Raw genomic sequence first — 57,314 nt, forward strand, 5'->3', positions numbered from 1 at the left:
CGCTTGCGGGCGGGCCGCGCTGTATCGTTGGCGGCGAGGGCTATCTGCTGCCGGACGTGGGCGCGGGCTGCGTGGTCGGCAGCACCTACGTGCATGGCGCCACGCAGGCGGTGGTCAGCCCGGAAGGGCAGCACACCACGCTTGCCAAGGCGGCTGGGCTACTGAGCGGTCACTTCCCGGCGTTCGATGCGTTGGTGCCCGGCACGTTGCCCGGCTGGGCGGGGTGGCGGGCCGTATTGCCCGGGCGCCTGCCCGCAGTCGGCGAATTGCCGCACGCGCCAGGCCTGTGGTTGGCCGTGGGCTATGCGTCGCGCGGCTTGTCGTGGTCGGCTTTGATGGGCGATTTGATCGGCGCCCGGCTGGCCGGCGAACCCGCGTTGCTGGAAACCGATCTGTCCAAACTTATTTCACCACGGTGAAAAAAAGTTTGGCCGCGAATGGGGGCTCGGCCCAGGTGGCGTAGAATTGCGGTAATTGCCAGGATTTGGCGCCAAATAGGCCGTATTGGCCTCGTTGTTGGCGTTTCGACGGCGCGCGGCACTACGCCGATAGGCGCTGATCGAGGGCTTTACGACCCCTTTTTATGGATGAGAAACCCGTCCAGAAGAGGGACCGAGTTTATTTCAAAGCTCAAATCCGTCAAAATAGCGTCTTTTGATGGTTTTTGGCTTAAGCCGGGGGATGCTCTGTGCCGCCCAAGTTCGACTTTGCCCATACTACCCAGCTCGATACCATCGAGCTGCTGACGTCCCGCCCCAGTCGCTTCGATTTCGACGCGGGCGATGGGTTGCACCTGGTAGTCGAGGCGCATGCGCCTGGTGTTTTTCGCCTGCGCTGCGGCGAGGCGAACCACCTGAATGATGACAAGCCCGGCGCGCGTGCGCGCGCCGTGGCCGAGATGCTGCTCGCGCGCCAAGAGGCCGTGGGCGAGGCCTCGATTGCCCCTCGCGAAGGCGGCGACGGCTGGCGGATCACACAGGGCGATGCTGCCCTGGAGATCCAGTCCAACCCTGTGCGCGTCGCGATCTATCGCAATGAGGAACGGGTATTCGAGTCCGAGGTTTCCGCGCATACGCCCGCATTCGGGCACAACGCGCTGGACCAGGAAGACGATGCGGTCTGGACGGCGGGCTTTACCCTGCTGGCCGACGAACGCGTCTTCGGCCTGGGGGAAACGCCGGGCGACCTGAACCGCCGTGAAGAATCGGTGGTTTCCGATGACCCCGAGCATCGCGCCTTGCCGCTGGCATGGAGCCCGCGCGGCTGGGGCGTCTACGTCAATACGATGCGGCGCGTTGAGCATGCCGTGGGCGTTGCCCCGACGGATTCGGCCTATGTGCTGACCGTTGACGACGCCGTGCTGGACGTGTTCCTGTTTGCTGGCGAGCCCGCCGAAATCCTGAACCAGTACACCGCGTTGACCGGCCGCGCCGGCCAACCGGTGCTGTGGGCGATGGGCGCCTGGCTGCAACAGGCCACGGGCGAAATGCCCACGCAAACCGTCGCCTTGTTGGCTCGCATGCGCGAAAACCAGATTCCCGTGGATGCCGTGACGCTGGCCCAGCCGGCGGCGTGGGGCTTCCAGTCGGATAAGGCGGTGTTCGAATGGGACGCCCAGCGCTTCCCTGATGCCAAGCAGATGCTGGCCCTGTTCCACAAGCACAACGTGCACGTCGCGGCATCCGGTTTCCCCGGCGTGCTCAAGACCAGCCCCTTGTTCGAAGAACTGGAAGACCGCGGCTGGCTGTTGGCCAAGGAAGACGGCGCCGCCCAGGTGTTCGACGGCATCGCCGCCACCTCGGGCCAGCCCTTCGGCTTGCTGGACCTGACTTACCGCGACATCTACAACATGTGGGTGGAGCGTCACCGCCAACTGATCGAAGATGGCCTGGACGCGCCCGCGTGCGATGCCCAGCTTGCCATTCCCGATGGCGTGACGGCCCGCAACGGTGAAACTGGCCCGGCGCTGCGCAGCATGTATCCGCTGCTGGTGCGCCGCGCGCTGTTCGATGCCGTGGCCGGCCTCAAAGTGCCGCCCGAAGGCGTCGTCCCCAGCTCCGACCTGTTCCCCGCCGCGCAACGCCTGCCGTGGCAGGTGGGGCCGCAGGCCGAGAATTCCTGGGATGGCTTGCGCCATACGCTGCGCACCGCCTTGTCGATCGGCGCCAGCGGCGTGCCCGTGCAGGTGCACGGCATCGGTTCGGCATCGCGCGACCGCGCGGGCATGACGTCCGAACTGTATTTGCGCTGGCTGACTGTGGGCGTGTTCTCGGCGAACTTCTCGTTCCAGGGCGTGGAAGGGCTGATGCCTTGGGACTTCGGCGACGAAACCCTGGCGCAGGCCAAGACCTGGATGCAATGGCGCTACCGCCTGGTGCCTTATGTGCTGGGCGCCATCGAGGATTCCGCCCGTACCGGCCTGCCGGTGCAGCGTTCCATGGCCCTGTCTTTCCCGAATGATCCGCACGCCCACGAGTGGGACCTGCAATACCTGCTAGGCCCCGCCTTGCTGGTCGCGCCGGTCACCGAACCCGGCAAGCAGGTGCGCGTGTACCTGCCCAAGGGCGAGGCCTGGTGGGATCTGAACACCGGGCATCGCTACGAAGGCGGCACCACCTGGACGATCGACTGCGAACTGGGCCAGTTCCCGGTTTTTGGCCGCGAAGGGCACATGCTCTGTCTGGGACCCGCCGCGCAGCACACGGGCGAGTTCAACTCGGCCCGCATCCTGGACGAGGTCTGGATGTTTGGCATGCCGGTGCACAACCCGGTTGTCATGCGCAACAAGATCCGCGTGATGCAGATGCAGGGCTCCAGCTACATCAAGGGGCTGGAAGGGCTGCGCATCTCGCCGTCCGAAGGCCTTGAGGTCAAGCGCCGGGGGGCGGAAGTCCGCATTTCTCGCGCTCGCTGATATCGACGCGGCCGGCTTGCCGGCTACCGTCATCAAAAGGGGCAGTCAGGAAGGCTTTCCTTCCGACTGCCCTTTGCGCGTTTTGCCGACGCGCTATCGCAACCACGGCCCGCGTTTATACGGGGCGGGCCGATGCCGCGGTAAAGATCGCCGATATTACTTATAGTTATTAAAAATGAAAAAAACGGTCGTTCTCTTTAGAAGAGAAAAGATACAAAATCGCTTGCCATGATTCACATCGAGAACCTATCCAAGACCTATGCCACGCCGCATGGACAATTCCAGGCGCTGCGAGGCATCAACCTGCATATCGAGCAGGGCGAGGTCTTCGGCATCATCGGCCCCAGCGGGGCCGGCAAAAGCACGCTGGTCCAGTGCATCAACCTGCTTGAACGCCCCAACGAAGGCACGATTGCCATCGGTGGACAGCAACTTACCGGCCTGAACGAGGCGCAGCTTCGTGGCCAGCGCCGCCGCATCGGCATGGTGTTCCAGGGCTTCAACCTGCTGTCGCGCCGCACCGTCTATGGCAACGTGGCGCTGCCGCTGGAAATTGCCGGCGTCGCCAAGGCCGAGATCCCGGCCCGCGTGGAACGCCTGCTGGCCCTGGTGGGCCTGGAGCATCTGCGCGACCGCTATCCCAGCCAGATCAGCGGCGGCCAGAAGCAGCGGGTGGGCATCGCCCGCGCGCTGGCCAACAACCCGGACGTGCTGCTCAGCGACGAAGCCACGTCCGCGCTGGACCCTGAAACCACGCACAACATCCTGGCCCTGCTGCGCGACATCAACCGCAAGACGGGCGTGACGGTCGTCATGATCACGCACCAGATGGAAGTGGTGCGCGAAGTGTGCGACCGGGTGGCCGTGCTGTCGCAAGGCGAAGTGGTTGAAATCGGCAGCACGCGCGAAGTGTTCGCGCAGCCGCGCCACGAGGTCACGCGCGGCATGGTGTCGGCCGCCACGGCATCCGACCTGACCGACGCCACCTTGGCAGCCGTGAAGGAACGCATCGCCACGCTGGTTGCCGCCGCGCCCACCCAGGCCGTGCGCCTGTTGCGCCTGTCCTTGAGCGGCACGGATTCGTCGGGCTCGTTCCTGACCGATCTGTCCAAACAGTTCTCGCTGGACGTGGGCCTGGTGCAGGCCCGTGTTGAAGATATCCAGGGCGTGGCCGTGGGCACGATGTTCGTGCTGGTTCAAGGCGCACCCGAAGCGGTCAAGGACGCGATTGCCGCGTTGGCCGCCCGTGACATTACCGTTAAAGAAATAGCTCATGAGTCCGCAACTGATCGATCTGCTTATTACGTCGCTGCTTGACACCCTGCTGATGGTGGGCGTGGCCAGCGCCATCGCGGTGGTGATCGGCATCCCCCTGGGCGTGACGCTGACCGTGACCGCGCGCGGCAACATGCTGGAAAACCAGCCCGTGAACCACGTGCTGGGCGCCGTCATCAACGCCACGCGCTCGGTGCCCTTCGTCATCCTGATGGTTGCCATCATTCCGTTCACGCGCCTGATCGCGCAAACCTCCATCGGCACCACGGCCGCCATCGTGCCGCTGTCGGTGGCCGCGATTCCGTTCATGGCCCGCATCGCGGAAAACGCCATGCGTGAAGTAGACCCGGGGTTGATCACCGCGGCGCGCGCCATGGGCGCATCGCCGATGCAGATCATCCTGAAGGTACTGTTGCCGGAAGCCTTGCCGGGCCTGATCGCTGCCACCATCGTCACCGTGGTCAGCCTGATCGGCTATTCGGCGATGGCCGGCGCCATCGGCGGCGGCGGCCTGGGCGACCTGGCCATCCGCTACGGGTATCAACGTTTTCAATCGGACGTCATGGCCGCGGTCGTGATTGTGCTGATCGTTTTGGTCCAGGCAATCCAAAGCCTTGGTGACCGCTTCGTGCGTCGCATGTCGCATCGCTGAGCGCTACGAACGCTAAGACACCGCTTTCGTTTTCGCTGCAAATTTTCTTTCTACTTCCGTTACTCGGGATATCGCAACATGAGCATCAAGGTTTTGAAGTCGCTGGCTGCATTCGCCCTCGGCGCCGCCGTATTCGCCCAGCCCGCGCTGGCTCAGGACAAGCCGCTGAAGGTTGGCGTTACCGCCGGCCCGCACGCGCAGATCTTTGATGTGGTCAAGGCCGAAGCCGCCAAGCAGGGCTTGAACATCCAGGTCATCGAGTTCACCGACTACGTGCAGCCCAACGTGGCGCTGGCCGCGGGCGATCTGGACATGAACAGCTACCAGCACCAGCCCTACCTGGACAACGCCAACGCCGACCGTGGCTACAAGCTGGTCAGCATCGCCAAGACCGTGATCTTCCCCATCGGCATCTACAGCAAGAAGATCAAGTCGCTGTCGGAACTGAAGGACGGTGCCCGCATCGCCTTGCCGAACGACCCCACCAACGGTGGTCGCGCCCTGTTGCTGCTGCAAGCCAACGGCCTGATCAAGCTGCGTCCGGAAGCGGGCCTGAAGGCAACGCCGATCGACGTCATCGAGAACAAGAAGAAGCTGCGCTTCATTGAACTGGACGCCGCCCAACTGCCGCGTTCGCTGGATGACACCGACGCCTCGGCCGTCAACACCAACTTCGCGCTGGAAGCCGGCCTGGATCCGGCCAAGGACGCCATCGCCCAGGAATCGCCGGATTCGCCCTACGCCAACGTGTTGGTCGTGCGTGAAAAGGACAAGGACCGCGCCGAATTCGCCAAGCTGGTCAGCATCTATCACAGCCCGGCCGTGAAGCAGTTCATCCAGACCAAGTACAAGGGCGCCGTGGTGGCCGCCTGGTAATTCAGGTCCATCACAAGCCCCGGAACGGCCGCCGCAAGCGGCCGTTTTCTTTTGGGCTGCACTTGGAAACACACGGACGGAACGCCGGGCGGCGTTAAACTTTTTGACAAGGCCGAAGAAATCCGCCATAATTTCTGGCTTCGGTCGGGCTGATAGCTCAGTCGGTAGAGCAGCGGACTTTTAATCCGTTGGTCGCGAGTTCGAGTCTCGCTCAGCCCACCACAGAACACCGCAATACGAAGAAACGCCGCTAAGTCACTTAGCGGCGTTTTTTTTTCGCCCGCAGTATACAAGCGCGTCAGAGCGTAGACGCCCCGCCCAGAATCACCGTGTACTGCGACGACAGCACGCCGCCGTTGCCGTGCGCCAGCGCAACCTCGGCGCCCTGTACCTGGCGCTGTCCGCATTCGCCGCGCAATTGGCGTATGGCTTCGATCAGCAGGAAGATGCCATACATGCCGGGATGGCAGTACGACAGGCCACCGCCGTTGGTGTTGACGGGCAGCGTGCCGCCCGGCGCGATCCGGCCATTGCTGACGAATGTGCCACCTTCGCCCTTGGCGCAGAAGCCCAGGTCCTCCAGGAACAGAATCGTGTTGATCGTAAAGGCGTCGTACAGGCCGACCACGTCGATATCGGAAGAGATCAGTCCCGCTTGCGCATAAGCGATGGCGCCGGATACGCGCGCACCGGTATTGACCAGGTCCGGCATGTTCGAGATGGTCTGGTGCGTGGTGCAGTGGCCCGAACCCAGCAGGTAGACGGGCGGTTTGCGTAGCCCCTTCGCCCGCGCCGGCGTGGTCAGCACCACCGCGCCGCCGCCGTCTGACACCAGGCAGCAATCGCGGATCGTCAGGGGATGGCTGACCATCCGCGAAGACAGGACATCCTGGACGGTCAACGGCTCTTTTTCCCAGGCGGCCGGATTCAGCAGCGCCCATTGGCGCGCGGCCACGGCCACCTCGGCCAATTGCTCGCGCGTGGTGCCGAATTCATGCATGTGGCGCGCGGCCGCCATGGCGTAGGCCGTTGCCGGCAGGAATGGTTTGAAGGGCGATTCGTAGGGGTTCCATTCCGCGCGGCTGGTGTTCTTTCGGCCCAGCGAACGCTGTGTGCTGCCGTAGGCCACGACGGCGACTTCGCACAGGCCCGCGGCAATCGCCGCTTCGGCTCGCGCCAGATGCCCCATGAACGAGGAGCCGCCCGTCGAGGTTGAGTCGATATAGGCTTCGGGCAGTTGCAGATATTCGGCAAGCGCCAGCCCCGCCAGGCGGCTCTGGGTGGTGGCGCAGAACAGGCCGTCCACGTCAGCCACGGACAAGCCGCAATCATCCAGCGCGCGATAGACGCCTTGCGCCATCAGGTCGATGGCGGAAAAGGCGTCGCCCACCGCGCCCAGGTCGGACTCCGCGGCGCCCACGATGACGGCGCGGCCGGGTCGGAAATCAGTGTTCATCGCGCGGGCTCCTGAGGCGTGAAAACGGGTATGGGGTCGTCCAGGTCTTCCTGCTGCACGGCGTGAAAGCGCACGCGCTGGCCGATGGCCACCTGCATCGGGTCGGTTGCGTCGACGCGGCTCATCAAGCGAAAGCCCTCGTCCAGATCAATCAGCGCAACGTTGTAAGGATCGCCCTTGCGCGGATACACCACGGACGTGCTGTAGACGGTGCCCAAGCCTGCGCTGATGCGCCATTCCAGGCAGTCCTGGCCGGAGTACGGGCAGCGCACACGTGGGAAGAAAACGGCGCGGCCCGCGACCGGGCTGAACTGGTAGGCCAGTTCCCCGGCCCGCAGGTGATGCACATAGCGCGCATAGGGTGCCTCGTTGGCGGATGAATGCTCGGTTTGCATCATTTGCCCTTCAGGTACATCAGGTTCAGGGTTTCGGCCACCATGACCGGGCGGTCCAGCCCTTCCCGGAACATGTGGTTGCCATAGGTCAGGCGCACGGCGTCGTCCAGCCGTTCGAACGCCAGCAGCGTGCGTTCCAGGCGGATCCGCGACCCGACCTGGACCGGGGCCGTAAAGCGGACTTTGTTCGAACCGTAGTTGATTCCCCGGCCGCGTTCGCGCACCTGCACGACGTCGCCACCCATGCCCGACATCAGCGATAACGTCAGCATGCCGTGCGCGATGGTCTTGCCATCCGGGAGTTCGCGGCGGGCGCGTTCGACGTCGATATGGATCCAGTTGCGGTCGCCCGAGATGCGGGCGAAGTCGTCGATCATTTCCTGGGTGATTTCCACCCAGTCCGTGTGGCCCAGCACTTTGCCGACATGGGCTTCAAGGTCTTGGGGAGTCTCGAGTATCAGCATGGTCTGCCTTTGAAGAAGGGGCATGCGAAGAGGCACATGCAAAGAGGGACATGCGCTGCGCGGCTCATCCGGTTTCAGATAAGTGAGGCCAGGCGTTGCGACACCAGCGCATGCGCCTGCTCGACAATGCGGCGCACCAGGTCGCCGCAGGTAGGCACGTCGTCGATCAGGCCCTGGATCATGCCTACCGTCCAGATTCCGCCTTCGACGTCGCCGCTTTCGTAGACGCCGCGGCCCTTGGCGCCGGCCACCAGCGGGCCGATGCGATCGATGCCCGCACCTTCCTGTTCCAGCTCCACCACCTGCCCCGACAAGGCATTGCGCCAGACCCGGCTGGTGTTGCGCAGGCTGCGCAGGATCAGGCGCGTATCGGTTTCGCTGGACCGCGTGATGGCTTCCTTGATGGTCGCGTGCACGGGCGACTCCTGCGTGCACATGAAGCGCGTGCCCATGTTGATGCCCTCGGCGCCCAAGGCCAGCGCGGCCACCAGGCCTCGGGCGTCGCCGAAGCCGCCCGACGCAATCACCGGTATCGTCACTTGCGCGACGGTGGCGGGAATCAGGATCAGGCCGGGGATGTCGTTTTCACCAACATGGCCGGCGCATTCGAAGCCGTCGATGGACACGATGTCCACGCCGATGTCCTGGGCCTTGCGGGCGTGGCGCGGCGTGGTGCATTTGTGGATGACCCGCACGCCCGCCGCTTTCAGCGCCGGCATGTGCTCGTGCGGATTATTGCCGGCCGTCTCCACGATCTTGACGCCCGCATCGATGATCGCGTCGCGATACTCGGCGTAGGGCACCGGCTTGAGAGTGGGCAGGAAGGTCAGGTTCACGCCGAAGGGCCGGTCCGTCATGTCCTGCACGCGGGCGATTTCGCGGCGCAGGTCTTCGGGGGTGGGCTGGGTCAGCGCGGTCAGGATGCCCAGGGCGCCGGCGTTCGAGACGGCCGCGACCAGTTCGGCGCGCGCGACCCACTGCATGCCTCCCTGCACGATGGGGTGCTCGATGCCGAGCAGGCGAGTAACTGCGGTTTGCAACTTATTCTCCTTGCGTTGCGGGATTGCGGTACGCCGAGCAGTCGGGCGCCAGGGTAAGCGGCGCGCCAGTGACGGCCTGCAAGGCCTCCAGCGTCCAGCCGTCTGCCACGCGGCGCACGATAAGGCCCGACTCGACAACATCGATGACCGCCAGATCCGTATAGATGCGGTCCACGCAGGCAGGCGCGGTCAGGGGATAGGTGCATTGCTCCAGGATTCTTGGTGCGCCTTCCTTCGTGCAGTGCTCCATCAGCACCCACACTTTCTCCGCGCCCGCCGCCAGATCCATGGCACCGCCCACGCCGGGGATCTGGCCTGGCGCGTCCACGGTCCAGTTGGCCAGGTCGCCGTTTGACGCCACCTGGAACGCGCCCAGGCAGGCAATCTGAATGTGGCCGCCGCGAATCATCATGAAAGAGTCGCTGTGGCTGAATACCGATGCGCCGGGCAGCAGCGTGACGGGAAACTTGCCGGCATTGATGACGTCGTAGTCCTCTTCGCCAGGCGCGGGGGCGGGTCCCAGGCCCAGCAAGCCCTGTTCACTCTGCAGCATCAGTTCACGGCCGGCCGGTACGTAATCAGCAATCAGCGTGGGCAGGCCGATGCCCAGGTTGACGCAGGCTCCCTCCGGGATGTCGTGGGCGGCGGCGCGGGCGATGTCCTGCCGGCTAAGTCTTGCGTTCATTGGCGTGCTCCACGAGACGATCGACGAATAAGCCCGGGGTCACGATGTGTTCCGGGTCCAGCGCGCCCAACGGCACGATTTCGCGCACCTGCGCGATCACCAGCCGGGCAGCGCCGGCCATGACGGGGTTGTTGATGCGTGCGCCACGGTGATAGACCAGGTTGCCCCAGCGGTCGCCGCGCAAGCCCTTGATCAGCGCCACGTCACCCTTGATGGGGTGTTCCAGCACGTAGGTCTGCCCATCGATGACGCGCGTCTCCTTGCCTTCGGCCAGCCGGGTGCCGGCGGCGGTGCGGGTGTAGAAGCCGCCGATGCCCGCGGCGCCAGCGCGTATGCGTTCGGCCAGCGTGCCCTGCGGCACCAGGTCCAGCTCGATCTTGCCCGCCGCATACAGCTCGTCGAAGATCGTGCGGCCTTTCAGGCCGCGAGGGAACGAGCACACCACTTTGCGGATGCGGCCGGCGCGCATCAGTTCGCTGACGATGTCGTCGCCCACCGTGGCGTTGTTGGCGACGATGGTCAGGCCCCTGACACCCAGGTCCAGCAGCGCTTCCATCAGGTCGGCGGGGCGGCCCGAAGAGCCGAAGCCACCGACCAGGATGACGGCGTCGTCCTGAATGCCGGCGACCGCGTCGGCCATTGAACTTACACGTTTATCAATCACAGCCTGCTCTCCGGTCAGTCAAGGTCGTGGCCTTTCATGTCGACGTTGCGGCGCGCCTGGCGGGCCAGGTCGCGCATGACCGGACCAATGCGTGAAACGTCGTCGATCGGGTCGGCCGCGGGGCCTCGGCGCCAGCCTTCCATCGCCGCCAGATGGCCACCGCCCAGCTCGAAGATGCGGCCGGTGACGTCGTGGCTGTCGGCGCTGGCCAGCCACACGATCGCGGGGGCGATCCAGCGCGGATGCCGCGCTTCGATCTCTTCGGCGCTGCGCTCCCGGATGCCCTCGGTCATGCGGGTCTGCGCGTGGGGATTGATCGCGTTCACCGTGGCGCCGTAGCGCTTGAGCTCGCGCGCCGCGATGATGGTCATCGCCGCGATGCCGGCCTTGGCCGCGCCGTAGTTGATCTGCCCGATGTTTCCATACAGGCCGGACGAAGAAGATGTGTTGATGATGCGGGCGTCGACGGGCTCGCCGGTCTGTTTGTACAGATCGCGCCAATAGGCGGCGGCATGCCGGCTGGGCGCGAATGTGCCCTTCAAGTGCACATTGATGACGGCGTCCCATTCTTCTTCCGACATATTGCACAGGGTGCGGTCGCGCAGGATTCCCGCGTTGTTGACCAGGCCGTGCAAGGCCCCAAAATGGTCCAGCGCCATGTCGATCATGCGCTTGGCGCCGGCGAAATCGGCCACGTTGTCGTGGTTGGCGATCGCCTGTCCGCCGCTGTCGGTGATCTCGCGCACTACCGATTCAGCGGTGCTTTCGTTCGTGTCTTCGCCGGCGCGCGACACGCTCAGGTCGTTGACCACGACGCGGGCGCCTTCGCGCGCCAACTGCAACGCATATTCGCGGCCAATGCCGCGGCCGGCGCCGGTCACGATAACAACACGGTCTTTGCAAAGTCTGGACATCAGGACTCCTTCGGTGAACTTGGGTGTCAGTCCGCGCGGCGGCCGGGGGCCATGCGCGAACGGTGGAATTCGGGCGAGCGCTTTTCCATGAACGCGCGGACGGCCTCCTTGTGATCGGAGCTGTCGACGCATTCGACATGGCGGGCGCATTCGCGATCGAGCAGCCCGGATAGCGGCAGCCGCAGCCCGTCGTTGAGATTGGCCTTGATGTGGCCCAGGGCCGGCTGCGGACCCGCGGCCAGGGCGCGGGCAATGGCGCCGACTTCGTCTTCAAGCCGATCCGCGTCGAAGACCTCGTTGAGCAGTCCCAGCTCGAGCGCCTGCGTTGCCGACAGCATCGGTGAGCGCAGATAGAGTTCGCGCGCCTTCGCCGGGCCGACGATGCGCGGCAGGAAATAATGGCCGCCGAAGTCGCCGGGCACGCCTACGTCGGCAAAGCCCGTGCGCAGCCTGGCGGAAGCATCTCCGTAGCGCAGGTCGCAGGCCAGCGCCAACGACAGTCCCGCGCCGACGGCCGCGCCCCGGACCATGGCGATGGTTGGCTGGGACATGCCGTGCAAGTGCTCGACGATGCGGGTTCGGGCCCGCAATGCGGCGACGCGCTCGGCGGGCGAAGGCACGGGCGCGTCGGCCTGCCGGTTCATGCGCGCCACGTCGCCGCCCGCGCAGAAGGCGCCGCCGGAACCGGCCAGCACCACCGCGCCCACTGCCGGGTCCCGCCCGGCCGCCTCCAAGGCGCCCAGCAGGGTCTCGTATAGCGTGGGGCTGAGCGCGTTCCTGCGCTCGGGGCGGTTCAGCGTCAACCACAGCACGCCGCTATCGTGGCGGACGATCAGTTCTTCCTCTTGCGACATGAGCCTTCCAATGACGGGATGCGAAGGCTTGTATGTTGCGACCCTTTCGCCCCGGCGTCGGCAGGGGACGGATCGGGCGGAGCCAAAACAGGTCCGTATTGTGAACTCCGGGTTCTAAGGCGCCGGGTTTGCGGGCACAATTTGGCCAAGAGGCGTCCGCATTGCAGACTATCGAAAAAAGGACGCCCGCTGCCGGCTTGCCGGCAAGGAGACTTCCATGCATCAGCCGACCACGCCGCCCGACACCGGCGCCCCGGGCACGCAATCGTTGCAGCGCGCCATCGCCTTGCTGCGCATCATCGCGGTGAATAACCGCAGCGGCAGCCGTCTTGTCGACCTGTACCGACGCACCGGCCTGGAGCGTCCCACCGTGCATCGGTTGCTGCAGGGCATGGTCGCGGAAAAGCTGGTCCAGCAAGAGGCCCAGACCAAGCGCTATTTCCTGGGTGGGCTGGCCTACGAACTGGGGCTGGCAGCGGCGCCCAAAGTCGCCATGCGCGACATCTGCCTGCCCTATCTGGACGCCATCGCCGAGCACACCGGCGACACGGTATTCCTGACCGTGCGTTCGGGTTTCGACGGTATCTGCGTGGCGCGCGCGGATGGGTCGTTTCCCATCAAGATGTTCGTCCATGATGTCGGCCGACACCGCCCACTGAACGTCGGCGCCAGCGGCCTGGCTCTGATGAGCGCGCTACCCGATGAAGAGATCGACCGGATCTGCCGCATCAATGTCGAGCGCACCCGTCGCAAGAGCCCCCGCTTCACAGAGGCCGCGCTGCGCGCCAGCATCGAGAGCACGCGCCGGCGCGGCTATGCCACCAACAAGGTGATGGACGAGCCACCCGTGCATTCGGTGGGCATGGTGATCCGATCGCCGGACGGCACGCCGGCTGCCGGCGTCAGCGTTTCCACCCTGGCGTCGCGCCTGGGCAATGACCGCCTTGAGATGGTGGTGCGCTGCCTGGACGATACGGTGAGGTCGATCGAGGCCGAACTGCGCAGTTGCGTAAACCGCGACAGGGTGCCCTACGCCATGCCCAGCGTTGCGCTGGCCTGATGGCTTGTGCGGATATTCCATAGCGTGGACTTGAATCTGTGCATCGGCAAGGCAAGCGGCGGTGGCGCGTCGGTAGCGACGCTTAGACTGCGGACAGCGTGAACCGGGTCCACCCGGTCTCGATATACCCATAAACGTCCGCACTGTCTGAGGAGACTCCCCAATGTTGAAACTTGGTCCTATAGGAAAGCGGCTGGCATGCCGCGTGGCGGCAGGCTTGCTGGCCGCCGGGTTGGCGCTGCCGGCCATGGCCGAATACCCTGACCGGCCGATCCAGTTCGTCTCGCCCTACGCTGCCGGCGGCGCGAACGATTACCTGACCCGTCTCATGGCGCGCTACATGGGCGAGCAGATGAAGGCCAACATTGTGGTCGACAACAAGAGTGGCGCGAACGGCATGATCGGCGCTGCTGCCGTGGCCAAGTCCGATGCGGACGGCTACACCCTCTTGATGGGCAACAGCGCCACGCACGGCACCAATCCCACGCTGTACAAGAAGCAGCCGTATGACGCCAACAAGGACTTCACGCCCGTGGCGATGGTGGCGTCGGTGCCGATCGTGATGGTGGTCAATGCGGGATTGGGCGTCAATAACGTCGAAGAACTGCTGCAGTACGGCAAAAAACACCGCCTGTCGTTCGGCAGCAGCGGCATCGGCGGCACGGGGCACCTGACCGGCGAGGCTTTCAAGGCCGCCACGGGTCTGGACATGGTCCATGTTCCCTATAAGGGCGACAGCCCGGCCGTGACGGACGCCATGGGTGGCCAGGTCGACCTGGCCTTCGTTGGGACGGCCTCGGCCACAACCCAGCAAGCGTCGGGCCGGATCAAGATCCTGGCTGTGGCGCACCCGAACCGCACGCGCTCATTGCCGAATGTGCCCACCATGGCGGAAGCGGGCTTTCCGGGGCTGGAGTTTTCGCAGTGGTATGCGCTGTTCGCGCCGGCCGGCACGCCTGCCGCCATCGTCGAAAAGTTGAACGCCGCGAACAAGGCCGCTTTGGCCAACCCCGAGGTCCAGAAGAGCCTGGACGCGCAATCCGCCGAGGGCACCTACCGCACGCCCGCCGAGCTGGGGAAATTCTATCAATCGGAAATCCAGCGCTTCGGTGATTGGATCAAGAAGCTGAATCTGTCCGCTCAATAAGTCCTCAGCGCGGCCCCCGAAAACCGGATCCATGTCCGTCTTTCGGGGGGCTCGTCGCTCGGTTTGTCTTGGCGGCTTGCCCTGGCTTTAGAACCGCATGGCCAGCTTGAACATGCCCGACTGCTGGCGGTTGCCGCCGCCGAACTGCGCGTCGTAGGCCACGCCTGCTGTCGTGTTGCGGGTGATGGCCATTTCGGCGCCCAGCCCGACCACGGCGGCGTCACGCGCGATGGGAACGCCCGTCACCGAGAACGTGCTGCCGCCTTCGAACGCCAGTTGCTGCTTGGGCTTCACATCACCCATGGCATGGCGCCATCCCAACGATGCGGTCAATCGGCCCGGTGCGCGATCAGCGCCGAACTCCCAAGCGCCGCGCAAGCCCAGCGTGGTGCTGGTCACGTCGTCGGTGGCGCCCGACCCGTGCAGCGCCGCCGTACCTCCCGCTTCCTTGAAGTCGCGCGTGCGCAACTGGTTCCAGGCCAGGCCGGCGTAGGGTTCGATGCTGGTCGCGTCGTTCAGCGGCAGCTTGTAGCCCAGTTCAGTGAACACTTGCGTGGACGAGGCGTGATACGACGACTTCAGCCGCTGGTTCAGGCTGCCGGCCGCCACGTCGCGTTTCGTGTCGATGTCGTGCCAGGTGTAGGCGGCGCCAGCCATGAAGCGGATGTGGCCGGGGCCCGCCGCGAAGTTCTTGCCGCCGAACATCGTGGCCGTATAACTGTCGACGCTGGTGCGCGACGCGGCATCCGCGACCGAGCTATGGCTGCCGGTGTAGCCCACCGCGCCGCCCAAGCGCCAGCCGTTGCCCACTGCGCCGTCGCCACCCACAAAGAAGCCGCCGGCCGACTGGCTTACGCTGGATGCGTTGCCGTCGCTGTCGAATTTGCTCCAGTTGCCAAACGCTTGTGCCCAGAGGGGATACGCACCGCTTTGCGGCAGCGCGTCGGAGGACGGCGAGCCCAATTGGGCCGTCGGCCGGCCGGCCTGCATCGGTGCGTCAAGGTTGCCGCGCAAGTGGGCCAGCGGCAGCGTGCGCACGGTGTCCGCCTGGCTTTGCAACACGCTGGCGGTGCTTGCGTACGCTTCGCCGGAGAGCAGGGCCAATGCCGAGCGCGCTTGCTCCGGCGTCATGGAAAGTACTGCCGTGGTCACCTGGCTGGCGCCGGTATTGCTGCCCGCGGTGCTGCCGCTGGCGATGACCGACGAGCCGGCGTCGGGCGCCGTCGACGTGGTCCCGTTGCCGTTCCCATTCGACGACGATCCATTCCCAGCCGTCGACGACTCATTTCCCGTCGACGACGATCCATTCCCATTGGCCGACGATCCATTCCCCGCCGGCGTTGATCCGTTCCCGCTCACAGGCGGGTCTTCCTGGTCCAGCGCACCGCCCACGCTGCTCTCGTTGCCGGTTTCGCCCACGCTGCCAATCGGCACGTCGTTGCGGGTCAGCGTCATGAAGGCATTTTTCGCGTCGTAGCTGAGCGTGGGGGTCAGGAACGCATACGCGCTAGAAGCGCCGGTGAACGTGCCTTGAATGCCGCCGTCCGCCGTCAGGATGTTGTAGGTGGTGCGCGGCGCATAGTTGCCGTTGGGTCCCACGTGCGCCACGCTGCCATCCAGGGTGGCCACGCCGGTGACGTGAATGTGGTCGCTGGTGTTGCTGGTGGGGTCGGCGTGTACGCGATAGATGGCGTTTTGGCCGAAGCTCAGGTTGCCATTGACGGTGAGCGTGCCCATGGGCGAGCCATCATTGCCCGGCGAGATGACCGCGGTGGGGTAGAGGGTGGTGGTGCCCACTTGGCCGACGCCCGCCAGTACGACTTCGCGGCCGATATCCATTGGGCCGTTCAACTTGCCGTCGATTTCCAGGGCGCCGTCGGCGATCAGGATGGGGCCGGTCAAGCCGCTGCTGTCGGCGGTCAGGATCACCGAGCCAGGCCCGGTCTTGACGAAGCCTTCCGTGCCTTGCAGCGGGTTGTCGATGATGTCGACGAACTGGCCCGACGCATAGGTGCCATCGCCCACGACGATGACCGGCGGGTTGCCGCCGCTGCCGACCAGGGTGATGGGCGCGCCTTGCAGACGATAGCGGTCAGTGGCGAATTGCAGGCCCGACACGCGCACAGGACCCGCGCCGCCATCAACGGTGACCGTGCCGGCCGCACCCGTGAAGATGGCGTAGCCGCCGTCGGGCAGGGCGCCGGTGGCATTGCTGGGGCTGTTCCAGTTGGTGCTGGCGGCGCTCCAGGTGCCGTTGCCGCCACCCGCGCGCGACGCGGATGCCGCGCCGTCGCCGTTCCACAGATTGGTGGTGCTGGGCCCCAGGATCAGGTTGATGTGCTTGTCGCCCGTCAGCGTTTGAATGGTGGCAGCGGGCGTGGAGTCGCCGCTGACGCTGCCCAGCGTCAGGCCGTTGCCGCTCAAGGTGCCGCCGTAGGACAGGATCCGGTAATAGCCGGCGTTGACGCCCAAGGTATTGACCGTGACGTTCAGCGTCGTGTTGTTAAGGGTGGCGTTGCCGCCGACCGTGATGTTGTCGCCCGTGCCGGGTTGCGTAATGGGCAAGCCCGCATAGCCGGTCTCGAAGGCGAACTCGGCGTTGTTCATCGACAGGTTGCCGTTCACGACCAGGTTGCCGTTGGAGACACCGGTCGGCGTGCCGACTTCGTAGCCGGGGGCGACCCGCGCGCCGCTCACGTTGAGGTCGCCATTGATGGAACCGAAGCCGGCGACGATGCCGTTTGATGTCGCGTTGACGTTCCCGCCCAGCGTGACGCCGGAACCGCCGCCGTTGCCGCCGATCACCAGCGTGCCGCCGTTCACATCAACCCCGCCAGGAAAGTTGGCCGAGCCATCGAACACTTGGGTATTTCCCGAGGAAATCGTCAGGTCGGCGGCCATGACGCCCCCGCAGTAAGTCGTGCCCAGCGCCAGCGTCGCCGTCAGCCACTTCTTCGTGCCGTAGTTCAAAACTGCATCCTTTATCTCGATTAATAATCCGAGGCTCAAACATTGCTGGATTGCTTTAAACGTATTTCTACGTAACAGGCCAATCTGTTTGAACCTAATGGGCTACCCGAAAAAAGGACGCAATTTATACCAGTTTTTTTATATAACCAAGAATAAATGGGCGGATACCATCCACATTTAAAAACACTGGGAAGATGGATACCAACCGCAGTTTTAATTAATAAATGATGGATACCATCCGTGCTACATATATCGGGCGATTTGAAACATTAATTATTATTGAAAGACAAATTCGCACCGAAATATTTTGACGCAAGCTATGTCAGATCTACTAATCCCCGCATTCGGTGTTCTGAACGCGGGGACCAGGTATTTCAATACCGCCAGGTCATATGCAGGGATCCCGCGTTTTCACGATTGCCGCCGCCGAATTGGCCGCTGTAGGTCAGCCCGATGGTGGCGTTTTTGGTGATCGCGGTTTCCACGCCCAGCTCGGCCAGCGCGGCGTTGCGTGCGATGGGCGCGCCTGCCACGCTGAAGGCTTGGCCGCCATCGAACGACATGACGGTTTGGGGTTGCACATCACCAAATGCGTGCCGCCATCCCAGCGTGGCTTGCAGACGGCCTTCGGTCTGGCCCACCGTGAAGTCCGTCAACGCGCGCAAGCCCAGCGTGCTGGTGGTCTGCTTGGTGCTGTCGCTTTGCCCGCGCAACGCAGCGGAACCGCCGGACTCCGAGAACCCGCGGGTGCGCGTGTCGCTCCAGGCCAGGCCGGCGAAGGGTTCGATACTGACGTGCTCCGACACGGGCAGGGTGTAGCCAAGTTCGCCGAACAACTGGGTGGTGCTGGCGCCATAGTCGGCGGTCAGCGCTTGGGACACGCCGGAAACGCTGGCGTGGCGTTCAGTGGAAATGTCGTGCCAGGTGTAGGACGTACCGGCCATCAGGTTCAACTTGCCGGGGCCGACATCGAACACTTTGCCGCCAAACAAGGCCGCGCTGTAGCCGGCTACGTCCGCCTTGGATGAACGGTCGTCCACGCGTATGTTGCTGTCGGTGAAGCCCAGCGCACCGCCCAGGCGCCAGCCGCCACCCAAGGCATGGTCGACACCGGCGAAGACGCCGCCTGTCTTCTGGCGCACTTGCGCGGAATCGCCGTTGCCTTTCAAGGTCTGCCAATTGCCGATGACCTCGGCCCAGGCGGGTTGCGCGTTCGAGGATGGCAAGGCCGAAGCGGACGGGGTGCCACCGGCTTGCGCGGTGGGGGCGCCCGGGCGCATGCCCGCGCCCAGATTGGCGCGCAGGTAGGCCAGGGGAATGGCGCGCACCGTGGTGTTGAAGCCCGTCAAGCTGGACGTCACGCTGGCATGCGCTTCGCCCGACAGGCTGTTGAAGGCGTCAGACGTCGCGCCTTCGGGCAGCGTCAGGATGTAGTCGTGCAGCGGGTTGCCGGCGGGCAGGCTGTCCAGGGCGTTGGCCACGGCGCGCTGGTTGCCGCTTTGTGCCGCGTCGGCGAAGGCGATGGGACGGGTCGGCGTCTCGGGCGTGCCTGGCGTGCCGGGCGTTCCGGGGGATTCCGGGGTGCCCGGGTCCACGGGCACCTGCTTGCGGCCAAGCTGCATCACGACGTTCTGGGCGTCGTAGTGCAGGGCCGGGTCCAGGAAGGCGTAGTTGGACGATACGCTGTCGAACTGCCCATTGACCGTGCCCGCGCTAAGAATGGTGTATTCGCGCTGGGTCTGGAACCCGTTGTCTGGCCCGATATGGACGGCCGACCCCGCCAGGTTCGCCGTGCCGCTGACCACCACGCGGCTGCTTGCCGACGATTGCGAATCGGCCGCCATGTGGTAGATGGAGCCCGGCGAGAACGTCAGGTCACCCGCCACGTTGAGCGTGCCGCCGACGGTGCCTGGCGCCAGGGTGGCGCCGCTTTGCAGCGTGGTGGTGCCGACCTGGCCCACGCCGTGCAGTGATGCGCCGGTGGCTACGTTCAGGGTGCCACCCAGGGTGCCGTTCACCGTCAAGGCGCCGCCCAGCACATTCGTTTGCCCGCTGAAGGCGCTTGAATCACCCGTCAATATGGTTGTTCCGGCCAGCATGTCGATCGTGCCCATGCCGGGCGACAAGGAGCTGATGGCGGGGGCGAAAACGTAGTCCGAACTGGAATGGTTGAAAACCAGCTTGCCGGTCCCGTTGCCAAAGCGCACGCCCAGGGCTGCCTGCACGACACCGGGCGCCGTGGGGGCATCGCCCGCGGCGGCGCCGATATTCACGATGCCGGTGGAGCCGGCGGCGTCTGCGATTCTGAATCGGCTGGCGGTTTCGATAGTGGCGCCGTTGGAAAAGGTGGCGGTGCCGTCACCCTGATAGCCAATAAGAAAGCCGCTGGAGGTCTTGAGCTTGGTCTGCGGGCCGTCTGCGATGAGGGTTCCTTCGGCTGATGCGTCGAACCCTACGACAATCTGAATAGCATCGACCAGAGCGCCGTCGGTTGCGGTCAGCTCGCCCTTTGAACCTGCGTTATCGCCGATGGAAACCAAATTGTTCAACGACGAAAACTGGCTGCCCGCGCCGGAAACCAATAGTTTGCCAATACCGCCATCGTACATACCGATGTAGGTTCGGCCGCCGGACGAGGCCGAGGCGCCGCCCTTGATATCCACGGTGCCCGTCCCGCGAGAGCCAATCGTCATGCCGCCGCTGGTTGTCAGCGACGCCCCGGGGCCGGTGATTTCGACGGTGCCCTCAGACCCTGCGCTATTGGCCATCAGCAAGCCGGAAGCTTGCGCCGTGCCGTTATTGGATATCGTGACGAGGCTGACGCCGTTGTCGCTGACGGTGAGTTGCCCGGCCTGCAAAGAACTGCCTGGGCCCGTGATATTCAAGGTGCCGTGGGATCCAACGTGCGAACCCAGGGTGACGGTGGTGGTCGCGATGGCTTTGCCGCCCGCCGTAAGGTTCAGCGTGCCCGTGCCATAAAAGCCGACATTGAAGGCGTTTGCATCCCATTGGGAACCCGCGCCGTTGATGCTGGCCGTGCCCGATTGAAGTTCAGAAACTCCGGGCGTCATACCGTTGGTGGAGTTACTGATAATGGCGGTGTTGCTGGTTAATTGCCCGCTATTTTGCAGCGTAAGCGATGGCCCGCCAATTGCACCAATATAAATGACGCCTGCCACTGCGCTACTGTTCTCGATAATCGGTACATTAGGCGTCACGCTATTAATAAATAGATTGCCGCTTGAGCCGGGAAGCGCGCCCGTCGACCAATTCAGCGTGTCTTGCCAATCGTTGCTTTGGGTGCCGTTCCAGGTAATGTTCTGGGCAAGCACCGGCGAAGCGGCGGTCAGGCTAAGCGCTTGCAAGGCGAGAACGATCGCCCGTTTTTTCAGTTCGTAAGTAGGCATGTTCGCTTTTTATTAAGGTTGATGGGCGATCGATGCAAACAATCTTACGGATAGCTGACAGGTTCAAAGCCTTGAAGAAGGCAGGCTCAGGCACCTATATGTGGATTTATAATGTGTCCCCAAAATAATTAATGCCAGTGGATTTTGTTTTGCGTCAGGACGGCGCGCGGGTTGATGCCCCCGACAAGACATGCAGACTTAATCCACAACTGCGGGCGCGTTCGGATAACAGTTCACTTTGCGCCAAGGCGCGCCGGCTTTCTTCCAGCAGCACATCCAACTGTTCTTCCAGCGTGGCGGCCATGACCCAGGCGCGCTCGGTAAAGCGTTCCGAGAATTGATCCACGCAGTGTTTGCAGATGGCGGCGCCGTTCTTTTCAAGCAGCGGCGCGCCCTGCGCCAGCGTTGAATGGCAAAAAATACAGGCAAGTGCGCGATTCATGCGGCTGGCGGCTCATCGTCGGTTGGCTAGGAGCGCCGCGGGGTTTCGGCGCCTTACTCATAGACAACGGCCTGCCGCGCCAACTCTTAAGCCGACATTCGCCCTAGGACGAATGTCGTAATACAAAAGTATGAGATCGGTGGCGAGCGTTTTCGCGGGAATTTCTCCTTGCCGGGTCCGATCAATCCACGATGAATCCGCCCGGGCCGCTGTGGCCCAGCAGCTCACGCGCGCACTGCAAGGCTTCGGCGGGGGTGGCAACCGCCAGGAATGGCATGCCGAAGGCGCGCGCCATTTTTTCGCCGCGCTTGCGGATCTTGTCCAGCGCCTGCGGTTCGCGTTCCACGGCGATGAAGGCGCGGCAGCGCGCTTTCAAGCGCGGCATGTTCAGCGTTTGCCATTCGATCATGGCCTTGCGGTCGTCGTGGCCGGCCTCCTGGCGCATGTCTGGCACCACCATGACGAAGGGCTGGGGGTTGTCCACCAGCATCTCCATTTCGCGTATCCAGGTGGCGGCATAGCCCTTGGGCGCGCCGCCGTGCCTGGCGGTCACGATGGGAAAGCGGGATAGGTCGTGAAAGAAAAAGTGGTCGCGGTTCATTCGAATTCTCCGTGGGCAATGGCGGGTGCGCCGGGTTTGCAGCCGCAGCTTCCGTAAAGCACCAGGCTGTAGGAGTCCAGCAGGAAGCCGTTCTGCTTGGCGATCTTGCGGACCCGTTGCGCCACGGCGGGGTCGCTGGATTCAAGAATCCGCCCGCAGTGCGTGCAGACCAGATGGTCGTGGTGTCCCTTGTCGTTAAGTTCAAACACCGTGGTGTGGGCGTCAAGCTGCGTTCGTTTGAGCAGCCCGGCGTCTTCAAGTTGCGTTATCACGCGATACACCGTGGCCAGGCCAATATTGCTGCGTTCGGAAAGCAGGTTGCGGTAGATGTCGGCCGCGCTCATGTGCTGATTCGCGTGCTGGTAGAAGAGGTCAAGTATCTTGAGACGGGGGAAGGTGGCTTTGATGCCGGCGTCGCGCAGCCGCGTGGTGTCCATATGATTTCTCCGTTCGGGGGGCTGATGCCCGACTAATGAGAATGATGTACATTTTCATGTGCGCCCGCTAACGGGAACCCGTCAACCTGTAGCTCAAACTTGCCAACCATGCTCAACGTGGCCATTGCACCCGCCCGGCCAGACATGCTGCTGACTCCGTTCAGCGTGCAGGGCCGGCGCGAATCCAAAGGCATCGCCGTGCCCTCGCATGTCCATGACGAGGGCATGCTGGTGCTGGTGCATGAAGGCTTGGTGGTGGTGCAGTCAGGCAGCGAGGTCTGGACGGTGATGCCTGGCAGCCTGGGTTGGATTCCGCCCGGCACACCGCATGGCGCGCGCTGGTTTGGCGAGGCGCGCGGCTCGTTCCTGTACGTGCGGCAAGACGTCTGCGGCCGTTTGCCGGCGCGTTGCTGGTCGTGGCCCTCGTCCAAACTGATCGAGGCCCTGATCGACCGCTTCACCAGCGGCCAGCCCGGCGACATCTCCGACGCGTATCTGGCGCAGCTATTCGATGTGCTGCTGCATGAACTGGATACGCGCGCGCATGCGCCGCAGCCCCTGCCCATGCCGGTTGATCCGCGTTTGCAGGATCTTGCCCATACCTTGCTGGATACGCCGGATGACACGGCTGGCATCGATGAATGGGCGCAACGGCTGAACATGTCGTCGCGCACGCTGATGCGGCGCTTTCGTCAAGAGACGGGCGTAACGTTGGGGCAGTGGCGCCAGCAGGCGCGCTTGCTGCGCGCCCTGGAAATGCTGTGCCGGGGCGGCTCCGTGACGCAGGCCGCGTTGTCGGTGGGCTATGAAAGCACCAGCGCGTTCATCGGCAGCTTTCGCGCCGCCTTCGGCATGACGCCCACACGCTACCTTGCGGGATTGCAGGCGCCTTAATCCACCCTTCAAGCCGCTGCCGGCTGATCCGGATGCATGGGCCCTTGCGGGTCGTTTTCCGCATCGGGGCGGGGCGCCACGGGCGGCAGGCCCAAGCCCAGCCGCAGGCGCTGGCAATCCGGGTTGGGCGAACCGTCCGGCATCCAGATGTCGAATTCCCGACAGGGCGTGGGGCGATTTTCGTAGATGGCGCAGTGGATGCCGGGCTGCCCCAGTTCTCCGCGCAAGGACACGCAGCGGCCGCCGCCCATCTCGGTGCCCTTCATGCAGGCGCGCAAGGGGCTCATCTGGGTCACCAGTTCCAAGGGCACCTGGCCGCCGTTTTCGCCCGCCAGTTCGCCGACATAGAACGACACCCTGAAATGCGAGCAACAGGCCCCGCAATCCAGGCAAGGGTTGGCGTCGGGCTTGTCACCGGCCAGGACGGCGGGCGACACGAACGTAAGAACAGCGGTCTCTAGCAGCGACATGTTGGGGGTGGCGACATGAGGGGGGTAGACGCAAAACGGGCTTGCATCGGCGCAAGCCCGTAGGGGGATCCCGGGCGCGCTGGGACATGGCCGGCGCGGGATCTGCGCCGCAAATAGTAGCGGGATTCCGACCGCGGCCGCTACGACTTTTTTCAGGGACGTTGCTGCGGTAGCATCGGTGCCTGACCGCCGCCTGGAGCTTTACCTTGAACGCCAAAAACGATTACCCCGATGGCCTTGCCCGTTGCGGCTGGGTGGATACGTCCGCCGAATACATGGCCTATCACGACACCGAATGGGGCCGCCCGCAAGGCGACGACCGCGCGCTGTTCGAACAGCTCTGCCTGGAAGGTTTTCAGTCGGGGCTCAGTTGGCGCACCATCCTGAACAAGCGCGAAGCGTTCCGCCAGGGGTTCGCCAACTTCGACCCGGCCCGGGTGGCGAAGTTTGGAGACAAGCAGGTGCAGGCCTTGCTGGCCGACGCCGGCATCGTGCGCCATCGAGGCAAGATCGAAGCCGTGATCAACAACGCGGGCCGCGCGCTGGAGATGATCGACAAAGAGGGCTCGCTGGCCGCGTTCTTCTGGCGCTTCGAGGCGCCGGCGGGGGCGCCGTCCACCTTGGGTGCCTCAACTTCGGAACAGTCCATCGCCTTGTCCAAGGCGCTGAAGAAAATGGGCTGGAAATTCGTGGGGCCCACCACCGTCTACGCGTTCATGCAGTCGGTGGGCATGGTCAATGACCACAGCCCGGGCTGCCATTGCCATGCGCTCAGTGACAAGGCGCGCCGGGGTTTCAAAAGGCCGCTGTAGCAAAGGCTGCTGTAGTAACGGCCGACGTCGTAACGGCCGTTGTTGCTATTGCGGGTTTGCCGACGAGGGCGCGGCGGCGGTTTCGGGCGTGAGCCCGGGCAGGCAGTAGCGGCCTTCGCGATACGCCCAACTGGGCCACAGCGCATGCGCCAGGGCTTCGTTGACCAGTTCAGGGTTCAGCGCGACGGGCGCGTAGTCTTCCGGCGCGGTGTAGCGGTACTGCACCGGCGTCTTGTTGGGCGCCAGCACCAGCAGGTCGTTTTCCTTCAGATACCCGTAGGTGTTGTCGTACTGCATGATGGCCCGGCCCGGGGTGCTGCGCGTCAGGTCGTGGCCGATCATCGGGTGCTCGGTGTCCACGCCAATCAAGGACAGCAGGGTGGGGGGCAGGTCGATCTGGCTGATCAGGCGGTCGTCGCGGCGCGCTTCGACGCCACCGCCCAGAATTACGGCAGGAATATGGAAGTGGCGCACGGGCACCAGGCTGGCGCCGAACACGCGCGAGTCATGGTCGGCCGCCACCAGGAACACGGTGTTCTCCCAATACGGCGAGGCCTTGGCGCGTTCAAAGAACTGGCCCAGGGCCCAGTCCGCATAGCGCACGGTGTTTTCCACGGTCGCCGGGTTGCCTTCGGTCTGGATGCGCCCGGCGGGGTATTCCCACGGGGTGTGGTTCGATACGCTGAAGGCCAGCGTGAAGGTGGGCTTGTCGCCGTCCTCGCGCAGCAGGCGGTCTAGCTGATTGAACATGTCTTCGTCCGAGGCGCCCCAGGTGCCCACGAAGGCGGGGTTGACGAAGTCGGCGCGGTCAACGATTTGCTTGAAGCCGTTGCCCAGGAAGAAGCCCTTCATATTGTCGAAGTGCGATTCGCCGCCGTAGATGAAGCGCGAATGGTAGCCATGTCGCCCCAGCAGGTCCGCCAACGAGAAAAAGCCGCGTTGCGAACGGGGCAGTTTCAACACGGCTTGGGCCGGCGTCGGCAAAAAGCCGGTTGTCACCGCTTCCAGCCCGCGCACGGAACGGGTGCCGGTGGCATAGGCGCGGGTAAAGGTCCAGGCCTCGCGCGCCAGCGCATCCAGTTCGGGCGTCAGGTTGGCGCCGCCCAGCCCCGCGCTGTACTGCGCACCCAGGCTTTCTTCCAGGATGATCACCAGGTTCAGCGGGCGCGCCGTCTTGCGCGTGGCGGGCTGGCTGTGCAGGCTGGGGTAGTCGGGGTTGGCGGGCGGGTTGGGCAGGCCGGACTGCGCCAGCACCAGATCATGCATCTTGGCCTCGTCCATGCCGCCGTAAACCGCCGACGCCGACTTTTCGTTCTTCATGCTGTAGACGGCATAGAACACGTTGTAGAGCGAGTTCAGCGCCAGGGTGTTGAGCATGCCGTCCGAGCAATACGCCACTGAAGACGGATTGATGGGCCGGTGGCTCAGCGTGCCGCGTATGGCAAGAATGACGATGGCCAGGATAACCACGCTGGCGATCGGCATTTGCCACCACGCAAGCTGCGCATCGGGTTGGGCGTGGCCGAACAGGTTGAACGCGCCCCACCCAATAAGGGCCAGCGCGCCAAAACCGCCCAAGAGCGCCAGCTTGTAGCCGCGCCAAAGCATGCCCGAGACTTCGCGCGGATGCTTCAGGTATTCGACGAACAAGCGGTTGGGGCGCGAGTCGTATTCCAGAATGAAGGGCGGCGAGGCCACTTCCAGGAAGGCCAGCAGGATGAAGGCGACCAGATACCAGTAGCCGGCTATCGTCGCGGCAATGGGGAAATGGCCCAGCAAAGGCGACAACACCGCCGGCAAGGCGGCCAGCACGGCAATCTGGTGCGCGTCGATGCGCAGCCCACCCAACAGCAGGGGGAACAGGCCGCCGGCATTGCGCACGCGCTGCCACTGCCAGGCGGCCAGCGCCAGGCGGCTAAGCGTCAGCAGCGCAAACGCCGCCACGACAAAAATCAAGGTTGAATGCCGCATTGGGCCTCCAGGTTGTGCGAAACGGTCGAAGCCATTTCGCTTTGTAACTGCGTTGCGGGTGCGTCGGGAGCCCCAGGCACGCCACATGCTGCGCGCTCACAGCACGCCATTGCGTTGCCGTGCATTGTCACCCCGCCCACGCCGTATTCATCTGGAAAGATCCGCACACATTATGGGGCCGGCAAGCTTAACCCCGCGGTTTGGCCGCGATACCCTTGATGGTAACGAGCGCCGGCGGCGGCAGGCTGGCCATAACGCCAAGGATGATAACCATGACGCGCACAAGAAAAATAGCGATCGGGATTGTAGGGGCTCTGGCCCTCATCGTGCTGGTGTTGGTGGTGGTGATCGCCACCTTCGATTGGAACCGGGCCAAGCCCATGATCAACGAGCGCGCCAGCGCCGCCATTGGACGCCCATTCGCCATCAATGGCGACCTGAGCGTTGAATGGGGCCGCGAGCCGGCCGAGGGCGGCTGGCGCGCCTGGGTGCCATGGCCGCACGTCGTCGCCAATGACATCTCGGTAGGCAATCCACCGTGGGCAAAGGCGCCGCATTTCGCCACGCTCAAGCGCGGCGAATTCAGCTTGGCGCCATTGCCGCTGCTGCGCCAGCGCGTGGTCATCCGCAAGATTCAATTGACCGAGCCCGCCGCCGACCTGGAACGCCTGGCCGATGGCCGCGCGAACTGGGTCTTCACGCTGCCCGAATCCGGCGAACCGTCGCCGTGGGTGCTGGACATCAACCAGATCGGGTTCGACAAGGGCCGGGTCGGTTATGTCGACGAAGTCCTCAAGGCGGACCTGACGGTGCTGGTGGACCCTTTGGGCAAACCCGTGCCTTTCGCGGACGTGGCCGGCGCCGCTTTCGTGCCCCAGGACGGGCAGGCACCCGCGCCCCGCGACTACGTCTTCGGCTGGAAAGTGGATGGCAAATTCAAGGGCCTGACGACCCAGGGCGAAGGCAAGGTCGGCGGCATGCTGGCCATGCAGGATCCCAAACAACCGTTTCCCATACAGGCCGACGTGGCCATCGGCGGCACCAAGGCGTCGGTCACCGGCACCTTGACCGACCCCGCCAACCTGGGCGCGCTGGACCTGCGCCTGAAACTGGCGGGCGCATCGATGGCGCAGTTGTACCCGCTGACCGGCGTGACGCTGCCCGACACGCCGCCCTATTCCACCGACGGACACCTGGTGGCCAAGCTGAAGAATCCCGGGGGCGCGGTGTTCGACTACAAGGATTTCAACGGCAAGGTCGGCAATAGCGACTTGCATGGCGACATCACGTTTGCCCTGGGCGCGCCGCGGCCCAAGCTCACGGGCAAGCTGGTGTCCAAGCAACTGCGCATGGTGGACCTGGGCCCGCTGATCGGCGTGCCGGCCGACGGCACGAAGGCAGCCCCGGCGGACAAATCCAAGGACGCGCCGGCCAAGCCTAAGGGCGGCAAGGTGCTGCCCACGCAGGCATTCCGCACCGACCGCTGGCGCGACATGGATGCCGACGTTGAACTGGACGCGGGGCGCATCGTTCACGACAGCAAGCTGCCCTTGTCCGACTTGTCGGTACATGTGCTGCTTCAGGACGGCAAGCTGACGCTGGACCCTTTCCGCTTCGGCATCGCGGGCGGCACCATCGGCGGCACCATCAAGCTGGACGGCGCGCGTGAAACCATGGACGGGCGCGTGGACCTGCGCGCGCGCCGCCTGCGGCTCAAGCAACTGTTCCCCGCCACCGAAGCCATGCAGAAAACACTGGGTGAACTCAATGGCGACATGGCCGTCAGCGGCACCGGCAATTCGGTGGCTGCGCTGTTGGGCACCGCTACCGGCGACGTCAAGATGCTGGTCAACGACGGCGTCATCAGCCGCAGCCTGATGGAGATTGCCGGCTTGAACGTGGCCAACTATGTGGTGTCCAAATTGTTTGGCGACGACGAGGTCGACATCAACTGCGGCGCCGCCGACCTCGCCATGAAGAACGGCGTGATGACGCCGCGCGTTTTTGTCTTCGACACCGAGAATGCCTTGGTCAGCATCACCGGAAGCGCTGACTTCAAGAACGAAAAGATGGATCTGGACATCACCCCCGACAGCAAGGGCTTCCGCATCTTTTCCCTGCGTTCGCCCTTGTATGTGCAAGGCAGCTTCGGCGATCCCGACGTGGGCGTACACGTGGGTCCGCTGGCCGCGCGCGGCGCGGGCATGGTGGCGCTGGGCGTATTGCTGACGCCGGCGGCAGGCTTGCTGGCGCTGATCGCGCCCAGCACGAACGATGAGAACGCCTGCGGACCATTGCTGGAACAGATGCGCAAGCCGCCGGCCGCGCCCGCACCGAAGGGAAAATAGGCGGCTTGCGCGGCAGCCATCAGGCGGCGTGAAAGCCGCCGCGTGGCGCCCGCGACTAGTCCCCCGGCGTTACCCGCCGCGCGCCTTCTGGCGTGGTGTCGTCAGCGGTGCAGACGGCGTCGCGGCCGTGGTTCTTGGCGTGATAAAGCGCTTGGTCCGCGCGCTGATAAACGGCTTCCAGCGAGGCCCCGTGCTCAGGAAAGCGCGCCACGCCCACTGATATCGTGATGCGCGACCCGATGATGTCGGGCGTCTGCTGGTGGGCAATGCGGTGGCGCAGGCGCTCAGCGGCCGCCGCGGCGGATCGTAGCGATGCACCCGGCATCAGCACCACGAACTCTTCACCCCCGGCGCGCGCCAGCGTGTCGCCCGCGCGCGAGCCTTCGTTCATGACCGCTGCCAGCGCCTGCAACGCGCGGTCCCCAGCCGTGTGGCCAAAGCGGTCATTGATGGTCTTGAAGCGGTCGATGTCGATGGCCAGCAAGGCCACGGGCGAGCCCTCCGCTTGCAGTAGCGCCATCGCTTCGTCCAGGCCACGACGGTTCAACAGGCCCGTCAGCGTATCCGTCGTGCTTTCGCGGCGCAGATCACGAATCTTGTGATGGATCGGCGCCAGGCCGATGATCAGCGCGCGCTTGAGCTCGGCCGCCTCGAAATACCAGGACCGCACGCCGCGCAGGCTGTCGGCGGAATCCGGATCCTGCATGCGCCGGGCGATGCTGGCCAGCTCGCCAAGCGGACGTGCGATCCAGCCCGACAACAGCCAGATCGTGGCAATGGACAGCAGCAGCAAGGGCAGTGTGTTGCGCGCGGTAGCGATCAGCAAGTCGACCAAGGGGCGCAAGGTGCTGGCCACGGGCCGCTCGGCGATGATGCTCCAGCCAGTGCTCGGCACGGGCGCATAGCCGGCCAGCATGTCGTTGCCCTGCGCGTCCGTGTAGCGTCTTTCGCCGGTTTCACCGCGCCGCGCGGCAGCAAAACCATCATTGTCGGGCGCCTTGCGGCCAAGCAGGCTGCGATCCGGGTGATAGATCAGCGTTCCATTGCGATCCATCACGTACAGATAGGAGTCGTCACGGTAGAAATGCTTGTCCCGCAGGCGATCCAGCACGTTGTCTTCGTGTAGGTACAGCGTGCCGGCGATGTACCCCAGGTAGCGATGGTCGCGCGAGAAAATCGGATGCGAATACAGAATCACCCAACGGCCGGAGTTGGCTTGGTAGGGTTCGCTGATGGCGGGCTGCTGCGTGTGGATTGCGTGTTGCGACGCGTCGCTGGCCAGATGCTGTCCCAGCATGTTTGGATTGGCCGATGACACCGCGATCACCTTGCCGGCCGGCGACACCACCATGCTGGAATTGAAATGGCCTAGCTGCGCTTGCTGCCGCCGCGTTTCCTCGGCCATCAGCTCGGGCCGGCCTTCCATATCGGTCAGCACGTCGGCGCTGTACGCCAGGTATCGGCGCAAGTCGGCCAGGAACAGGTCGGTGGTAACGGCAAGCTTCGAAGCGTAGGCGCGGTTGACCTCAAGCGCGTTGTGCAGCAAGAGATCGCGTTGCACCAGATAGCTGGCATGCAGCCCGCCCGCCAGTACCAACACCACCGACAGCAAACAGATCCACAGGATCAGGCGCCGAAGGTCAAGGCGAAACATGGCGGTATCCGTCAGGAACGGGGGGGGGCGGCCGGCGGGACACCCGATGGTGGGCGACTGCCCGTCAGCGCGTCCCAGGCGCACATGGCCTGGCGTGCCACGGATTGCAACGTCTTGCGGCTGGCGCCATCGCGCGCCTGGATAGACATGCCATGCAGCACGGTCGTGTAGAAGGCCGCCAGGCCTTTCAAATCAATGCCGATGGGCAATTCGCCGCTATCGATGCCGGCCGACAGGCGGGCCTGGATGTGGCTTTGCATTTCCCGGCGGTTGTCGCATAGGAATCCACCGACGCTGTCGTGGTGCACGCTGCCGGACGGCGCGCCCAGCACGATCATGCAGCCGGGTGGGGTGCCGGGGGCGGTATAGCGTTCGGCCGCCGCCATCAGCATGGCCTGGATGCCATCGCGCGCGGTGGCGCCGTCTTGCAGTGCGCGCCGCGACGAACCGCCCGTAGTGTCGCGATACAGGGCCACGGCCTCGCGGAATAGTCCTTCCTTTGAGCCGAATGCGCCGTAAAGGCTGGGCGAGTTGATCCCCATCGCCTCGGTCAAATCCGCAAGCGATGCGCCTTCATATCCCTTCGACCAGAAAACCTCCATGGCCTTTTGCAAGGCCTGGTCCCGGTCGAAGTTCCGGGGACGCCCACGTTCTGCCATGGCGGGATTTTACTCGCGGCACCTATTTTGTGTTGATCGATAAAAAAATAGTTGACGAAAGAAATGCCGCGCGGCGATGATATTTGTACTGATCACTACAAATTAAGGGCAAAGCATGGGCAATTTGAACGGAAAAGTGGCATTCGTGACCGGCGGCAGCCGCGGCATTGGCGCGGCCATTGTGCGGCGCCTGGCCGCCGACGGCGCCAGCGTGGCCTTCACCTACGTCAGCGCCTCTTCCGCTGACACGGCGCAGGCGCTGGCCAAGGAACTGTCGTTGGACGGCCGCCGCGCGGTCGCCATCCAGGCCGACGCCGAAGACGCGCTGGCCGTTCGACAAGCGGTGGAGCAGGCCATCAGCACGCTGGGGCCGGTGGATGTGTTGGTCAACAACGCAGGCATATTCGTCACCGGCGGCATTGGCGACACCAGCCTGGACGACTACGAGCGCACGATGAACATCAACGTGCGCGCACCCTTCGTCGCCATCCGCACCGCGCAGGCATCCATGCCCGACGGCGGCCGCATCATCAACATCGGTAGTTGCCTGGCCATGCGGGCCGGCCGCCCGGGCGTGGCGCTATACGCCGCCAGCAAGTCCGCGCTGATCGGCCTGAGCCAAGGCCTGGCGCGCGACCTCGGCCCCCGCGGCATCACCGTCAACGTGGTGCATCCGGGCCCAGTCAACACTGACATGAACCCGTCGAATGGGGACCGCGCAAGCGAACTGGTCGCGGTGCTGTCCCTGCCGCACTACGGCGAACCTCGTGACATCGCCGGCATGGTCGCGTTTTTGGCAGGGGCCGAAGGGCGCTATGTGACCGGGGCAAGCCTGGCGGTGGATGGCGGATACGCAGCTTGATGTTGCCGTGATGAAAGTTTTTTCTGTGTGACTTGCACAAACGAAAAAACCTACATATAATCTTGCTTCTTCGCACTGCACACACAACGAAACGCAGCCAGCGGCACCGGATACCGATCGCAAATATCGACTAACCGGCGCAGTTGAAAACGAATCAAAGTGACGTGAATTGCGCAGGGCTGTTAGCTCAGTTGGTAGAGCAGCGGACTCTTAATCCGTAGGTCGAGTGTTCGAGCCACTCACAGCCCACCAGAATTCTTTGGTAGTACTAAGCACTTAGCCCACCGGTAACGGTGGGCTTTTTGCGTTCTGGGGATTTTGACCGCACTTCTAACGCACTCCGGTGTTTTGGGGGACTGTGCCAGCGATCTTCGTGCGGCTGGTAAAGAAAAAAATTTCTGCCTCCATTTGCTGGTGGTTTTCGGCGAAACGGAGCCCAGCGAAGCGAGAGCCCACTCGCGTTGGCGCCTATACCTCAATCCAAAAATTGTGAGATAGGCATCCTGGCTAACATTCAAAATCGCGGTGATAAGCAATGTCAGGTAGACGTCCGTCGTAAGGGCTACCCGTGCCAGACCCAAACATTCGAAAGCAAGGCACTAGCTGAACAGTGGGCGCGAGAGGTGGAATGCGATATGACTCAGGGCAGCTTTCGGGCTCTCTGATTGTCGCTCGTGCTTCTACGCACCCTCGGGTGCATGCTCTTTTGCGAGCAATGCATGTCACATCCGGTTCGGTCGAGTTGAAAGGAAAGCATTATTGGTAAAAAAGCTTCAGTTTGGAAACAATGGTTTCCCTTATTTTTATCCTAAATCTAGTCTGTTGCGGAATAAGCGTAATTATTATTGACATGATTGCGGGTCATTGTTCATTATGCTTACCCTTATGCCAGCAAAATCACCTATTCTCTACCCACGTCAAGCCAAGCTCTTGAAGGAGCTGGGGGCTCGGTTGCGTGCCGCGCGATTGCGCCGGCGCTTTTCCGTGCTGCTTGTTGCCGAGCGGGCTGGCGTGTCGCGGCCTACCGTCAACAAGGTAGAGCAGGGCGATCCGACGGTGACCATGGGAACCTACCTGCGGGTGTTGACGGTGCTCGGGCTGGAGAACGATCTGACGCCGGTGGCCGCTGACGACGTGGTGGGCCGCAGGCTTCAGGACGCCGCCCTGGAGACACCCCGTCGAGCCCCTAAAACCAAGAAGGCGACTGCGTCGCCGGTTAAGGATAAGGAAGCCATATGACGCGCGCACCTGCCAAGCCGGTAGCGGCCGCAGGACCTGAGGGCCTGGAAGTCTGGTTGGATGATTCCAGCTTGGGGCCACTCGCGCACGTGGGCCGGCTGTATCGCAGCGGCCAGGAATCGGTGCGATTCGAGTATGACCCACAGTGGCTAAAAAATCCGCTGGCCTTTGCGCTAGACCCTGAGCTGGGCCTGGCTGTTGGCAACTACTTCCCGAAGGATTCCAACTTCGGCATTTTCCTCGACAGTTGCCCGGATCGCTGGGGCCAGGTGCTGATGAAGCGCCGTGAGCTGGTGGAAGCCAAGCAGCAAGGCCGTGCTCGCCGGGAGTTGTCGGTCTGGGATTTCTTTCTCGGGGTGCAGGACGCAACGCGCATGGGCGCGTTGCGCTTTAGCCCCTTGCAGGCCGATCGTAAGCTCAAGGCAGGCGAGGCACCGGAATTCCTGGACGATTGCCTGGCTAACGAGGCGCTAGCTGCGCCGGCATTGACAAAGATCGGAGAACTCCAAGCGGTAGCGCTGGAACTCACCCGCAAGAAGGTCGATGACCTGGCTCTTTTGCAGCAGTGGCTGAAAGTGCTGGTGGCGCCTGGCGCTTCGCTGGGCGGGGCCAGGCCCAAGGCCAATCTGCGAGACGGCGCCAATCAGCTGTGGATCGCCAAATTTCCAGGGGCTGACGATGAGCACGACTGGGGCTTGCGAGAAAAACTTATCCACGACATGGCATCCGAGTTTCTGCACACAGCGCCGGCGCGCGTCGAGCGCATTGGACACGGCTTTCATACGTTCGTGACGCAACGCTTTGATCGCACCGCCGGCGGTGAACGCCGATTCTTCACCTCCGCCATGGCCCTGCTCGGCAAGACCGCCAGCGAGGACGCTAGTTACCTGGACATGGCCGACTTCATCGCCAACCATGGCGTGAAGGCCCACATTGCTGCGGACCTGCGCGAGATGTTTCGCCGGGTAATGTTCAACGTGGCAGTAGCCAACCGGGATGATCACCTGCGCAATCACGGCTTCATCCGATATGCCGGAGGGTGGCGTCCTGCGCCAGCCTACGACATGAACCCGTCGATCAAGAAGGATGAGCACGTCCTGGCGATCGACGATCACAGCCCCTTTCCGGACATGGACACCGTGCTGATCACCGCGGAGTTCTACCGCGTCACGCCCCAGGATGCGAAAGCGGACCTCGCCAAGCTGCAAGGCATCCTTGCGAACTGGGAGACCCGGGCTAAGGCTCTCGGACTCTCAACTGTTGAGCGCGCGGAGTTGGAAGACTGCTTCATGCAGCTTTGAATGACAAGAAGTCCCTCTGACCTGACTCCTGGAAGTTGGACACCAATCCAACCGTTGGGGCACGTCACTGACCACGAAGAACAGCGCCCATCACCCCCTGGAAAACAACCTCTTCAACAACGACCTATGTTTCCGTCGTTTAGCCCCTTGCAGAATCGGCGGCGCGTCATACGTCTTTGCCAGCACCGCCAACGCTTCCGCCCCGGGTTTGCTTCCTTGAACCAACGCCCAAGCCACATCGAACATCGCCTGCTTCAGCCCTTCAATCTCAAGCGGCCGCACGTTCCATTCAATCGTCGAAAACGCAGGCGGTGTGTACACCGGAAGCAGCCGGTCGATCGCGGTGAAGCGGTCATCGTGGTCACGCCGCGCCAACACCACGGGAATGCCCATCGCCAGGCACGGGCTTGCCACATGCAGCAAGGGCGTGACGACGATGCTGGCTTCATTGCGGTACAGGTCCAGGTAGCTGGCCGCCAGCTCGTCCATCTGGGTCACGGCCTGGTCCGAGAGCGGAATCTTGGGCACTGGCTCCCGTTGAAAAACCAGGGACGCGCGTTGCAGCAGGGACCGGGGAATGTATTCATACAGGTTCTGGTGCAGCACGCCCGCGCCGGAACCGAAGGCGATGACCGGCTTGCTGCCAGTCACCTGCGGGTCGCGGCGCTTTAGCGTCAGCGTCGCACAGCCCGTAACGAACGCCGCAATGCCGTGCTTATCGAACATCTGCTTCGTGGCATTGTCCCGGCACCCAATCGGCTGGTGTTCCTGGAACAGCTTTTTGTTCGACGTGATGAGCGATTCGGTTTCGGCGTTGAATCCGAAAAACACCGGTTCGATCTGGGGTGGAAGCGGGAAGCAGTCGTCATGAAAGCAGCCGTTCATGATGAGTTTCACGGGCGGCCCGGCGTAGTCACGCAGCGAGTCACGGTCCACCCCCACCATGTCGGCCGGGTCAACATTCAGGTGCGCCAGCAGTCGGCGTACCGCGATGGACTGGATGTTGTCGCCCACATTGACGGTGCGCCGCTTGGGGTCGTTCCCGTAACGAAATTCCAGGTATCCGAATTTTTGGGCTTGCATAAGTTCTGGTGTGAAGGACGCGAACGGTCCGGCTTGCGAAAAGTGTCGGCCGCACTTTATCACGGGGCGTTTGGTGAACCTGCGTCCATCCCCCTACCCCCGATCTACCCCGCCGCCGTCACATCCCCCTTATTCTTCTCCACCATTCCCTTCAACACCTGGCCAAGCTCGGTGGGGAAGGGGAACACGATGGTGGAGTTGTTCTGCGACCCGATCATGGCCAGCGTGCTCAGGTAGCGCAGTTGCATCGCTTCGGGCTGCTGGGCCAGGGTGCGGGCGGCGTTCAGTAGCATCTGGGCGGCTTGTTCTTCGCCTTCAGCGTGGATGATCTTGGCGCGCCGTTCGCGTTCGGCCTCGGCCTGGCGGGCGATGACGCGGATCATGCTTTCGTTCAGGTCGATGTGCTTGATTTCCACGTTCGCCATCTTGATGCCCCATGAGTCGGTCTGCGCATCCAGGATCTCTTGCACGTCGTTGTTCAGCTTGTCGCGCTCGGACAGCATTTCGTCCAGGTCGTGCTTGCCCAGGACAGAACGCAGGGTCGTCTGGGCCAGTTCGCTGGTGGCTTGCCGGAAGTTCTCTACCTGGATCACGGAGCGTTCGGGATCGATGATGCGAAAGTAGATGACGGCATTCACTTTGACCGACACGTTGTCACGCGAGATGACGTCTTGGCTGGGAACGTCGAACACGCTCATGCGCTGGTCCACGCGCACCATCTGCTGGATCACCGGAACCATCAGGATCAGCCCGGGGCCTTTGACGCCGGTAAAGCGGCCCAGCGTGAAGATCACGCCGCGCTCGTACTCGCGCAGGATTCGGATCGACAGGGCAAAGAGGCCGGCGATCACGACGACGATGGGGCCGTAGAAGGCGAGTTGCGTAAACATGGAAGGCTCCTGAAAAAGGGTTGTCGTTGCTTCGAGCCTTCATCCTCCCCGGGAAGGCTCGTAAGGGGGAAGGGCGGTGTCGGCTACGACATGCAGGGTCACCCCTCGCACGGCCGCGATCACTACCGTGTCGCCAGGGGCCAGGCCCGCCGGCCCCACTGCGCGCCAGCGCTCTCCGGCCGCGGTGACATGGCCTTGCTCTCCGGTCCAGCTCAGTACTTTGATGCGCTGCCCGATCAGCGCTTCGGCCCCGCTGACAATCGGCGCGCGGCGCGATCGCAGTGCCAGCCGAGCGATCAGGAATGTCATTCCCAGGCTTGCCATTGCCACGCCGGCCACCAGCGGAAGCGATACCTCGTAGGCTGGCGTCTCCGTGTCGACCAGCAAGAGGGAACCCAGCACGAAGGAAATGGCGCCGCCTATGCCCAGGATGCCGATCGACGGCGTGAATATCTCCGCCACCATGAGCACGGCGCCCAGCAAGACCAAGGCGAGTCCGGCATAGGTCAGCGGTAGCGCCGACAAGGCGTAGAGACCAATCAGCAGACATATCGCGCCGACCACGCCGGGATAGAGCGCGCCTGGGTTCATGAATTCGAATATCAAGCCGTATACGCCCACCATCAACAACATGAGCGCCAGGTTGGGATTTGTGATGACGCTCAGCACGCGCGTGCGCCAATCGGGTTCTCTGTGCTGCACGCGCAGCCCCTTGGTTTGCAGCACGGTATCGGTGTTGCCCACCTTGACGGTGCGCCCATCCGCCTGTGCCAACAGGTCCGGGATGTCGTCGGCAATAAGGTCAACCACCTTCTGCGCGTGGGCTTCTCTGGCCGACAGGCTGGCCGCTGATCGCACGGCGTCTTCCGCCCAGTCGGCATTGCGCCCGCGCAAGGCAGCCAGTGAGCGGATGTAGGCGACTGCGTCGTTGATGGCTTTGGATTCGCTGGCGTTCTGTGGGGGCGCTGCGGGCGGTTTGCGATCGGCTTGCTCGGCCGAGGACTTGTCGCCACCTTTATCCGTGGACTTGTCTGTGCGGCTTTCAGGAGACTTCTCGGCGGGCTTGTCGGCGCTGCCGGGTTCCTTCTCATCCGGCTTGGGAAAGCCCCCGCCCAAGGCCACGGGCGTGGCAGCTCCAAGATTCGTCGCGGGCGCCATCGCCGCGACATGGCTGGCGTAAAGAATGTAGGTGCCGGCGCTGGCCGCGCGTGCCCCATTGGGGCTCACATAGGAAATCACCGGGACGGGCGACGCGAGTATCGCGCGGATGATGTCGCGCATCGACAGATCAAGCCCGCCGGGCGTGTCGATGCGCAAGATGACTGCCGCGGCATTCTGTTCGTGCGCCGCAGCCAGCCCGCGGATCAGATAATCCGCCGTGGCGGGGCCGACGATGCCGTCCAGGGACAGCACGACGGCGGATCGTTGTTGGGCGCTATCTTGCGGGGTTTCTCCCCAAGCGCTGGTGATTGCCAACGTCCACAACAAAGCGATGCCGCATAACGCGCGGAGCATCGAGGGCGCGTGGGCCGCCGGCCACCAAGGTCGACCAATGACCATGAGCTGGGTCCCTCCGGGGTGCATGGGGGAATTGCTGCCTCCCATACCTATGCACGGTACTCCCATTATTGGCGCGCGGCCAATAGCAGGAGCAAGGGTTCCGGCCCCTAGCCAAACTCAAGCTGATAGAAATTCTGGCTGGCGATCAGTGTTGCGCCGCAGGACGTGCGCATGCCTTCCAGCGCCGTCATGCGGTCCGAGCTGACGTTCTGCACACCTTCCACGATGGTGTGTGTGTCGCCGCACTTGGGGCAGGTGACACGGTCGCCGACGCGCGCCATGGGCTGGCCGAAGATGATGACGGTTTCATCGCCGGTCACGACGACGCCGCCGTGCGACGTCTTGTCGCCTTTGCGTATAACAGAGCGTTGGGGCATGGCTGGACGAGTGCTTGGGGTTATGGCTTCAGCGACCGCTTGGGCTATAGCTTGGGCTATAGCTTGAGCTATGGCTTGAACTACAGCTTGAACTACAGCGAGGCTTACAAATACGTGCCGTCCGGCGCACGCCGGGCCGGGCCGACCACGAAGGTGCCATCGGGCGCCATGCGCACGGGGCCGCCGCCGCCTTTGTAGGTGCCGTCCGGTGCGCGCTGCGGGGTGCCGGCCACGTAGGTGCCGTCGGGCGCGCGGGTGATGGGGCCTTCGCCGCCAACATAGGTGCCGTCGGGCGCACGGCGCGGTGTGCCAACGATGAAGTGCCCGTTGGGCAGCATGCGGATCGATTTCGTGGTCATGGACGCTCCTTGGGAGAGGAGCGCAAATGATAACGATGCATCGTGATGCGCCTTGTAATAGGACGTGTCATCTTTGAACGTTATGCGTAAGCGAATGTGGGATGATTTCCGCCATTGCCGCCGCTGGCCGCCTGTCCGCACCGCCTGTCTGGCCGTGCCGCCGCCAGCTTTCGTCACCTCTCCGTTGCGATATGACCGACATCAACGCTTTGTTGCTACCGATACCCGGCGATGCGCCCTGCGGCGTGGACCTGGTGTTTTCCCCCGAATTCGACGCCATCCGCGAAGCGCGCCGGCACGACGACCCCCAGCTGGACCAGGGCGATTGGGTCATAGACCTGAAAGAAGCCGACTGGCCGGAAGTCGCGCGCATTTGTTCCGAGGCCTTGCGCAACCGCAGCAAGGACATCCGCATTGCCTCGTGGTTGGCTGAAGCCTGGGCCAAGACGCGCGGCTTCGCGGGCCTGCGCGACGGCTACCTGCTGATCGACGGCCTGTGCCGCGACTATTGGGAAGGCCTGCATCCGGTGCCCGAGGATGGCGACGTGCAGCAGCGCGTGGGCAATCTGGCCTGGCTGTTGTCGCGGTCGCAGCAACTGATCGGCGAGATTCCGCTGACGCAGGCCGACGGCGCGCGTTACGGCGCGGTGCTCTGGGAAGCCGCCAGCCAACTGGCCAACGCGGTCAAGCGCACGCCGGACAACGCCAACGAATTGACCCGGGGCAAGCTCACGCTAGACCGCTTTGACGCCGCGCGACGCGACACCCCGCCGTCGTTCTATTCCGAGCTGGACACTCAGTTGGACGGTTGCGCCCAGGCGCTGGCGCAGCTTGAGCGCACGCTGGACGAACGCCTGGGCGACGAGAGCCCGGCGTTTTCGCGGGTGCGAGAGGCGCTGCGCAACGTTACCGAACTGGCGCACCGGTTCGCGCGCGACGCGGGACTGCTGGTGCGCGCCGACATCACGCCCGCGCCAACGCAGACACCAATGTCGACTCAGGGGGCGCCCGCCGTTCCCACCCGAGTGGAGCCCACCTTGACTGCTGTCAACGCATTCCCAGGCGCTGAAGCCATGCCCGCCGGCGCGCCCGCTGGCGACGCCGTGCCGCCTGCCGCGCGCGGCCCGATCCAGACGCGCGAGCAAGCCCTGGCACAGTTACGCGAGGTGGCTGATTTCTTTCGCCGCACCGAGCCGCACAGCCCCGTCGCCTATCTGGCCGACAAGGCCGCAAGCTGGGGCGAGATGTCCTTGCATCTGTGGCTGCGCACCGTGGTCAAGAACGACGAGACCTTGTCGGGCCTCGAAGAGTTGCTGGGCATCAAGAAGGCGGGCGAGAACTCCTGACGCTTCAGGCCTGAAGCCCTAGGCCCAAGCCTGGAAGTTCCAGGTTCAAGCCCAAAGCCAAAAGCCCAAGCCGCAGGCCTCCGCCTTCCAGCCCCCGCGCCACCTCAGCGCGCGGCGCGGAACTCGATGCGCCGATTCTTCGCGCGCCCCTCCGCCGTGGCGTTGGTAGCCACCGGCTGGTCGGGGCCCGCGCCCATGGCCTCGAAGCGCGACACCGGCAGGCCCTTGTCCACCAGATAATCCCGCACCGCGTCCGCGCGCGCCTGGCTCAGCGCCAGGTTGGTGCTGCGGCTGCCTGAACTATCGGTATGCCCGATGATCTGGATCTTGTCGGCGCGCAGCTTGGGCACCGCGTCGGCCACGCGGTCCAGCAGTTCCCGACCACGCGTGGTCAGGCGCGTGCTGCCGGTCTCGAATTCCACGACACGGTCGCTCAGCAAGTTGTCCAGCACATCCTGTTCGTCCTTGCTGGCCGACACGCGCAGGCCGTTGACGATCTTGTAGGTGGGGTTCAGGGACGTGGCGAACGTGCTGGCAATCTGCTGCCGCGACGCTTCGTTATCGACCTCGCCGCGCAGGCGGATCTGCGTGCCGTCGATTTCAAGCTGGCCACGGTTGATCTGCTTGAGCGGGCTGTCCAGCAGCTTGCTCACGTGTTGCGACCAGTTTGGCGGCGCGACCACGCCACCCACGTCGATGCGGTCGATCACGTTGCCCACGCCGTAGACCTTTTGCAGACGCGCCAGCACGTCGGCCTTGGTGGCCTCGTCGGGCACCGCGCCGCTGGCCACTACCTGGCCGGGTTGGGGAATGACATTGGCGGGAACCACCGTGGCGGCATCCTGGGCATGGGCCGCGCAGGACAGGGCGGCGGCCAGGGCAAGAATAAGCGTGCGCATGCGCTAGGCTCCGATAAAGACTTCGCGGAAGGTTTCCAGCGCCTGGCGCAAGGAAAGCCGCGGTTGATCCAGATAGCTCGACAGCTTGGCCAGGCCATGGCTGGCGCTGACGTGGTCGCGCACCCAGGGGGCGCTTTCCAGCACGATGTAGTGCTGCGCCAGGGTTTGCGGCGTGGACAGCAGGCTGGCCAGCGTCTGCGGCGAAGCGCCGCGAAAGCCCACCACCAGCCGATGCTTGCCCGCCACCTGCCCGACGAACATCGCAATCTCGAAGTCGGCGCGGGTCAGGAACGGCGCAATCAGCGTCATCCAGTACGTGGCGACCAAGTTGATGTAGAGCGGGTCGTCCGGCAGCGGCAGGGCCAGGCCAGTGTCCAGCTGCGACGATCCGCTGGACATCACCGGCGCCAGCAGGATGCCCAGCGCCAGCACAATGTCGTGCACGCTGGCGGCGTGGCCGTTGCTGCGCAGCATGGCCTCGACGCGCTCGATGGTTTGAAGGTCGACAAAGGCGTCAAAGCCGTCGTCGGCGGCGGTGCGGATTTCCCCTTCAAGATCGTTCAGCGTCTGTAGCGCCGACGCCGGGTCGCCAGGCAGCATCAGTTGCGCCGCGGCCGTGCCCATGCGGTTCCACATGCGGCTGAACGCCAGCGGGCTGCGCGCAATGAAATCCAGCGGGCGCGACACTTCCACCGAGGTCGCGGTGATGAACGGAAAGCGCCGCCCCGACTGGTCATGGCTGGGCTGCAAGTGGCCCGCAATGGCCAGCTTGCCGCGCGAGCCCAGCACCGCGAAGGGCATGGGCTGGGCCTCGTCGTACAGCGTCTTCCAGTGAGGATCCTGCGCCAGGATCTCCATGGTGTTGGCAACCCAGGCATCCAGCGTCGCCATCAACTGTGGGTGCGAGGTGTTCTTGACGAAGTCGCCACGCGACGGGATTTTGCCGAAGTATGCCGTACGGAACATGGGTGACTGCGGATGGCTCATTGCTGCGCTCCGGCAGGCGTCGGGGCGACGGGGGTTTGAGGGGAAGCGCCCACCACCGCGGCGGGAAGGCGCAGGTTGCGCAAGCCCTGGCTGCCAGGCTCGGTGCCGCCGGCGCTGGCCGCTTGGGCGTTGCTGATGATGCGCAGCTTGACCGGCACGGTGATGTTGGACTTGGTCCAGCTCATCTCGAAACTGCCGTCGGCATTGGGCTTGCGCTGCGACCCGGAGATCAACCGTTCCAAGCCGAAGCGGCCGGGTTCATTGACGATCTCGACCACGGTGCCGTCAAACGCGGTGGCCGTGATGCGCGCGCCCGGCGCGCCCTGCGCGTTGGGCCACACGAAGTTCACCCATTGCGGCGGCGTGTTGCGGTAGCGCAGTTGCTGTCCGTCGATTTCAATCGTGTATTCCGTCACGCCGCTGGCCGGCCTGGGCTGAATCTGGAACAGCGTCTGCGGCTGGCTGGCGGCGCCGGAACCCGCCGCGCCACCGGCCAGCGGGGCAACCCACTGCGCGAAGTTGGCGGTGAACGAGGGTTGCAGGTCGATGCCCATGTCGCCCCAGGTGCGCGCGGTCAGGATGTCGCCCCGACGCACGGTCAGCGGGCCCAGCGTGTCGTTCACGTACTTGGCGATGCTGCCTTGCGGGCCGAAGACCTGGCCGATCTCTTCGCCGCTGGCCTCGATGCCGGCCTTGGTCGAAAACGGATACTTGTCGGCCAGGCTCTGCGAGAAGGGTTGGAACACCTGCGCGTTCCAGACCTTGTTCAGCTCGGTCTGGGCAGGCTGCATCGCCACGGCATAACCCTGGATCAGCGGGCGCACCAGCAGCGGCCGCAGGGTCTCGCGTTGCGCCGGGGTCAGGCCCGCCAGCAATTGCTCGTCAACCAACTTCAGCGCATCGGCCAGCTCGGAGTCCTTGCCTTCCAGCGTTTGGCGCATCAGCAGCAGCGCGCCGGGGCCGGGGTCGCCCTGGTTGTTGATCAGGTTGAAGCGCGTGCGGATCTTCGACAGCGCGGTCATGTAGTTGCCCAGCAGTGACTGGTTGTCGCGCGTGACCACCAGCCGCGCCACGTCCGAGAACTCGCGGCCCACGGGGCCCATCGGGATCTGTTCACCGTTCGCCGTCGTGGCAGCCGGCTTGGGTTGGCCTTGACGCAGGATCACGCGCTTGAACCATGCGACCACGCCCGTCTGCGCTTGCGCGATGCCGGTGTTGATCAGCGAAGGGTTATCCCAGGAGGTCTGCTCGTAGGTGGTGTTGATCAGTTTCACCAGCGGCGAATTCTGCGGGTCGCCCAGCCGGTTCATGCCATGCACCGCCTGGTCAAAGCTGGTGAAGGGCTTGATCGTGACGCCGCGCAGCATCTTCTGCCATTCCTGCGCGTACTCGGTCTTGTACATCGTGGCCAGGCTCTTCTGGATCTGCTCCGGGCTGCCTTCCAGCGTGAGGTCGTCACGGGCGTTCACGCCCAGCACCCAGTCACTGGTCTGTACTTCGCGGCGCGCGGCCTCGCCGATGGCCGGCTCGATGTATTGCTCCCACGCTTCGCGGGTGAACGTGCCCGGCACGGCGTAGCTGCCGGCCACCACGGCGGCGTCGGCCTCGCCCATGATGCGCGCCACGGTCATTGCCGGGAAGCGCGTGGCGGCCCGTGCCTTCAGGGTGGAATACGCACGCTCGCGCGCCGGCATGCCCTGCATCACGCTGCGCAGATTGCCACGGGTGCGCTCGACCAACGCCAGGTTGGTGTCGATCTGCGGCCAGTCGGCATCGGCGGCGCGCGCCACGTAGAAAGAAATCAGCCGTTCGGCGCTGCGGATCAACTGGTCGCGCGGCATGGCGCCGCGATTGGTTTCCAGCCAGCCGCGCCAGAAACGGGTGATCTGGTCCGACAGGTGGGTGGGGTCCACGTGTTCGCGGTTCGCCATCATCAGGTACGTCTTGAGCGCGTTGTAGGCGTCATCGACGTTGGTGGGGGAAGCGTCCTGGAACAAGGTGTCGCCGGCGTTGGCGCGCACCGGTTGCGCCTGGGCTTGAGACTGCGCCTGCGCCACGGCCGGCGTGGCGGTGGGCGTCACGCCAGCGGCGGCAACCTGCGAAACATCGACGCGGCCCAGATACTCTTCCAGGCTGGCCTTCACCGGCACCAGCATGAACTGGCGCAGGCCGTTGTAGTACTCGGCCAGCAGGCGCTCTTTAAGCACGTCGCCCTGATACAGGCCCAGGCCCAGCGACAAGGGCCGGCTGGAGGAATAGCGATCAAGCTGCTCGATACGGTCCTGCAAAATCTCCATGGCTTCCAGGCGGCTTTGCAGGTCGGTGCGTTCGCTTTGCAGGCGCACAACCTTGTCCAGATCCGCCTGCACGTTGGTGGCCAGTTGCCGGTTACCCAGGTACGACCAACTCCAGCCGCCCAGCACCAGCCCCAGCGCCAGCACCAGACCGAAGAAGCTCAGGTAACGCATGCGCACCTTGTTGGGGCTGGCATGCTGGCGCACGAGCTTCTTGTCCGCGAAGATGACGCTGGAAAACAGGTCGCGCAGGAACAGGCCCTTGTGCGACGGGGTGGCCTGTGTGGCTCCACGGGTGGCCGGGCGCAGGCTGAAGCGCTCGGCAAGCTTCTCGGTGGACGTGCTGCGCGAGGCGCCTTCCTGCAAGGCGCTGGTGAAGTAAAAGCCTCGGAACACCGGCTTGTACTGGAAGGGGTTGGTCTCGAACAGGGTCGACAGGAAGGTGCGCAGCGCGGGCTTGATCCCCGCGAACTCGGGCGGGAAGGTCAAGAGCCCCGGGGGCAGCGGGCCGGTGCGCCGCAGGGAAATCTGCGCCGTGCCCATTTCCTTCAGGCCTTCATACAGCTCGTCGAAGCGCTCGTCGAATTGCGTCAGCACATCGCGGCTTTCGTCGGCACCATAAGGCAGCGTTGCGCCCCAAACGCGATCGCGCTCGCGCGGGTCGGCATCGGCGAAGAATTCCGAGAAGCCGGCAATCAGGTCCGCCTTCGTGAAAATCACATACACCGGCGCGAACACTTCCAGCCGGTCCGTCAGTTCCTGCACGCGCTGGCGCAGGTTCTTGGCCAGGTTGATGGCGAATTCCGGACCCGAATCCGTCAGTTCGCTGATGCTGGCCGCCACGATGATGCCGTTGATCGGCGCCTTGGGGCGGTGCCGCTTGAGCAGGTCCAGAAAGCTCATCCACTCGTTGCGGTCTTCTTCGTGCACCGAATAGCGGCCCGCCGTGTCCAGCAGGATGCCTTCGGTGGTGAAGAACCAGTCGCAGTTGCGCGTGCCGCCCACGCCGCGCACGGCGGCGCCGTTCTTGTCGGCAAAGGGAAACTGCAAACCCGAATTGATGACCGCGCTGCTCTTGCCCGCCGCCGGGTTGCCAATGACGATGTACCAGGGCAATTCATACAGCGCCTCGTTGCCCGAGGCCTGGCCAATCTTCGACGTCTTGATCGTGCGCACCGCCTGCGTCAGGCGCTGGCGCAGGGCGTCGATTTCATTGCGGTTGGCGGCCGGGCTGGCGGCCGCGCCCGTCTGCACCTGCTGCTCCAGCATGTCGCCCAACTGCTGATTGGCGCGCCGCGTGCGCCGCCTCCGCCACAGATGCACGCATAGCCACAGGACGAGCAGCACGCCGAGCAGCAGGCCCGCCCAGACCAGCGCAATCTGCATGGTCTGCGCGAACAGAAACAGAAACACGATAAGCGCGATCAAGCCGATCACCATGAAGGTGCGCGGGTTGGCGAACACGCGTGAGCTCCAATAGCGAATGTCGCTGATGGAACTGGAAAGACGGGATAGGAGTCCTGAGGGGCTACGCATGGTTTTCGCTGTTATTTTCCGAGTCAGGCGGTGGTGCTGGCGGCGGGTCGGTAGACCAGGGACGCACAGCGCAATGCGGGGTCTTGCAGGGTAAGGGTCACGACGGCGGGCTGGGACTGCGGTACGGACTGCGCTTCGGCTTGCGGTTCGGACTGCATGCAGGCTTCGCAGGCCACGGCCAGGGTCAGCAGCGATGCGGCTACGCCGGTATGGCCGCAGGCAACGCCCACGGCGTGGCAGTCCTTGGCGGAGTCCAGATGTTCAAACAATTGCGAGGCCACGTTCAGCGCTTCAAGCGGGCGGCTGCCGCGATGGTCGGCGTCGCTGATGACGTGGATGACGCTGTCGGCCGCAACGGCGGCGCGCTGTATCAGGTCGCGCGTCAGGTCGGCCAACGCGGGTTCGGCTTGCGCGCCCCGGGCGTCGGCGGGCTTCTGGCGATGAGTCACGGGCGACAGGGCCACATGCACATCGGTGGCGTCGGCGGTCGAGGCGGTTGATGTGGCCGGCGTGGCATGAGCCTGGCCCAGCAGCACGCCCGCGGCGGCTTCGCCCGGCACGCGGCCTTGCGGATTCGCGTGCGTCAGCAGCAGGGCGTCGGCATCCCATTGCGCCACCAGGTCCTGGTCCACATAACCGTCGGCCGCCAGCACGATGCGCCATGTGGGGGCGTCGGCTGCGCTGTCCGATGCCGAGGCCAGTTCGCGTAGCAGCATGTCGACGGCCATGGCGTCGCGCGCACTGTGCTCGGTGGCGTTGACGCGCGTATCGGGCCAGACCCCGGCCGCCGCCAGCACTTGCGCATGCGCGCGGTCGCGGGCTGCCTGCGGCCAGCTTGCTGGCAGCACGATGTCAAAGCGCAGCAAGGGCCAGTCTTCATCGCGAGTCGGCACATCCAGTTCGGTCACGCGGCGGTGTGCGTCGTTGGTAAGCGTGGCGGCAATGTCGGTCAGCAGGGCCGTTGCGCGCAGGCCGGCCGTGACCAGTGCCTCGGCGGGCGCGCCCCGTTCGCGCGCGGCGGCGTAGAGTTCCACGTCATCCAGCTGCGGCACTCGCGCGGCAAACACGGGAAAGCCCTGCAAGGTCTTGAGTTCAGGGTCCAGCTCGGGGCGTTGCTGTTCAACCAGCGCCTCCGCGATTCCCGCCGCGTCCGGGCCGGCGGCTGCGCGCGCTGCCACGGCGACGATGCGCAGTTTGGCCAAGGCCGCGGGCGCTTCGTCAGTAGCGGGCGCGGATGCCGACGGCTGCGGTTTGGGCGCACGCGCGGCACGCACCGCCTTCGCGCCCAGCCACAGCGCGCCCAGCACGGCCAGCGGCAGCGCGAACAGATACAGCCCGATGTCCACGCCGGTGGGCAAAGTGCGCGACTCTTGCCACCAGATGATGACGGCCAGCCACACCACGGCGAACAGCGCCAGAACCAGCAGACTTTTTTTCAGCAAGCGTCCCATGGGTGTCCGGTCAGCCTCCCGACCGTTGCATCACGCCGGGCCGGCGCAGTTCTACGTGGCCGAAGTCCATCATCTTCCAGCGCCCGCCCCAGGTCAGCCCGACCAGTTCGGCGGTCTGGCCAAACAGCTCGTAGCCGCGCATGGCCCAGGGGTCTTTTTCCGAGATGACGATCTTGCCGTCGCGATAGAACGCGCTGTCGGCGGCAAGACCATATTGGTGATAGCTCTGGAACGCGCCCGCATTCGTCACGTGCGATCCCATGCCCGCCAGCTCTTCCTGCCGCTCGGGGCTGCGATAGCCCTCGATCAGCGCCATTTCGTAGCCGTGCTGCTCGCGCATGATGCGATAGGCCAGCAGCAGGCGCTGACGGAAATCGGCATCCAGAAGATCCCAATTGCGGCTGGCGCCGCCCAGCTTCGGACGCACCAATTCCACTTCGCGCGTGGTGAACGCTTCGGGCGGCAAGGGGGCGGGTGTGGCCAGCCGTTCACCCTCCAGCAATGCCTGGATTCTGCGGTCCGGACCCGTCATTTGAGGGCTGTAAACGAATGTGTGATTGTGTCGCATGAGGAAAGCAAAAAGTGACGGAAGCAATACAACTGTCAGCCCGATTGCCACCTGCCAACGATGCCGCGCAACCCATCCCGCAGACACTTTCAGCCCACCTTGCACGGCGCCCGCCGTACCGCCCACGGCACCGCCCGCATGGCTTGCGCCGCGCGTCGCGCCCCGTGCCACGCCCTGTGCGCACGCGCGCAAACTCCGGACCGCGCCTTGGCGCAGAGCCGGAAAAAACAGGAGAGCGGAGACGCCCACCGCCAGTAAAAAATACAGGGGCAGTAGCAGTAACAAGATAGGTCCCTCATGTGAAGGCGTAATCTTTTGTTCTATTCGCCCTTGAGGCAAGTGATCCGGCGTTGCAAACCGCGTCGGTCCCTTAGAAATCGTAACAAGGAAGAGTGATCGAAAAGAGGTGTTCGGGTATTCTCGACGGGCTTGGTTACAGGGGGGCTGCACACGCCTCCTGCTGACACGGGAACCCGCATGGCAGAAGACGAAAAAGAAGCTCGCCCTACGACGACCGCGCCGAGTTTGCTCAGTGGCTCCGCGCGTGCGCGTGGCGATGCCGAGCCGACGCGCATCCTGGCCGCGCTTGAAGGGCGCGCGCCCGAAGCCGAGGTCAAACACCTTGCGACGCGGCGTGGAACACGCGCCGGTCGCTGGGTGGCGCTGGCATTGCTGCTGGCGTTGTTGGCGGGCGGCATTACCTGGTTCATTCAGCAAGACACAACGGCGCCGTTGCAGGCGCAGGCCAACGACCCTTCCGTAGCGAAGGGGCCTTCAACTGCGCCCGTCGCCAGCGTGGCGCCCGCGCCTGTTGATAAACCGCCAGAGGTCGCCGCCATCATCGATGAGTCGCCACCCGCGCAAGACGCGGACCTGGGTCGTGGCGATCCCGAACCCTTGGGCGAACCCACCAACCCGCTGTCCATGCTGGCGATGACGCCGCCGGCCACGGCCGCCGCGCCTGGCCCCACGCGCCAGGCGGCCGAGCAGCGCGCGCGGCAGGCTGGCACGCTGCATGGTAGCGACGCCCCGCGCGCGGCCAAGTCCGCCGCTGCCCCAAAGGCCAACCCCGCGCGCAAGTCCGCCACGCCGGCCGATACCGATGCGGCCTTGTTGTCGGCATTGATGAACTACGGCCTGCCGCCTGCTTCGCCACCCGGCACCCGCGTATACAAGACCGACGGCATCTTCATGCGCGTGATGCCGGGATCCTCCTTGTCCGAACGCTTGAAGGAATGCCGCCAGCTCAGCTTTATTGAAGGCGAGCAATGCCGGCTGAGAGTGTGCGCGGGCCAGTGGGGCACCGCCGCCGAATGCCCCACGCCGCAGGCCAACGTCGAACCCTGAATCGTCATCGTTTAACCGTCATCGTCCCAATGTGGCCCTTATCACCGACGTCCCCCCTTAAGGTTTTTGCTTTATGGCTGTGAACCCAAGCAACAGCAGTGCCAGCGCCGAATCCCGCCTTTACCGCTTGGACGGTGAGGGCGCGTTGGCGTCCCTGCAAGTGGAAGGCTGGGTCGCGCGCGAAGGCCTGTCGGACCTGGGCGAAACGCGTGTGGTGGCGCTGTCGCAAGACGCGGGCCTGGACCTGAATGACATGGTGTCGCGCCCGGCCACGCTGTGGGCCACGCGCGCCGATGGCAGCGAAGCCGGACGCAGCGGCATCGTGCGCGCCGCCGAAATGCTGGGCGGCAATGCGGGCAAGGCGCGCTACCGCGTCACGCTGGCGCCCTGGTTGTGGCTGGCCACCCAGCGGCGCGACAGCCGCATCTACGAGAACCAACCAGTGCTGGACATCGTGCGCCATGTGCTGGACAGCTACGAAGGCTACACCTACAAAGTCGCCGACGACGTCGAGCGCCACCTGGCGGACCTGCCCGCGCGCCCCTACACCACGCAGTACCGCGAAACAGACTACGCCTTCCTGTCGCGCCTGCTTGCGGAATCGGGCCTGGGCTGGACCACCGTAGAAGACAGCGGCGCGCCCGCGCGCCATGCCGTGCTGATCTTCGCCGATAGCCGTGGCTTGCCCGAAGACGCCGAGTCCGCCAGCGCGGGCGTGCGCTTTCAACGCGCGCACGCCACGGAAACGCGCGACGGCGTGCAGGCGCTGGTGCGCAGGCAACGCCGCGCGGTCGAGCGGGTAACGGTCCTGGCGTGGCACGACAGCGGCAAGCACGCCGTAACCGGCCAGGCGCTGGCCGGCCCCGCTAATGGCTCAGACGAAGACAGCGCCGGCCTGGAATGGTTTGAACCACTGGGCCACGGCGGCTTGCTGAACCAGGCGCACGCGCAGTTTCAGGCCAGCCTGTTGATGCAGGCCGCGCAGGCCAGCGCCGAGACCTTCATCGGACGCGGCAACGTGCGCACCTTCCGATCGGGCACGCGCTTCACGCTGCAAGACATGTCGCCGCTGGGGCCAGCGGGCGAAGCGGGGTTCGAGCCCGCCTTCGCGCTGGATCGCCTGGAACACGTCGGCATCAACAACTTGCCCGGGCAGGCCGACGCCAGCCTGGCCGACAAGCTGGGCGCGCTGGACGACTTCCTGTGCTTTGAAGACGACGAGGCGTCCGAGTCGGAACACGGCGCGGACAGTGGCCACGCGATCCACTACGCCATCGACGACGCCATCGACCCCGGCCTGCATCAAGACGACGCACGCATCGGCGCGCCTCGCCCCGACGCCGCCGTGCTGGCGCGCGCGCACGAGGTCGGCTATGCCAACCGCTTTCGCGCCGTGCGCTGCGACCGCCCATGGCGAGCCTTGCCCGCCGTGGCACGTGGGGCAAGACTCGCGGGCGCGCCATCCGCCGTGGGCGTACACACCGCCATCGTCACCAACGCCGAAGGCGCCACCGAGGCCAGCGGCGAAGACGAGATCCACCGCAACGCGCGCGGCGACGTGCGCGTGCGCTTTCATTGGCAGGCTGATGGCGATGGCCTGGCTAAAAGCCGCTGGGCGCGCGTGGCGCAACGCCAGGCGGGCGCGGGCATGGGCATGAGCTTCGTGCCGCGCATCGGCCAGGAAGTGCTGGTGCGCTTTTTGGATGAAGACATCGATCAGCCCCTGGTCGTTGGCGCGCTATACAACGGGCGCGGCGAAGGCGGCATTCCGTCCACACCGGGCGGCAAGTCCGGCGAGCCCATGAACACCGAGGTGTACGCGGCCGCCATGGACGGCAAGCCCAGCGCGCAGGCCAACTTGGCCAGCGGCAACGCACCCGCCTGGCATGGCGCGGCGGCCGGCGACGAACAGCATCGCAACGCGGCGGCGCTAAGCGGCTTCAAGAGCAAGGAATTCGGCGGCGACGGCTACAACCAGATCGTCTTCGACGACAGCGACGGCCAGTTGCGCATGCAGATCAAGTCCACACAGTCCGCCAGCGAATTGAACCTGGGCCATCTGATCCACCAGGCCGGCAACTATCGCGGCAACGTGCGCGGCGTGGGCGCGGAATTGCGCACCGATGCGTTCGGCGCCTTGCGCGGCGGCGCGGGCGTGCTGCTCACCACCTACACGGCCGGCGGCAGCGAACCCGCCGGCGACGCGGCGGCGCCCCTGGCGCTGGCCGGGCAGGCCGACATCATGGCGCAGTCGTTTGATGGCGTGATCGGCGCGCACCAGGGCGTGCGCCTGGCCTCGGCACGCGGCACCACGTCGGCGGGCGCCAGCCGCCTGGACGGCGAACGCGCACCCCTGGCCGCCATGACGCACGCCGTCTCCGGTACGGTGGACGGCCAGGCCGTCGGCGGCGCGGCGGGCGATGCCTCGGCCAAGCACACAGAAGTGGTCGACGGCAAAGTGCCGCACCTGACCGACCCCTTGGTGCTGATGGCGGGCCGCGCCGGCTTGACGCAGGCGGCCGGCCGCAATGTGCAGGTGGCGGCGGGCGAACTGGTGCATTGGTCGGCCGGACAAGACCACAACCTGGCCGTCGTCGGCTCGCTGCGCGTGCATACGGGCCAGGCGCTGGGCATCGTGGCCGGCGTACAAAAGGGCGGGGCGGAGTCGGGCCTGGATCTCATCGCCGGCACCGGCGAAGTCGACGTGATCTCGCAGCACGACGTGCTGACCGTGCAGGCGCAGCAGGACTTGCGCATGATCAGCGCCAACGCCGGCATTGAATACGCCTCGCCCAAGCGCATCCGCATCGCCAACGCGGCGGGCGCGAGCATCGTCATCGAAGGCGGCAACATCACGGTCACCGCGCCGGGCCGCATCGACGTCAAGACCGGCAACAAGCAATTCTCCGGCCCCACGCAGATGCCGTATCCGTTTCCGCAGTTCACGGTCTGCAAAAGCTGCGTGCTGGACGCCCAGGAGAGCGTGCAGTCCATCACCGACAAGGCGTAAGGGCGATGGCTTATTCCTGGCAGCAGGCGCTGCTTTCCACCTTCGCTGAATTGCCGCATCACCGTGGCCCCTACGGCGAAGCCGCGCGGGCGTACGTGATCGTTGATTTTCGTGGCCACCCCGATCTGCTGGCCCGCATCACCGCCACCGAAGATCTGAGTTTTGGCTCGGTCTGGGCGCAGACCGGGCTGGACATCTACGGCGACGTGGCGCCCCTGCTGATTGAAGTGGACGGCGCGTCCCAAGGCGTGCTGCGCGGGCCGCCTCGGGCGGATTTCAGTACGCCGCTGGTCCGCGTACTGAACGCCCTGCACGAACGCAGCAGCGGCCGCTACGCCATGATGAGCTTCGCGTCCGCCGTGCCCCTGGAAAAACTGATCGCGCACTTCGGCCGCTTCTGCGATTACGCCTTGCCCGACGCCAGCGAGTTCTTCCTGCACTGGTACGACACCCGCATCCTGGCGCGCGCCCTGCAAGTCTGGACCGCCGAACAACGCGCCCGCTTCGCCTCGCCCCTCATCACCTTGCGCTACGCACTGCGTGACGGATCGCAGGCTGAACTGACCGGCACCGGCAGGCTGCCCGCAGACCAACCCGACGGCATCCAACGCTTCACGCCCGAGCAGCACCAGATGCTGTTCGACCTGGACTACCCCGACAAGCTCGCGGTGCAACTACGCCGCCTGTATCCCGGCCTGCTACCCGGCGACCCGGATCAGGACGCGCTGGTGCCGCGAGTGCAAGCGCAGTTGGAACGCGCGCGCGCACATGGCGTGGCGGGCGACAAGGACACGTTTGATTATGTGGCGTGGGGCATATCGATTTCGCCGCGCTTTGATGAGCATCCGCTGATCCGTGAAGGCTTGCGGGCGTATCAGCCGGGCGATGACGGCGCGCTGGCAAAGGCGCTGGCGGGCGTGCCGGACGCGGTGTGGGACGAGGTGCAGGCCTTGCATTGGGCTGGTCAGGATGGTCGTGATGCGTAGGGGCGTGGCCACCAGGCTGGCGGCCGGGCTGCTGGGGCTGGGCCTGGTCGCGGGCTGCAATGGCGAGCCGACCTACCAGGGCGTCAGCTTCATTACCTACAACTACACGCCGTGGGACCTGGAGTATGTCCAGGTCCAGGATGCCCAGGGCGGAAAAGCCGGCACAGGATCGGTCAGCCCCGGCGGCGGTGAAGGCGCGGTGGCGTGCTGCTACACGCTCAAGGGCACGGAATTCAAGGTGCGCTGGCGCGGGGGCGATGGCGCATTGATGCAGAAGTACATGTACGACGAGGCAAAGTACGAATCGGCTTTCTTCACGAAGACCACGTCCGTCGAGTTTCCCCCGACGAAGATTCCGCCGGGCGAGGGGCCGCTGTATCTAGAACTGCATATCTATCCCGACGAGCATATGGAAATGGCCTTGAGCCGGGAACTACTGGGACAGGTACGAATACCGATCGTGGAGACCACGCGTTGGTTGTATGAGACGCATGGCGCATCGTTGGGCCAGTTCAAGAATGTGTATGACTTGCAGCGCGCGTTAGCCAAGGTGGCGGGGCAGGCTTGGACGCAGTACGGAATAAACGACGCCGCCGATATGCGGGGGTACATGTATTTCCATTTCTTGGTCGCATCGGATTTCGACAAGGACGCGGAAATCGCGGCGCTTTTGAATGATGCGAATCGCAAACCCGGCGATTTTGGCCGCATGGTGACAGAGTTGTCGGACGGCAAGCTTGCACGGATTAAGACGTCAGGCGCAGCGGTGGGAGATAAGAATGTCTGAAGTGAAGATGAACAAAACGTCGTGGCCGCGGGGCTGCTGGGCGCTGGATAACACGGGAGTCACGAATGCGTAAAGGGTTGATCGGCGTGCTGATTTGGCTGGGGCTGTTGGCGGGGTGCAATGGGGAACCTACTTACTCTGGCGTCAGTTTCATTGCGTACAACTACACGCCTTGGAATCTGGAGTCGGTCCAGATCAGCGATGCGTCCGGTGGTTTCGCTGGTTCAGGCGCCATTCCCGCTGGAGGTGGGGAGGGCAGAGTCGCTTGCTGCTACACATTGAAGGGAACCGAGTTCACTGTGAAGTGGACCGGAGGCGACGCTGATTTGCTGCGCAAACATCTGTTTGACGGCAGGTATGAAGAAATGATCTTCAAGAAGGAAACGAAAGTGCATTCTCCGGCCTTGAACACTCCGGAAGGCGATGGCCCCCTCATCCTCGAGTTGCACATCTATCCCGATGAACACATGGAGCTTGCCTTAAGCCGCAAGCTGTTGGGACAGGTGAGGCTTCCGATCGTCGATACCGTGCGGTGGCTATATACGAACTATCGTGGAGAACTCGATAACTATAAGGACGCCTACGAATTAGGAGACGTGCTTCCAAAGGTCGCCAAGCAGGCCTGGATGAGATACCGGATTGAAGATGCGGAGGATATGAGGGGATACATGTACCTATACTTCACGGTGGCTTCAGATTTCGAGAAAGATGCGGAAATTTCGGCCGCCTTGGAGGACAAGAACCGAAAGCCGGGGGATTTCGGCAAAATGGTGTCCTCGCTATCGGCAGAGAAAATAGCTCAGATGAAAGCGGCTGGCACTCCACCTGGGGACAAAAATGTCTGATGTGCAAGTGCCAGAGCAGGATCGTACGCCAGCTTCCGTGTTGAAGGCGATGGCCGAGAATGAGGCTGCGTACCCAAAGGCCACATGTGTGGAATGCGGCATCACATTGCGAATGGGGTTCTTTTTCGACGGTTTTGGTCGTAATAAAGACCTGGATATGGCGAACCCGACGTTCTTGTCGAATGTGAGCCGGTTGTGGGCGGCTCACTTTACTCAAGACGACAATTCACAACCGAAGAAACAACGCTGGTTCGCGCTGTACTACTCCGGCATTGGGGTAGATCTGAACGAGAGCGCAAAAGCCGACATTATTGTAAATGCACTCAAAGTCGCCGGTGGGAAAATGGCCGACAAGGCTATCTCTAGTGCGCAGGAGGGGGTGAAGAACGTTACGCGCCTTGATGAAGTTCCTAATGTGGATGGCGTGGGCCGCCTAAAAAAGGCTACGCAACAGTCTGTCAAGGACGGGTCGTTCCAACCCATGGTTAAGGTCTTCAAAGACGTCATCAACGATGTCAAAGCCTTGCCTCAAACGACGGTGAGGGTATGGAACGTCATGGATCCAGAGCGCTTGCGAAATCGAGCAGAAGCGACGGTCCGTGGGATCTGGGCCGACTTCAAGCAGAACCCGCTAAAGGTCGCCTGGACAGCGACGAAGAACGCCGCTAAAGCCACGATCATGGAAGGCATTCCGATCGTGCGTGACAACGCGGCAGTTGCGTACTTGATGGGAACGGGTGTGGACATTCGACTGGAGGCGGCCAAGCGTCAGTTCGAGCAGGCATATCAGGCGTCGAATTCAGGCACAGAGAAAGTCGTGCGTATCGAGATCACCGTATTTGGTGGGGACCGGGGCGGAATTATCGCGAAGCAATTCATCAATGATATTGTCAAAAAATACAAGCGTCGCCACGACCAGGATTTAGCAATTATTGGAAAGGACGGTGCGCCCGATGCTCCGATACGTATTCGGTTTCTAGGGCTGTTTGATGCTGTGGCATCGATAATGGACGAGAATACGTTTTTGAAATTCTTCCCGTTCACCGATCTGCTCAAGCAAAGCCATAAGGACCGCACGTTAACCGTTCCCGCCGCGGTGGAGAAGGCCGTGCACTTTGCGGCCGCGCATGAACTGCGGCGCAACCAGCGCATGGATTCGCTCGAAAAAACGAGGGGTACGCAGTATTTGTATCCTGGATCAAGCGGTGACATTACTGGGGTGGCACCCATGGGATCCCTAGGGGCCCGAGCGTCGTTATCCCGGATTCCGTTGCGAGAAATGATGAACCTAGCCATATCTCATGGCGCGGCCATTCATAGCATGGAAAAGTTGGTGCAGGCCAACATAACGGTGTACAGGATGCTCAGCCTGGCCGACCCCATCGAAGACGAAGGCCAGAGCTACTACGTCCAGGAACTGGTCGCTGCCTACCGCGAACTCGTCAAGTACGAACCCGGCTGCGATTTCGCACCGCACATGGAAATCTTCTTGCGCTGGCTGGCGGTGCGGTATCAGGATCCGGTGTTTCGCGCCGAGCTTTCAGACCCCGCCGAAGCCTGGATCAAAGACCGCAATTACTTTACCCCCGAGCAAGAGCTCATGGAAGAAACGCGGCGCTTGTCGACGCTGCCCCGGGAAGAACTAGCCAAGCCCGAAACCACTGCGCGGCATCGCGAGCTTGAAGCCCTTGTGGAAGAACGCCGAGAACGCGCCATCGCAAGCCGCGGAGAAGCACCGCCCAAGCGTTTCCTGCCCCTATGGGAACGGCTTGAAGCGGAATACAAGAGCCTGGAGAGTGCTGAGCAGCAGGACGCCGCCACGGCGAAGCGCCGCGCGGACTTGGAAATCAATAATCCGCAGGTGCTGCGTTCCATTGAAGGGATGGACCAGGATATGCGAGACCGCGAGGATATGCGCAACGAATTGATTAAGCGTAGTGGAGGCACGCCACAAAAAGCCCCCGATCCGCTAGCCGACATGAAAGCCGAACGCGCCATGCAAAAGCGCCTGCTGACCGCCTGGCGCGACGCCCGCGACGGCAAAACGCAGTTGCCCCCCAAGGTCATGACCTTGTTCGACTGGCTGGTGCACGATGCCATGTTGAGCAGTTGGCCCGATCACCTGCTGGCCAGCACCACGATGTACTTCCGCGTCCGCGACAAGGATGTGTTCGCCAAGACCGACGCCAAGGCGGAAATGTCGCAGCGAGCCAAGGACATGCGCAACGCGGAAAGGGTCGAGGCCCAGGCCGCGCGAGCAGAGCAGAACATTCAACAGATGACCCCCGTGCGGCCTTGACGGGGCGAGCGACAGACATGCGTAGGGCATGGATCGCGTTGCTGTGTTGCGTGGGCTTGTTGGCCGGTTGTAACGCCGAGCCCACGTACCCAAACGTGAGCCTCATCACCTACAACTACATGCCCTGGGACTTGACCTCCGTCCGAATCATCGACGCTTCAGGCGCTGTAGCCGGAAGCGGCATGATTCGGTCTGGCGGCGGTGAAGGCAGCGTGTCGTGCTGCTAC

The 57,314-nt window shown here is 64.1% G+C and carries 48 protein-coding genes and 2 tRNA genes (2 of these 50 only partly in view); 23 read left to right on the forward strand and 27 right to left on the reverse strand.

Features of this window, described 5'->3' with window-relative positions; genetic code table 11:
* The 6 genes from mnmC to P8T11_RS23710 all read left to right on the forward strand — a co-directional run.
* Positions 1-419: the 3' end of an FAD-dependent 5-carboxymethylaminomethyl-2-thiouridine(34) oxidoreductase MnmC gene (mnmC, locus tag P8T11_RS23685; protein WP_268079758.1), read on the forward strand. Its footprint begins 1,456 nt before the window's first position; 419 of the gene's 1,875 nt are visible here — the last part of the coding sequence; its start codon lies beyond the left edge, outside the window; its stop codon occupies positions 417-419.
* A 269-nt stretch (positions 420-688) separates the two neighbouring features.
* Positions 689-2,914: a glycoside hydrolase family 31 protein gene (locus tag P8T11_RS23690; protein ID WP_268079757.1), complete on the forward strand. Its 2,226-nt coding sequence runs from the start codon at positions 689-691 to the stop codon at positions 2,912-2,914.
* Positions 2,915-3,142: 228 nt separating this feature from the next.
* Positions 3,143-4,231, forward strand: coding sequence for a methionine ABC transporter ATP-binding protein (locus tag P8T11_RS23695; RefSeq protein WP_268079756.1), 1,089 nt, complete (start codon positions 3,143-3,145; stop codon positions 4,229-4,231).
* Positions 4,188-4,841 (forward strand): methionine ABC transporter permease, encoded by a 654-nt coding sequence (locus P8T11_RS23700; protein ID WP_268079755.1) that lies wholly within the window; start codon positions 4,188-4,190, stop codon positions 4,839-4,841. The genes P8T11_RS23695 and P8T11_RS23700 overlap by 44 nt, the downstream gene beginning before the upstream one ends.
* 78 nt (positions 4,842-4,919) lie before the next feature.
* Positions 4,920-5,717 carry a MetQ/NlpA family ABC transporter substrate-binding protein gene (locus tag P8T11_RS23705; RefSeq protein WP_100853088.1) on the forward strand — a complete coding sequence of 266 codons (798 nt, stop codon included), beginning with the start codon at positions 4,920-4,922 and terminating at the stop codon, positions 5,715-5,717.
* Between the two features lie 146 nt (positions 5,718-5,863).
* Positions 5,864-5,939, forward strand: a tRNA-Lys gene (locus P8T11_RS23710).
* Positions 5,940-6,015: 76 nt separating this feature from the next.
* Here the strand turns inward: P8T11_RS23710 and P8T11_RS23715 are convergent.
* From P8T11_RS23715 to P8T11_RS23750, 8 genes are read right to left on the reverse strand one after another with little or no spacing between them, the layout of a single operon-like run.
* Complete coding sequence (locus P8T11_RS23715; protein WP_268079754.1) at positions 6,016-7,173, reverse strand: thiolase; 1,158 nt, start codon at positions 7,171-7,173, stop codon at positions 6,016-6,018.
* A complete protein-coding gene (locus P8T11_RS23720; RefSeq protein ID WP_268079753.1) occupies positions 7,170-7,571 on the reverse strand; it encodes a Zn-ribbon domain-containing OB-fold protein in 402 nt (133 codons plus the stop codon). The genes P8T11_RS23715 and P8T11_RS23720 overlap by 4 nt, the downstream gene beginning before the upstream one ends.
* Positions 7,568-8,056 carry a MaoC family dehydratase gene (locus tag P8T11_RS23725; protein ID WP_268079752.1) on the reverse strand — a complete coding sequence of 163 codons (489 nt, stop codon included), beginning with the start codon at positions 8,054-8,056 and terminating at the stop codon, positions 7,568-7,570. The genes P8T11_RS23720 and P8T11_RS23725 overlap by 4 nt, the downstream gene beginning before the upstream one ends.
* Before the next feature lie 50 nt (positions 8,057-8,106).
* Entirely contained in the window at positions 8,107-9,072 is a 966-nt protein-coding gene (locus P8T11_RS23730; RefSeq protein WP_268079751.1) for an NAD(P)H-dependent flavin oxidoreductase, read from the reverse strand.
* A 1-nt stretch (position 9,073) separates the two neighbouring features.
* Positions 9,074-9,757, reverse strand: coding sequence for a 3-oxoacid CoA-transferase subunit B (locus P8T11_RS23735; RefSeq protein WP_268079750.1), 684 nt, complete (start codon positions 9,755-9,757; stop codon positions 9,074-9,076).
* Positions 9,741-10,421 carry a 3-oxoacid CoA-transferase subunit A gene (locus P8T11_RS23740; protein WP_268079749.1) on the reverse strand — a complete coding sequence of 227 codons (681 nt, stop codon included), beginning with the start codon at positions 10,419-10,421 and terminating at the stop codon, positions 9,741-9,743. Before P8T11_RS23740 ends, P8T11_RS23735 begins: the two co-directional genes overlap by 17 nt.
* Before the next feature lie 14 nt (positions 10,422-10,435).
* Positions 10,436-11,335 carry an SDR family oxidoreductase gene (locus P8T11_RS23745; protein WP_268079748.1) on the reverse strand — a complete coding sequence of 300 codons (900 nt, stop codon included), beginning with the start codon at positions 11,333-11,335 and terminating at the stop codon, positions 10,436-10,438.
* 26 nt (positions 11,336-11,361) lie between these two features.
* Positions 11,362-12,189 carry an enoyl-CoA hydratase gene (locus P8T11_RS23750; protein WP_268079747.1) on the reverse strand — a complete coding sequence of 276 codons (828 nt, stop codon included), beginning with the start codon at positions 12,187-12,189 and terminating at the stop codon, positions 11,362-11,364.
* A gap of 217 nt (positions 12,190-12,406) precedes the next feature.
* Between P8T11_RS23750 and P8T11_RS23755 the strand changes: the two genes are divergently transcribed.
* Together P8T11_RS23755 and P8T11_RS23760 are read left to right on the forward strand one after the other, a co-directional pair.
* The gene (locus P8T11_RS23755; protein ID WP_268079746.1) at positions 12,407-13,249 is read left to right on the forward strand and encodes an IclR family transcriptional regulator; all 843 of its coding nucleotides are present in this window, start codon (positions 12,407-12,409) and stop codon (positions 13,247-13,249) included.
* A 163-nt stretch (positions 13,250-13,412) separates the two neighbouring features.
* Positions 13,413-14,396, forward strand: a complete 984-nt coding sequence (locus P8T11_RS23760) for a Bug family tripartite tricarboxylate transporter substrate binding protein (RefSeq protein WP_268079745.1) — start codon at positions 13,413-13,415, stop codon at positions 14,394-14,396.
* A gap of 87 nt (positions 14,397-14,483) precedes the next feature.
* On the opposite strand, the gene P8T11_RS23765 is transcribed toward P8T11_RS23760, so the two are convergent.
* From P8T11_RS23765 to fur, 5 genes are all read right to left on the reverse strand, one after another.
* Entirely contained in the window at positions 14,484-17,366 is a 2,883-nt protein-coding gene (locus tag P8T11_RS23765) for an autotransporter outer membrane beta-barrel domain-containing protein (protein WP_268079744.1), read from the reverse strand.
* Positions 17,367-17,740: 374 nt separating this feature from the next.
* On the reverse strand, positions 17,741-20,437 hold the full coding sequence (locus P8T11_RS23770) for an autotransporter domain-containing protein (RefSeq protein WP_268079743.1): 2,697 nt from the start codon (positions 20,435-20,437) through the stop codon (positions 17,741-17,743).
* Positions 20,438-20,927: 490 nt separating this feature from the next.
* Complete coding sequence (locus tag P8T11_RS23775; RefSeq protein ID WP_268079742.1) at positions 20,928-21,215, reverse strand: ClpX C4-type zinc finger protein; 288 nt, start codon at positions 21,213-21,215, stop codon at positions 20,928-20,930.
* 181 nt (positions 21,216-21,396) lie between these two features.
* Positions 21,397-21,816, reverse strand: a complete 420-nt coding sequence (locus P8T11_RS23780) for a hypothetical protein (RefSeq protein ID WP_268079741.1) — start codon at positions 21,814-21,816, stop codon at positions 21,397-21,399.
* Positions 21,813-22,253 (reverse strand): ferric iron uptake transcriptional regulator, encoded by a 441-nt coding sequence (gene fur, locus P8T11_RS23785; RefSeq protein WP_268079740.1) that lies wholly within the window; start codon positions 22,251-22,253, stop codon positions 21,813-21,815. The genes P8T11_RS23780 and fur overlap by 4 nt, the downstream gene beginning before the upstream one ends.
* A 108-nt stretch (positions 22,254-22,361) precedes the next feature.
* Between fur and P8T11_RS23790 the strand changes: the two genes are divergently transcribed.
* Complete coding sequence (locus tag P8T11_RS23790) at positions 22,362-23,147, forward strand: helix-turn-helix domain-containing protein (protein WP_268082515.1); 786 nt, start codon at positions 22,362-22,364, stop codon at positions 23,145-23,147.
* 8 nt (positions 23,148-23,155) lie between these two features.
* On the opposite strand, the gene P8T11_RS23795 is transcribed toward P8T11_RS23790, so the two are convergent.
* Positions 23,156-23,617, reverse strand: a complete 462-nt coding sequence (locus P8T11_RS23795) for a YkgJ family cysteine cluster protein (protein ID WP_259252492.1) — start codon at positions 23,615-23,617, stop codon at positions 23,156-23,158.
* A 206-nt stretch (positions 23,618-23,823) separates the two neighbouring features.
* On the opposite strand from P8T11_RS23795, the gene P8T11_RS23800 reads away from it, so the two are divergent.
* Complete coding sequence (locus P8T11_RS23800; RefSeq protein WP_268079739.1) at positions 23,824-24,429, forward strand: DNA-3-methyladenine glycosylase I; 606 nt, start codon at positions 23,824-23,826, stop codon at positions 24,427-24,429.
* A gap of 45 nt (positions 24,430-24,474) precedes the next feature.
* Here the strand turns inward: P8T11_RS23800 and P8T11_RS23805 are convergent, their stop codons facing one another.
* Positions 24,475-26,400 (reverse strand): LTA synthase family protein, encoded by a 1,926-nt coding sequence (locus P8T11_RS23805; RefSeq protein WP_268079738.1) that lies wholly within the window; start codon positions 26,398-26,400, stop codon positions 24,475-24,477.
* Positions 26,401-26,672: 272 nt separating this feature from the next.
* Between P8T11_RS23805 and P8T11_RS23810 the strand changes: the two genes are divergently transcribed.
* Entirely contained in the window at positions 26,673-28,748 is a 2,076-nt protein-coding gene (locus P8T11_RS23810) for an AsmA family protein (RefSeq protein WP_268079737.1), read from the forward strand.
* Between the two features lie 55 nt (positions 28,749-28,803).
* Here the strand turns inward: P8T11_RS23810 and P8T11_RS23815 are convergent, their stop codons facing one another.
* Positions 28,804-30,402, reverse strand: a complete 1,599-nt coding sequence (locus P8T11_RS23815) for a sensor domain-containing diguanylate cyclase (RefSeq protein WP_268079736.1) — start codon at positions 30,400-30,402, stop codon at positions 28,804-28,806.
* A gap of 11 nt (positions 30,403-30,413) precedes the next feature.
* On the reverse strand, positions 30,414-31,061 hold the full coding sequence (locus P8T11_RS23820) for a TetR/AcrR family transcriptional regulator (protein WP_268079735.1): 648 nt from the start codon (positions 31,059-31,061) through the stop codon (positions 30,414-30,416).
* A 115-nt stretch (positions 31,062-31,176) separates the two neighbouring features.
* Between P8T11_RS23820 and P8T11_RS23825 the strand changes: the two genes are divergently transcribed.
* The 4 genes from P8T11_RS23825 (at position 31,177) to P8T11_RS23840 (ending at position 34,463) form a co-directional block, all read left to right on the forward strand.
* A complete protein-coding gene (locus tag P8T11_RS23825; RefSeq protein WP_268079734.1) occupies positions 31,177-31,923 on the forward strand; it encodes an SDR family NAD(P)-dependent oxidoreductase in 747 nt (248 codons plus the stop codon).
* A 176-nt stretch (positions 31,924-32,099) separates the two neighbouring features.
* A tRNA-Lys gene (locus P8T11_RS23830) sits at positions 32,100-32,175 on the forward strand.
* Between the two features lie 621 nt (positions 32,176-32,796).
* A complete protein-coding gene (locus P8T11_RS23835; RefSeq protein ID WP_268082514.1) occupies positions 32,797-33,162 on the forward strand; it encodes a helix-turn-helix domain-containing protein in 366 nt (121 codons plus the stop codon).
* Positions 33,159-34,463 carry a type II toxin-antitoxin system HipA family toxin gene (locus P8T11_RS23840; RefSeq protein WP_268079733.1) on the forward strand — a complete coding sequence of 435 codons (1,305 nt, stop codon included), beginning with the start codon at positions 33,159-33,161 and terminating at the stop codon, positions 34,461-34,463. The genes P8T11_RS23835 and P8T11_RS23840 overlap by 4 nt, the downstream gene beginning before the upstream one ends.
* A gap of 90 nt (positions 34,464-34,553) precedes the next feature.
* On the opposite strand, the gene P8T11_RS23845 is transcribed toward P8T11_RS23840, so the two are convergent.
* The 5 genes from P8T11_RS23845 to P8T11_RS23865 form a co-directional block, all read right to left on the reverse strand.
* Positions 34,554-35,546: a hypothetical protein gene (locus tag P8T11_RS23845; protein WP_268079732.1), complete on the reverse strand. Its 993-nt coding sequence runs from the start codon at positions 35,544-35,546 to the stop codon at positions 34,554-34,556.
* A gap of 104 nt (positions 35,547-35,650) precedes the next feature.
* Positions 35,651-36,436, reverse strand: coding sequence for a slipin family protein (locus tag P8T11_RS23850; protein ID WP_268079731.1), 786 nt, complete (start codon positions 36,434-36,436; stop codon positions 35,651-35,653).
* 39 nt (positions 36,437-36,475) lie between these two features.
* The gene (locus tag P8T11_RS23855; RefSeq protein WP_418910277.1) at positions 36,476-37,951 is read right to left on the reverse strand and encodes an NfeD family protein; all 1,476 of its coding nucleotides are present in this window, start codon (positions 37,949-37,951) and stop codon (positions 36,476-36,478) included.
* Positions 37,952-38,103: 152 nt separating this feature from the next.
* Positions 38,104-38,373, reverse strand: a complete 270-nt coding sequence (locus P8T11_RS23860) for a PAAR domain-containing protein (RefSeq protein ID WP_268079729.1) — start codon at positions 38,371-38,373, stop codon at positions 38,104-38,106.
* Between the two features lie 104 nt (positions 38,374-38,477).
* A complete protein-coding gene (locus tag P8T11_RS23865; protein WP_268079728.1) occupies positions 38,478-38,732 on the reverse strand; it encodes a hypothetical protein in 255 nt (84 codons plus the stop codon).
* 191 nt (positions 38,733-38,923) lie between these two features.
* Between P8T11_RS23865 and tssA the strand changes: the two genes are divergently transcribed.
* Positions 38,924-40,078, forward strand: coding sequence for a type VI secretion system protein TssA (gene tssA, locus P8T11_RS23870; protein WP_268079727.1), 1,155 nt, complete (start codon positions 38,924-38,926; stop codon positions 40,076-40,078).
* A 104-nt stretch (positions 40,079-40,182) separates the two neighbouring features.
* Here tssA and P8T11_RS23875 read toward each other — a convergent pair whose 3' ends face one another.
* From P8T11_RS23875 to P8T11_RS23895, 5 genes are all read right to left on the reverse strand, one after another.
* Entirely contained in the window at positions 40,183-40,977 is a 795-nt protein-coding gene (locus P8T11_RS23875; protein ID WP_268079726.1) for an OmpA family protein, read from the reverse strand.
* Between the two features lie 3 nt (positions 40,978-40,980).
* Positions 40,981-41,964, reverse strand: a complete 984-nt coding sequence (gene tagF / locus P8T11_RS23880; protein ID WP_268079725.1) for a type VI secretion system-associated protein TagF — start codon at positions 41,962-41,964, stop codon at positions 40,981-40,983.
* A complete protein-coding gene (gene tssM / locus P8T11_RS23885) occupies positions 41,961-45,698 on the reverse strand; it encodes a type VI secretion system membrane subunit TssM (RefSeq protein WP_268082513.1) in 3,738 nt (1,245 codons plus the stop codon). The genes tagF and tssM overlap by 4 nt, the downstream gene beginning before the upstream one ends.
* 119 nt (positions 45,699-45,817) lie before the next feature.
* On the reverse strand, positions 45,818-47,245 hold the full coding sequence (locus P8T11_RS23890; RefSeq protein WP_268079724.1) for a hypothetical protein: 1,428 nt from the start codon (positions 47,243-47,245) through the stop codon (positions 45,818-45,820).
* Between the two features lie 10 nt (positions 47,246-47,255).
* On the reverse strand, positions 47,256-48,098 hold the full coding sequence (locus tag P8T11_RS23895; protein WP_404976451.1) for a M15 family metallopeptidase: 843 nt from the start codon (positions 48,096-48,098) through the stop codon (positions 47,256-47,258).
* A 192-nt stretch (positions 48,099-48,290) separates the two neighbouring features.
* On the opposite strand from P8T11_RS23895, the gene P8T11_RS23900 reads away from it, so the two are divergent.
* From P8T11_RS23900 to P8T11_RS23930, 7 genes are all read left to right on the forward strand, one after another.
* Positions 48,291-49,160 (forward strand): hypothetical protein, encoded by an 870-nt coding sequence (locus P8T11_RS23900; protein WP_268079723.1) that lies wholly within the window; start codon positions 48,291-48,293, stop codon positions 49,158-49,160.
* 73 nt (positions 49,161-49,233) lie between these two features.
* Entirely contained in the window at positions 49,234-52,170 is a 2,937-nt protein-coding gene (locus P8T11_RS23905) for a type VI secretion system Vgr family protein (protein ID WP_268079722.1), read from the forward strand.
* Between the two features lie 5 nt (positions 52,171-52,175).
* Positions 52,176-53,156 (forward strand): DUF4123 domain-containing protein, encoded by a 981-nt coding sequence (locus P8T11_RS23910; protein WP_268079721.1) that lies wholly within the window; start codon positions 52,176-52,178, stop codon positions 53,154-53,156.
* Between the two features lie 4 nt (positions 53,157-53,160).
* Complete coding sequence (locus tag P8T11_RS23915) at positions 53,161-53,943, forward strand: hypothetical protein (protein ID WP_268079720.1); 783 nt, start codon at positions 53,161-53,163, stop codon at positions 53,941-53,943.
* Between the two features lie 65 nt (positions 53,944-54,008).
* A complete protein-coding gene (locus tag P8T11_RS23920) occupies positions 54,009-54,788 on the forward strand; it encodes a hypothetical protein (protein ID WP_268079719.1) in 780 nt (259 codons plus the stop codon).
* On the forward strand, positions 54,781-57,087 hold the full coding sequence (locus P8T11_RS23925; protein WP_268079718.1) for a phospholipase effector Tle1 domain-containing protein: 2,307 nt from the start codon (positions 54,781-54,783) through the stop codon (positions 57,085-57,087). The genes P8T11_RS23920 and P8T11_RS23925 overlap by 8 nt, the downstream gene beginning before the upstream one ends.
* 95 nt (positions 57,088-57,182) lie before the next feature.
* Positions 57,183-57,314 carry the start of a hypothetical protein gene (locus P8T11_RS23930; protein WP_268079717.1) on the forward strand. Its footprint extends 570 nt past the window's final position, so only the first 132 of its 702 coding nucleotides appear in the window; its start codon is at positions 57,183-57,185; its stop codon lies off the right edge, out of view.

Origin of the sequence: Achromobacter spanius (assembly GCF_029637605.1) — a bacterium.
GTDB classification, from domain to species: domain Bacteria; phylum Pseudomonadota; class Gammaproteobacteria; order Burkholderiales; family Burkholderiaceae_B; genus Achromobacter; species Achromobacter spanius_E.

What these genes read in the sequence shown, in the direction of transcription:
- P8T11_RS23695 (WP_268079756.1), top strand. Translation starts at nt 3,143, where the DNA reads ATGATTCACATCGAGAACCTATCCAAGACCTATGCCACGCCGCATGGA.
- P8T11_RS23700 (WP_268079755.1), top strand. Translation starts at nt 4,188, where the DNA reads ATGAGTCCGCAACTGATCGATCTGCTTATTACGTCGCTGCTTGACACC.
- P8T11_RS23705 (WP_100853088.1), top strand. Translation starts at nt 4,920, where the DNA reads ATGAGCATCAAGGTTTTGAAGTCGCTGGCTGCATTCGCCCTCGGCGCC.
- P8T11_RS23715 (WP_268079754.1), bottom strand. Translation starts at nt 7,173, where the DNA reads ATGAACACTGATTTCCGACCCGGCCGCGCCGTCATCGTGGGCGCCGCG.
- P8T11_RS23720 (WP_268079753.1), bottom strand. Translation starts at nt 7,571, where the DNA reads ATGATGCAAACCGAGCATTCATCCGCCAACGAGGCACCCTATGCGCGC.
- P8T11_RS23725 (WP_268079752.1), bottom strand. Translation starts at nt 8,056, where the DNA reads ATGCCCCTTCTTCAAAGGCAGACCATGCTGATACTCGAGACTCCCCAA.
- P8T11_RS23735 (WP_268079750.1), bottom strand. Translation starts at nt 9,757, where the DNA reads ATGAACGCAAGACTTAGCCGGCAGGACATCGCCCGCGCCGCCGCCCAC.
- P8T11_RS23745 (WP_268079748.1), bottom strand. Translation starts at nt 11,335, where the DNA reads ATGTCCAGACTTTGCAAAGACCGTGTTGTTATCGTGACCGGCGCCGGC.
- P8T11_RS23750 (WP_268079747.1), bottom strand. Translation starts at nt 12,189, where the DNA reads ATGTCGCAAGAGGAAGAACTGATCGTCCGCCACGATAGCGGCGTGCTG.
- P8T11_RS23755 (WP_268079746.1), top strand. Translation starts at nt 12,407, where the DNA reads ATGCATCAGCCGACCACGCCGCCCGACACCGGCGCCCCGGGCACGCAA.
- P8T11_RS23760 (WP_268079745.1), top strand. Translation starts at nt 13,413, where the DNA reads ATGTTGAAACTTGGTCCTATAGGAAAGCGGCTGGCATGCCGCGTGGCG.
- P8T11_RS23770 (WP_268079743.1), bottom strand. Translation starts at nt 20,437, where the DNA reads ATGACGCCCGGAGTTTCTGAACTTCAATCGGGCACGGCCAGCATCAAC.
- P8T11_RS23775 (WP_268079742.1), bottom strand. Translation starts at nt 21,215, where the DNA reads ATGAATCGCGCACTTGCCTGTATTTTTTGCCATTCAACGCTGGCGCAG.
- P8T11_RS23780 (WP_268079741.1), bottom strand. Translation starts at nt 21,816, where the DNA reads ATGAACCGCGACCACTTTTTCTTTCACGACCTATCCCGCTTTCCCATC.
- fur (WP_268079740.1), bottom strand. Translation starts at nt 22,253, where the DNA reads ATGGACACCACGCGGCTGCGCGACGCCGGCATCAAAGCCACCTTCCCC.
- P8T11_RS23790 (WP_268082515.1), top strand. Translation starts at nt 22,362, where the DNA reads ATGCTCAACGTGGCCATTGCACCCGCCCGGCCAGACATGCTGCTGACT.
- P8T11_RS23795 (WP_259252492.1), bottom strand. Translation starts at nt 23,617, where the DNA reads ATGTCGCTGCTAGAGACCGCTGTTCTTACGTTCGTGTCGCCCGCCGTC.
- P8T11_RS23805 (WP_268079738.1), bottom strand. Translation starts at nt 26,400, where the DNA reads ATGCGGCATTCAACCTTGATTTTTGTCGTGGCGGCGTTTGCGCTGCTG.
- P8T11_RS23810 (WP_268079737.1), top strand. Translation starts at nt 26,673, where the DNA reads ATGACGCGCACAAGAAAAATAGCGATCGGGATTGTAGGGGCTCTGGCC.
- P8T11_RS23815 (WP_268079736.1), bottom strand. Translation starts at nt 30,402, where the DNA reads ATGTTTCGCCTTGACCTTCGGCGCCTGATCCTGTGGATCTGTTTGCTG.
- P8T11_RS23820 (WP_268079735.1), bottom strand. Translation starts at nt 31,061, where the DNA reads ATGGCAGAACGTGGGCGTCCCCGGAACTTCGACCGGGACCAGGCCTTG.
- P8T11_RS23825 (WP_268079734.1), top strand. Translation starts at nt 31,177, where the DNA reads ATGGGCAATTTGAACGGAAAAGTGGCATTCGTGACCGGCGGCAGCCGC.
- P8T11_RS23835 (WP_268082514.1), top strand. Translation starts at nt 32,797, where the DNA reads ATGCTTACCCTTATGCCAGCAAAATCACCTATTCTCTACCCACGTCAA.
- P8T11_RS23840 (WP_268079733.1), top strand. Translation starts at nt 33,159, where the DNA reads ATGACGCGCGCACCTGCCAAGCCGGTAGCGGCCGCAGGACCTGAGGGC.
- P8T11_RS23845 (WP_268079732.1), bottom strand. Translation starts at nt 35,546, where the DNA reads ATGCAAGCCCAAAAATTCGGATACCTGGAATTTCGTTACGGGAACGAC.
- P8T11_RS23850 (WP_268079731.1), bottom strand. Translation starts at nt 36,436, where the DNA reads ATGTTTACGCAACTCGCCTTCTACGGCCCCATCGTCGTCGTGATCGCC.
- P8T11_RS23855 (WP_418910277.1), bottom strand. Translation starts at nt 37,951, where the DNA reads ATGCTCCGCGCGTTATGCGGCATCGCTTTGTTGTGGACGTTGGCAATC.
- P8T11_RS23860 (WP_268079729.1), bottom strand. Translation starts at nt 38,373, where the DNA reads ATGCCCCAACGCTCTGTTATACGCAAAGGCGACAAGACGTCGCACGGC.
- P8T11_RS23865 (WP_268079728.1), bottom strand. Translation starts at nt 38,732, where the DNA reads ATGACCACGAAATCGATCCGCATGCTGCCCAACGGGCACTTCATCGTT.
- tssA (WP_268079727.1), top strand. Translation starts at nt 38,924, where the DNA reads ATGACCGACATCAACGCTTTGTTGCTACCGATACCCGGCGATGCGCCC.
- P8T11_RS23875 (WP_268079726.1), bottom strand. Translation starts at nt 40,977, where the DNA reads ATGCGCACGCTTATTCTTGCCCTGGCCGCCGCCCTGTCCTGCGCGGCC.
- tagF (WP_268079725.1), bottom strand. Translation starts at nt 41,964, where the DNA reads ATGAGCCATCCGCAGTCACCCATGTTCCGTACGGCATACTTCGGCAAA.
- tssM (WP_268082513.1), bottom strand. Translation starts at nt 45,698, where the DNA reads ATGGTGATCGGCTTGATCGCGCTTATCGTGTTTCTGTTTCTGTTCGCG.
- P8T11_RS23890 (WP_268079724.1), bottom strand. Translation starts at nt 47,245, where the DNA reads ATGGGACGCTTGCTGAAAAAAAGTCTGCTGGTTCTGGCGCTGTTCGCC.
- P8T11_RS23900 (WP_268079723.1), top strand. Translation starts at nt 48,291, where the DNA reads ATGGCAGAAGACGAAAAAGAAGCTCGCCCTACGACGACCGCGCCGAGT.
- P8T11_RS23905 (WP_268079722.1), top strand. Translation starts at nt 49,234, where the DNA reads ATGGCTGTGAACCCAAGCAACAGCAGTGCCAGCGCCGAATCCCGCCTT.
- P8T11_RS23910 (WP_268079721.1), top strand. Translation starts at nt 52,176, where the DNA reads ATGGCTTATTCCTGGCAGCAGGCGCTGCTTTCCACCTTCGCTGAATTG.
- P8T11_RS23920 (WP_268079719.1), top strand. Translation starts at nt 54,009, where the DNA reads ATGCGTAAAGGGTTGATCGGCGTGCTGATTTGGCTGGGGCTGTTGGCG.
- P8T11_RS23925 (WP_268079718.1), top strand. Translation starts at nt 54,781, where the DNA reads ATGTCTGATGTGCAAGTGCCAGAGCAGGATCGTACGCCAGCTTCCGTG.